Raw genomic sequence first — 57,671 nt, 5'->3', positions numbered from 1 at the left:
CGCTGCTAGTGCGCCGTTACTGGCCAAGTCATTTACGACCGACTGGTTTAAATCAAACACTTTGACTTGATGACCCGCTTTCACCAGATTGGCAGCCATAGGGCCACCCATATTACCTAAACCGATAAAACCAATTGAAAGTGACATAACCTTATCCTTGTGTGAGTTGTTTTAATGGATGCGTATCAGCAGTCCATCGCAGTGTGAAAAAGCTCTCTATTAGCTCTTCAGGCAGTGCTGCTATTGATTTGAACTGCCAGTTAGGCGCGCCATCTTTATCAATTAACAACGCTCTTACCCCCTCTTGGAATTCGCCTACTTCACCACAGCGTACAGACATCCCGAGTTCCATTTGGAAACACTCGCCAAGGCTTTTTCCTTGTGAGTTAGCAAGCTGGCGCTCAACTAAAGCACAACTTAATGGGCAACCATGCTTTAATGATTTTTGTGCTCGTGTAAGCCAAACGTCATCAGTGTCTAGGTTTAGAATGTAATTAACTTTATCTTTTAAATCAGTAAACTCACCGAGTTGTTGAATTGTCGCTAAATTCGCTTTTACATTGCCTTTTGGCATGCGTCCAGAAATGTTATCAAGCTCAGTTAATAATGAAGTGAGTTTATCGTGATTTAACGCAGCCGTTTTTCCCCACTTGATAGCGATAAGTTGCTCAATCATACTGTCGTACTTATCAGCTTTAACAAAATGATCCGCCAGCGATACAAACATCGCATCGTCGCAATTAATAGACGCTGCGGTTAGCCCTAAAAACAAGCCAACCTGCTCAGGCATTTTGTGTAAAAAGTAGCTCCCGCCTACATCAGGGTATAAGCCAATGGTCAGCTCAGGCATAGCAATACGCGATGTTTCGGTGACAACGCGATGACTCGCACCGGCCATTAAACCAAGTCCACCGCCCATCACAATACCGTTACCCCACACCAAGATCGGCTTGTCGTAACAATGGATTAAATGATCAAGGCGATACTCTTGGGTAAAAAAGTCTTCGATTAGATTAGCAGGCTCACCACTTTTCATGGCTGTGTGCAGGCTGACCACATCACCACCGGCGCAAAATGCTTTCTCTCCTGCACCTTTGATAATGACCATAGCAATGTTGCTATCTTCAGCCCATGCTAACAACTGAGGCTCTAATAGTTTGATCATGGCAAAATTCAGTGCGTTTAATGACTTTGGCGCATTAAGGGTGGCAAAACCAATTAATGAGCCGTTTGCAGCGGCCGCGGTTTCAAACACCACTGGCGCATCAGGCGAATTTAATTGTGTTAGTTCAACCATTAGCCGTTCACCCAATTTGCTTTGCGTTTTTCTAAGAAGGCATTGACGCCTTCACGTTGATCCTCAGAATCAAATAAGCCAACAAATAATTCACGCTCAAGGGGTAATACATGCGCCATTGGCTGAGTACGGCCTTTTTGAATTAATGATTTACATGCCGATACTGCAACAGGACTTTGATCGGCCACTTGATTAGCCAGCTTAAGTGCGGCGGCAAAACTTTCACCTTGTGCAACTACTTCTTCAACTAAGCCGATTTGCAGGGCTTTATCAGCTTTTAGGCGTTCACCGCATAAGATCATCCGTTTTGCCCAGCCTTCACCTACTAACCATGCAAGGTTTTGTGTGCCACCAGCACAGGGTAATAAACCCACTTTTGCTTCAGGTAATGCCATTTGTGCTTGCTCTTCAGCAATACGAATATCGCACGCTAAGGCGACTTCTAAGCCGCCGCCCATGGCATAACCATTAATTGCCGCAATTGATACGCCTCTAAAAGCAGTCAGTGCTTCAAACGCTTCACCAAACACTTGCGACATGGTCGCGGCAACACCTTTATCGCCATCAGCAAATACATTTAAGTCGGCACCGGCACTAAAAAACTTGTCGCCTTCGCCGGTGATCACTAACGAATAGATATTTTTATTATCGTTAAGCTCATTAACGGTAGTTTTTAATGCAATTAACGTGTCTTTGGTCCAGGTATTTGCTGGCGGGTTAGACATAGTTAAAATAGCTACATGACCTTCAATGGTTAAATCAATACTTGGGTTTGACATGACGTGCTCCTTATAAAATATCAGCGGCTGATTCGGCTAAAATACGACGTGCAATGATCACACGCATAATTTCGTTAGTGCCTTCTAAGATTTGGTGTACGCGCACATCTCGAACATGGCGCTCAAGTGGGTATTCTTTAATGTAGCCGTAACCACCATGAATTTGCAGTGCGTCGTTACAGACTGTAAAGCCAACATCAGTGGCAAAACGTTTTGCCATGGCGCAATAAGTGGTTTTTTCACTGTCACCAGAGTCAAGTTTAAACGCAGCTAATCGCACCATTTGTCGTGCTGCCACCAGCTCAGTATTCATATCAGCAATTTTAAATTGCAGCGCCTGAAAAGCAGCCAGAGGCTTACCAAACTGCGTACGCTCCTTTAAATATTCGCGGGCCGTTTCAAGCGCCGCTTGGGCAGTACCAATAGAGCACGTAGCGATATTTATTCGCCCGCCATCTAAGCCTTGCATGGCAAACTTAAAGCCTTCGCCCTCAGCGCCAAGTAAGTTATGTGCTGGTATACGCACATCTTCAAAACTAATTAAGCGCGTAGGTTGTGCGTTCCAGCCCATTTTCTCTTCTGCTTTACCATACTCAACGCCTTTAGCGTCAGCCGGTACAACAAACGCTGAAATACCCGCTGCGCCTTCGCCGCCAGTACGTGCCATAACCACTAACACTTCGGTTTCACCTGCACCCGAGATAAACATTTTTGAGCCGTTGATCACGTACTCATCACCTTCACGTACAGCTTTGGTTTTTAGTGATGCAGCATCAGAGCCGGAGCCTGGCTCTGTTAAACAGTAAGAGGCTAATAACTCGCCCATCACTAATTGTTCACAATACTGCGCTTTAGTTTGCTCAGTGCCAAAGCTTGCGATCATCCAGGTGGCCATATTATGAATGGTCAACATTGCAGTAGTTGCAGTACAGCCCATCGCAAGTTGTTCAAAAATAATGCTTGAATCTAAACGCGATAAGCCTAATCCACCGGCTTCTTCTGGGGTGTATAAACCGCAAAAGCCAAGTTCGCCTGCGGCTTTGATAGTCTCTTTTGGGAAAATATGTTCACGGTCCCATTTGGCGGCATGAGGAGCAAGTTCTGACTGCGCAAATTGGCGCGCCGTATCTGCAAATGCTTGCTGATCTTCTGTTAAATTAAAGTCCATTGGCGACCTCTTTATAAAATATGTTGTCAATTTAGATATTCGTGAAGAGCAGCGAAGGCAATGATATTGTGTGTGAAATCGCCTTCGCGCCCCTCTTTTTTATTATGTGGAGTTAGTTAAATTAATTACTTAAGGTTGATGCTCATATTAGGGCCTGAGGCAATATCGTCTTCAAACCAACGTGAGGTAATGGTTTTGGTTTCTGTATAAAAACGAATGCCTTGCTTACCGTAAGTGTGCGTATCCCCGTAGAACGAACCTTTCCAACCAGTAAATGAGAAAAATGGCAGTGGTACAGGGATTGGTACGTTAATACCTACTTGACCGACTTCGATTTCGTGTTGGAATTTACGGGCAGCTGCACCGCTTGAGGTAAATAATGATGTTCCATTACCATAAGGTGACTCATTGATCAGTGCGATTGCTTCATCCAGAGAATCAACAAACATACACGCCAGTACTGGACCAAAGATCTCTTCTTTGTATAAATCCATGTCGGTGGTTACATCGCTAAACAGGGTTGGTCCAACCCAGTTACCCTTTTCATAACCTGCAACGGTAAAGTCCGAGCCATCAATTAAACACGTTGCGCCTTGCGCTTTACCGCTTTCAATTAATGAAAGAATACGTGCTTTGGCAGCCGGTGATGTTTGTGGGCCGTATGCAGCCTCTTTGTCATCCCATACACCTGGGCGTACATTAGCAAAACCGGCTTTAATATCGTCAACCCAGTCTTTCGCTTGGCCTACAAATACCGCGACTGAAATACCCATACAACGCTGGCCTGCCGCACCAACAGACGCACCAACAAGGTTATTAACAACGTGCGAGCGACTAGCATCAGGCATGATCACCATGTGATTTTTTGCACCCACACAAGCTTGCACACGCTTTAAATTTGCAGTGCCTTTAGAGTAGATGTATTCACCTACACCACAAGAGCCAACAAACGAAATTGCACGTACTGCAGGCTCTTCTAATAACCGGTCAACTTGTGCTTTAGTACCATGCACAACTTGCAGCACGCCCGCTGGTGCACCGGCCTCAATGAAAAGCTCAGCCAAACGCATTGGCGTTAATGGGTCTTGCTCTGACGGTTTTAAAATAAAGGTGTTGCCACATACAATCGCCAGTGGGAACATCCACAATGGGATCATCGCTGGAAAGTTAAACGGCGTGATGCCCGCACACACACCCAGTGGCTGCATGTATGAGTAAGTGTCGATTTTACGCGCCACGTTTTCCATTGTCTCACCCATCATTAATGACGGTGCATTAGCCGCTTGTTCAACAACTTCAATACCACGCCACACATCGCCTTTGGCATCTTCAAATGTTTTGCCTAATTCGTGGCAAATAATGGTGGCAAGTTCATCATGATGTTCTTTTAAAAGTGCCGCGTACTTCATCATAATGCGCGCACGCTCAGTGATTGGTACGTCTTTCCATGTTTTAAAGGTCTCTTTAGCTGATGCGATCGCGGCATCCATTTCTGCGTCTGTTGCACATGGTACTTGTGCAAGCACTTCTTGGTTTGCAGGATTGATAACGTCAATCAGTTGAGCTGATGTTGATTGAACAAATTCACCGTTGATAAGTAATGGTACTTGGTGCATAACGCACTCCTCCCCAGAGGGTAATTAATTAAGCCGCAGTAGTTATTGTTAAAAGAGCCTACGGCTGTGAGAGTTTAAATTTGTTTTCTAAAAACTAGAGTGCTTCTACTGCTAGGGCAACCGCTTCACCGCCACCAATGCATAATGATGCTACGCCTTTTTTAAGGCCGCGATTTTTAAGCGCGTGAATAAGCGTCACTAAAATACGTGCACCACTGGCACCAATTGGATGACCCAGTGCACACGCACCGCCATTAACATTTACTTTGCTTTCATCAAGCTTTAACTCATTGATGGCAAGCATAGTAACCATGGCAAAGGCTTCGTTAATTTCCCACAGGTCAACGTCATTCGTTGTCCAGCCCGCTTTAGCAAGTAAGCTATTCATAGCGCCTACCGGAGCAAGCGTAAACTCACTTGGTTTTTGCGAATGGGTGCTGTGGGCAACAATTCGACACAGTGGGGTCAGCCCTTGGGCTTTTGCATGTGATTCGCTCATCAAGATAAGTGCAGCGCCACCGTCAGAGATTGACGATGAATTTGCAGCAGTAATAGTGCCGTCTTTTTTGAAAGCGGCGCGCAGGCTCGGTATTTTTTCAGGACGAGCATTACCCGGTTGTTCATCAATGCTGATAGTAACGTCGCCTTTACGGCCACTGATTGTGTGTGGCGCAATCTCGTTGGTAAAACTGCCGTTTTCAATCGCCGCATTGGCTTTACTTAACGAGCTCAGCGCAAACGTATCCATTTGCTCACGACCAATCCCATATTCATCAGCAGTGTCTTGTGCAAAACAGCCCATGGCTTTGTTATCGTACGCGTCTTCTAGGCCATCGCTCATCATGTGATCTTTTATTTCACCGTGCCCCATGCGCATGCCACCGCGTGCTTTTGGGATAAAGTACGGCGAATTAGTCATGCTTTCCATGCCACCAGCAACCGCGCTATTAATTGAACCCGCTTTAATTAAGTCGTGTGCAAGCATCGTCGCTTTCAAGCCTGAGCCACACACTTTATTAATTGTTGTTGCGCCGGTTGAACGAGCAAGTCCAGCTTTTAACATGGCTTGGCGCGCAGGTGCTTGACCTAAACCCGCTGGTAATACACAGCCCATGATCACTTCATCAATCGCAGTATCACTTAAACCAATATCGGCTATTGCACTGGCAATGGCGGTTGCACCCAACTCAGTAGCAGATGCATCACTGAGGGATCCCATAAAACCGCCCATCGGGGTACGTTTTGCTGCTACAATAACAACGGCTTCACTAGTCATAAAAAGGCTCCATTTATTATCAGGTGTAATCACAACTGTTCGGGCTACACCAAGTCATTTATAATTTGATTTGTCTATGAGCATACATAATATTTACGTTTACGCCAACGTAAATCTAAAATCAAGATTTTTGCGGTAAGTAAAACTGTAAACTTATCTTTATTTTAGCGTAGCTATTTGCACACACTAGGCCTCTACACCTGTAAATACGGGTAATCTTGTTGTTTTATACCACAAATGTATAAGTCTAAAGTATAAGTTCTATTATCCACTTTACCTTTACGTAAACTTCACTTATATTGGAGTTATTCGAATGAGGTAACTAGACTATGAATCAAGATAATCAAACAAACTTTGCCAGCTCAGCCGCTGAGCCTGCCAGCCACGAGCAAACCTTTAGCATCAGCGAACTAGCTAAAGAATTTGACATTACTACCCGCTCAATTCGCTTTTATGAAGATCAGGGCTTAATTTCACCTGAGCGTAATGGCCAAACCCGTATTTATTCAAAACGTGACAAAGTACGTTTAAAGCTAATCTTACGTGGTAAACGCTTAGGGTTTACCTTAGCTGAAACCGGCCGTTTGTTTGAACTGTATGACGCGGATAAATCGAGCGCGAAGCAGTTAGTGACTATGCTGGACTTGATCTCAGAAAAAAAAGCTGACCTCAGCCAACAAATGGATGACATTAAAGTTGTCTTGATGGAGCTGGTAACCGCTGAGCGTCGTTGTCGCGATACCTTAAATCAATTAGATGAATAAACCCTAAACAATTTATAAAAGACTATTCATTAACAGTCTCTCACACAGGAATGAATCATGAGCACTATTTCACTATATAAAGAAATGAACTTTGGCCTTGGCGAAACCGCAGATATGATCCGCGATCATGTTAATAGCTTTGCCAGCCAGGAGATTGCCCCTTTAGCAGAGAAAACCGACCTTGATAATGCGTTTCCTAATCAACTATGGCCCCAGTTAGGCGAGATGGGTGTATTAGGGATGACCGTACCTGAAGAATTAGGGGGGGCGGGTTTAGGTTATTTAGAGCATGTTATCGCGATGGAAGAAATTAGCCGTGCGAGTGCCTCAATTGGTTTAAGTTATGGTGCTCATTCAAACCTCTGTGTGAATCAGATCAACCGCAATGGCACACAAGCACAAAAAGAAAAATACTTACCCAAGCTTATCAGTGGTGAACACATTGGTGCCCTTGCAATGAGTGAGCCAAACGCCGGCTCTGATGTTGTGTCAATGAAACTCAAAGCAGAGAAAAAAGGCGATAAGTACATTCTTAATGGTAATAAAATGTGGATCACCAATGGTCCTGACGCCCATACCTTTGTGATCTACGCAAAAACTGATTTAACGGCCGGTGCTAAAGGTATTACTGCGTTTATTGTTGAGAGCAACTTCCCTGGTTTTTCAACCGCCCAAAAGCTCGATAAACTCGGGATGCGTGGCTCAAACACCTGTGAATTAGTGTTTGAGAACTGTGAAGTACCTGAAGAAAACATTCTTGGTAACTTAAACGAAGGCGTAAAAGTATTAATGAGTGGCCTTGATTACGAGCGTGTCGTACTTGCGGCGGGCCCACTGGGTATTATGCAAGCCTGTATGGACATTGTTGTGCCGTACATTCATGAACGTAAGCAGTTTGATACCCCGATTGGCCAGTTTCAGCTTATTCAAGGCAAAGTGGCCGATATGTACACACAAATGAATGCGGCACGTTCATACGTGTATACCGTAGCCAAAGCCTGTGACCGTGGTGAAACCACCCGTAAAGATGCCGCTGGCGCAATTTTATATGCGGCAGAGCTGGCAACTAAAATGGCACTAGATGCGATTCAAATTCTCGGTGGCAATGGCTATATCAATGAATACGCAACAGGTCGCCTGCTACGTGATGCTAAGCTGTATGAGATTGGCGCCGGCACCTCGGAAATTCGCCGTATGCTCATTGGTCGTGAACTATTTACTGAAAGCCGTTAAGGATAAGCGCTATGACAATTTTAAAATCAAGCGTTAATCCAAACGATCCACAGTTTTTACAAAATCATAAAAACATGGCGGGTTTAGTGGATGATTTACGCAGCAAAGTAAATGAAATCAGCCAAGGTGGTGGTGCAGCGTTAATCGAGCGCCATCAAAGCCGTGGTAAAATGTTCGTTCGTGAGCGCATTAGTACTTTACTTGACGAAGGCTCACCATTTTTAGAGATTTCGCAATTTGCTGCCTTTGGCGTTTATGAGCAAGCGATTCCATGCGCCGGTGTTGTTGCTGGTATTGGTCGTGTTAAAGGCGTTGAGTGTATGATCATCGCCAATGACGCGACAGTTAAGGGCGGTACTTACTTCCCGCTAACCGTTAAAAAGCATTTACGCGCGCAAGATATCGCCGAACGTTGTCACCTGCCCTGTATTTATTTGGTTGACTCAGGTGGCGCAAACCTACCAGAGCAAGACGATGTGTTTCCAGACAAATTGCATTTCGGTCGTATTTTTTATAACCAAGCGCGTATGTCAGGTAAAAGCATCCCACAAATTGCCGTGGTTATGGGGTTATGTACCGCAGGCGGTGCATACGTGCCTGCAATGGCCGATGAAAGCATTATCGTCAAAGAGCAAGGCACTATCTTTTTAGCGGGCCCACCGCTGGTAAAAGCGGCAACTGGCGAAGAAGTCACAGCTGAAGAGCTCGGTGGTGCCGACGTGCACTGTAAAACATCCGGTGTGGCTGATCACTATGCAGAGAACGACGCACACGCATTATCAATTGCCCGCCAGTGTATTGAACGAATTAATTACCAACGCCCTACTTCACCAATACTTGATCAAGAACCTGTAAAAGCACCGCGTTACGACATAAACGAATTATACGGCATTGTCGGCACTGATCTTAAAAAGCCGTTTGATGTGCGTGAAGTTATTGCTCGCACTGTGGACGATTCATCGTTTGATGAGTTTAAGCGTTACTTTGGCGACACCTTAGTGACAGGTTTTGCTAAAATTTATGGCCACCCTGTGGGCATTGTAGCCAATAACGGGATTTTATTTAGTGAGTCTGCGCAAAAAGGCGCGCACTTTATTCAACTATGCGCGCAGCGTAAAATTCCACTGGTATTTTTACAAAACATCACCGGTTTTATGGTGGGTAAAAAGTATGAAGCCGAGGGAATTGCTAAACACGGTGCGAAAATGGTAATGGCAGTATCGTGTGCGGATGTGCCTAAGTTTACAGTACTGATCGGCGGCTCTTATGGCGCTGGCAACTACGGCATGTGTGGCCGTGCGTTTGAACCTACCATGATGTGGATGTGGCCTAACGCCCGTATTTCAGTGATGGGCGGCGAGCAAGCTGCAGGCGTAATGGCACAAGTAAAACAAGATGGTTTAGCCCGTAAAGGTCAAACCATGACTGATGAGCAAATCAGTGAGTTTAAACAGCCTATTATTGACCAGTATGAGCAACAAGGTCACCCTTATTACGCCAGCGCAAGGCTGTGGGATGATGGCATCATCGACCCTGCTGATACCCGCAACGTACTAGGCTTAGCACTAAGTGCTGCAGCTAACGCGCCACAACGTGATTCGCAATTCGGCGTCTTTAGAATGTAAGGAAGTGAGTATGTCAGTAACACTACAAATAACTAAATCAAATGTGGCTGTACTCCTGTTAAGTCGCCCTGAAAAACGCAATGCTTTTAACGAGCAAGTGATTCATGAACTTATTCAATGTATTGAACATGCCAACAGCTTAGATGTACGTGCTTTAGTTCTAAAAACTGAAGGTGAGCACTTTTCTGCAGGGGCTGATCTGAACTGGATGAAATCCATGGCAGATAATGATTTTAGCGAAAACCTCGCCGATTCAAAGCAACTTGCCAAACTAATGCATGTGCTAGCGACGAGTCCATTACCAACCATTTGTGCTGTACAAGGTGCTGCATTTGGTGGCGCACTTGGCTTGATTGCTTGTTGCGATATTGCTATTTGCCAAGACAACGCGCAGTTTTGCTTAAGCGAAGTAAAACTTGGCTTAATACCCGCAGTAATTAGCCCTTATGTGATAAGCGCTATTGGCGAGCGTGCTGCGCGTCGCTATTTTTTAACCGCGGAAATTTTTGATGCTCATACGGCAAAACAGTTAGGTCTTATTCATCAAGTAACCGGAAAACTAGATTGCGCCCTTGATCAATTGCTAGAGAATTTACTTAATAATGGCCCATTAGCCGTGCGTGCTGCTAAGCAATTAATTAACGATGTAGCAGGTCATGAGATTAATGGTCAAATTATTAATTTAACCGCCGAACGAATTGCAGAAATTCGCGTATCAGAAGAAGGCCAAGAAGGCTTATCCGCTTTTTTTGAAAAACGCCCACCAAGTTGGCAGAAATAGGGATCACCATGAGCACACAATCATTACAAAAAATTCTTATTGCTAACCGTGGCGAAATTGCCTGTCGGGTAATGCGCACTGCCAAGCAAATGGGTTTAACCACAGTCGCGGTTTATTCTGACGCCGATAAACACGCTCAACATGTACAGTTAGCCGATGAAGCCTATCATATTGGCGCAGCACCAAGTAAAGACTCTTACTTAGTGGCTGATAAAATCCTCAAAGTGGCACTTGATGCTGGTGTTGATTGTATTCACCCAGGCTATGGTTTTTTATCTGAAAACAGTGAATTTGCTAAAGCCTGTGAACAAAACAACATTGCATTTATAGGTCCACCAGCGGTAAGCATAGAAGCCATGGGCTCAAAAGCACGGGCCAAAGAGATCATGGCAGCTGCCAATGTACCTTTAGTACCGGGTTATTATGGCGATAAACAAGATCCTGTGTTCTTACAGGCTGAAGCTGAAAAGATTGGCTATCCGGTGCTTATCAAAGCGGCCTTTGGTGGTGGCGGTAAAGGCATGCGTATTGTTCAGCAGGCAAAAGACTTTATAAGTGCTCTACAAGGCGCACAGCGTGAAGCTATTGCAGGTTTTGGCAATGACTTAGTGCTTCTTGAGCGCTACGTAAACAAACCTCGTCACGTTGAAGTACAAGTGTTTGCTGATAATCACGGTAACTGTGTGTATTTAGGTGACCGAGATTGTTCGTTGCAACGTCGTCATCAAAAGGTCATTGAAGAAGCGCCTGCGCCTGGTTTATCTGATGAACTACGTAAAGAAATGGGAGAAGCGGCTGTACGTTGTGCCCTTGCAATTAACTATCGCGGTGCAGGTACTGTAGAGTTTCTACTATGCGGCGATGAATTCTTCTTTATGGAAATGAACACACGTTTACAAGTAGAGCACCCAGTAACCGAAATGGTTACTGGCGTTGATTTAGTCAATTGGCAAATCAATATTGCAGCGGGTAAACCATTAGCCCTTGTACAAAGCGATATTAAGTTACGCGGTCATAGTTTTGAAGCGCGGATTTATGCCGAAGATCCAAGTAATGACTTTATCCCCTGCTCTGGCACTATTAACGGTTTATATACTCCCGTGCAATCTGAATATGTACGCATTGATACCGGTGTTACACAAGGCGATGAAATTAGCCCATTCTACGACCCAATGATTGCAAAACTCATTGTTCACGATGATAACCGTGAACAGGCCTTAGCACGTTTAAGCACGGCACTTGAACAGTTTCATTTGGCAGGGTTTAGCTGTAACGTCAGCTTTTTACATACCCTTGCTAATCACCCCGCATTTAAATTAGGCGCACCAGACACTCACTTTATAGAAGAGCAAGGCGCTGCCTTGATCAAAGTGGATCAAAAGCACCGTGATATTAGCAACGTTATTGCCGCATTTAGCTATTTAACATCGCTTAAACACCACGATAAATACTCAGCCTGGGATAATTTACCCGGCTTTAAACTAAATAGTGCAACCACCATCACAGTCCCTTTAACAGAGCAGCAGCTACTTGCTACAGCAACGGCCGATGGGTTTATTATTCACCTTGATGAAGTTGACTATACAACCTCTGGCGACATTGATAATAACCTTTGTAGTGTATTTATAAATGGTGAGAAACACACATCCCACGTAGATACCTGTGATAACACCATTACAGTGATGTATAAAGCGCTACAAAGCCGCTTTGACATTGTTGATAAGCACTATGTCAGCGAACACGAAAGTGATGCACTGCCACTTGCCGCTCCGCTCAATGGCACGGTTGTTAAGCATTTAGTGGCTGTAGGTAGTCAAATTACTAAAGGCGATGCCGTGGTGATCATCGAAGCGATGAAAATGGAATACACTCTCACCGCCCCACATGATGGCGTACTGCAAAGTTATTGTTTTGCTGAAGGTGAACTGGTAAGTCATGGCGCACTGCTTGCGATAGTCACTGATGAGAGCAAAGCTGATGAGTAATGCAATGACAAACCAACTTCCAAGTCATGTACGGATTGTTGAAGTGGGTCCCCGTGATGGCTTACAAAACGAAAGCGCAGTGAGCACTCAAAGCAAGATTGCGCTTATTAATGCACTTGCCGCTGCCGGTATCAAAGATATTGAAGCTGGTGCCTTTGTCTCGCCCAAATGGGTGCCACAAATGGCCGATTCAAATGAGGTAATTAGCGCACTTGAGTTGCCTGATTGCAATCTAACCGCCCTCACCCCCAATTTAAAAGGGGCAGAAGCAGCACATGCGGTGGGGATTAAAGAATTTGCTATATTCACCGCAGCCAGTGAATCGTTTTGCCAAAAAAACATCAACTGCTCAATTGACGAAAGTATTGCCCGATTTAAAGATGTAATGGCGTTTGCCAAAGCGCATAACATTCGCGTGCGAGGTTATGTAAGCTGCGTGCTAGGTTGCCCGTACGAAGGAGATATTGACCCTCAGGCTGTGCTCACTGTTACAGAAAAGTTATTAGCACTGGGCTGTTATGAAATTAGCCTTGGTGACACGATTGGGGTAGGCACTGCCAAAAAGGTCGATCAGCTACTAAACTTACTCCTGAGCAAAATTGATAAATCGGTGTTAGCTGTTCATTTTCACGACACCTATGGCCAAGCGCTCACAAATATTTACACTGCGCTAAAGCGTGGTATAGCAACGGTTGACAGTGCAGTTGCAGGCCTTGGTGGTTGCCCTTACGCTAAAGGAGCGTCAGGAAATGTTGCCACCGAAGATGTCGTTTACTTACTGCAAGGACTTGGCATTGAGCATGGAATTGATTTAGAAAGACTGGCTGAGGCTGGTTGGGCTATTTGTAGTGCATTAAACAAACAACCTGTAAGCAAGGTATCCCTTGCCCTTAAAAATCAAGCTGCTGAACAATAACAGCAGTTATACACATAATTATAAGGAGTGGGCCCATGGCCGGTTTCGATAAAGTGGTTTCAAGTTATGAAGCTGCAATGGAAGGTTTAAAAGATGGCGATACTATTATCGCTGGTGGCTTTGGTTTATGCGGTATCCCAGAGGGGTTAATTAGCGAGATCAAGCGTAAACAAACAAAAGATCTTACTGTGGTATCAAATAACTGCGGTGTTGATGATTTTGGCTTAGGGATTTTATTACACGACAAACAAATTAAAAAAATCATCGCCTCATATGTGGGCGAAAATGCCCTTTTTGAACAGCAGTTATTAAATGGTGAAATTGACGTTGTGCTAACCCCACAAGGTACATTAGCTGAAAAAATGCGTGCTGGTGGTGCGGGTATTCCTGCGTTTTATACAGCCACAGGTTACGGTACACCCGTTGCTGAAGGTAAAGAAGTTAAAGAGTTTAACGGCCGACCGTATATTTTAGAAGAGTCAATCACCGGTGAGTTTGCAATTGTAAAAGCATGGAAAGCAGACCGCTATGGTAATTTAGTGTTTCGCCACACGGCGATGAACTTCAATCCAATGGCAGCCACAGCAGGTAAAATTACTGTAGCCGAAGTTGAAGAAATAGTAGAGCCGGGTGAACTTGAACCAAGCCAAATTCATACCCCTGGTATTTTTGTAAATCGCGTGATCAAAGGAAGCTTTGAAAAACGCATTGAACGCATCACCACAAGCGATTAGGAGCAACATCATGGCATTATCACGTGAACAAGTCGCAATGCGTGTTGCGCAAGAGCTACAAGACGGTTACTACGTAAACCTCGGTATTGGCATTCCTACCCTAGTTGCTAACTATGTACCTGATGGCATTGAAGTTATGTTACAGTCTGAAAATGGCTTATTAGGCATGGGGCCATACCCTACAAAAGCTGAGCTTGACGCTGATATGATCAATGCGGGTAAAGAAACCGTGACAGCAGCCACAGGTGCAGCCATATTTAATAGTGCAGATAGTTTTGCAATGATCCGTGGAGGTCATGTAGACTTAACAGTCTTAGGTGCATTTGAAGTTGACCAGAACGGAAACATCGCATCGTGGATGATCCCAAAAAAGCTGATCAAAGGCATGGGTGGCGCGATGGACCTTGTTGCTGGTGCTAAGAATATTATTGTTACAATGACCCATGCCAGTAAGCATGGCGACTCTAAATTACTTGAAAGTTGCTCTTTACCCTTAACTGGTGTTAACTGTGTAAAGAAAATAGTAACGGATTTAGCCGTTTTAGAAGTAAAAGACGGCGCATTTCATCTGCTAGAACGCGCACCTGGCGTATCAGTGGACGAAATAATAAGTAAAACGGCAGGAAAATTGCTTGTTGATGGTGAAATACCTGAGATGGTTTTTTAAATTATCTCTTAGTTTCATCTTGTACCGACCTCATTCCCAGTGCCAATGGCGCTGAGTTACCCAAAATCCCTCGCAAGAGGGATTTTTTTTGTCTGTAACTTACTGCACCAAATTATAGCAAAGCATTTTTTTGTGCCCCATATCTGTGATTTGTACTACAATTGGAGAACTCAACGAATTGTTGTTATCTAAAAGAGAAAACAACGATTAACCTGAGAACTACTATCACACAAATTAAATAGCCTTAAATTGGTTGTTTTTTAATTGTAGATGCAGAAAATAGCTATAATGCAAACTAATTTTGCTAACACTTTGCAAGTTGGGATAGTTATTGCTTTACTAACGTTATTGAGAATTACTAACATCGATTATGCAAACACCTATTAGAGGATTACGTTCATTTTGTTTTGCGGCAAGAACGTTAAGCTTTAAAGAAGCCGCAAACTTACTTTATCTTACGCCGTCTGCTGTCAGTCACCAAATCAAACAGCTAGAAGAGCAGTTAGGTATTGAATTGTTTGAACGTCAAACACGCTCTATCAATTTAACCGCTGCGGGTAAAAACTTTTATGACTCAGTGTCACCGCTTATTAAAGCACTTGAAAAAACCATCACTGAATTTAGTCAGTTGCAAGAAAATGTCACCATCAGCATTACCTTACCTGAGTTCTTTGCTAGTGAATTATTGATGCCCAAACTCAGCGAGTGGACCACTGAGCACCCTAAGACTAATTTACAACTTAACACCATGAAAACCCGTAAAGAGTTGGCTATCCATAGTGATTTATCAATCGTGTTGTCTTCTTCGAAACCCATTGAAGGTGTTGTGCACGAATTATTTTCACTGCAATATTCACCTGCGTGTAACAAAGAAAACTGGCAACAATGGCATGAGAATCCACTTGAAGCATTACAACAAGTGCCGCTTATTTTGCATAAAGCTCGCCCTTGGGCATGGCATCAATGGGCTGAACATGCTGGTTTAGATGACTTTTCACCAAAACAAATTATCCAGGTTGATAGTATGTTTGGTGTTGCTCGCGCAGCGCAACAAGGGATGGGAATTGCACTGATCCCCTTGCCTATCAGTCAAACATGGTTTGATGAAGGCTGGTTGTTTAATTTCACCGAAGAACCATTAGTCACTAAGGATAAATATTACTTAGTGCAGCATGAGCCAAGTGAAACGAATGCCTCACTTGAACTGTTTATTAAGTGGTTACTTGATACCTTTAAGCACCTTAAGTAATACTCATAAATTAAACCCAGCATTAAGCTGGGTTTTCTGTTCAAATGTTTTTATTAGCTTTGATTGCGGGCAACAAACTCAAGTACCGTTGCATTAATGCAATAGCGATCTTGTCCTTTTGGGCCTTCACCCGGAAATAAATGCCCTAAATGAATACCAGAAGATTTTGATTTAATTTCAATACGCTGCATACCATAGCTATTATCTTCATGCAGTGTCACAGTGTCTTTAACTGGATGAGTGAATGACAACCAACCAGTCCCAGATTTAAAGCGATCGCGAGTGTCAAATAACGGCACACCACTGAGTTTATCGATAAAAATACCATCAGGGGTATTTTTGAAAATATCATACTGCTTACAGAATGGGCTATCTGTGCTGGCATTAAATGCAACTGAATAAGCCTCGCTGTTCCCTAACTTGAACGCCCCCAGTGCTTTATAAAATTCGCCCGCAGGCACATACCCCTGACGACCATAAACTTCTTTGCCATCTTCTAAAAACAAAATGGTTGGTGTGGCCCATGTCGGTGTTTTAATTGTTAAGCCATCAAGTTGGTCGGCTTTACGATAAGTTAAATTAATACTGCCTTTGTAATCGTTACTAACCTCTTTTTTAAATTTCTCGCAGTATGGACAATACGCACGAGAATCAATCACCACAATCTGTTTTCCAGTAAGCAATGCCGTGTTATCAATTGCTTCTTCTGTTGGTTTTTCAAACACCACGCCAGTTGAGTGATCGGGGCAATAGCCATTTGGGTTTTTCACCAAATAGTCTTGATGGTATTCCTCAGCCGGAAAAAATTCAGTAAGCGGTTTAATGATTGTTTTAATATCCCCATACCCTGCCGCAGTTAGTTTAGTTTGATACTGCGCTTTTAATTGTGTGGCTAGATTAGCTTGCTCTGCTGTTGTTGTTAAAATAATTGAACGATACTGTGTACCGATATCATTTCCTTGGCGATTTTTCTGTGTTGGATCATGACTTTCAAAATAATTTTTTAACAATGCTTCAGCACTGATAATAGTGCTGTTGAAGGTTACTTGAACAACTTCAGCGTAGTTATTCTCATCAAAACGACGAGATTGTTGTGTAATATTGCGGTAGCTTGCTTTGAACCCTTTACCATCAGCGTAACCTGATTCTGCATCGATCACACCATCTAATGCTTCATAGCGTTTTTCAGCTCCCCAAAAGCAACCAGAGCCTAATACAATCGTTTCTAAATGCATGGTTGCTTGAACATCGCCCGCTTGTTCAGTTTCAAGCGAAAACGCATAATTTGCCACGCTAAACAAAACGCTACAAGTAGCTAATTTAAGCCAATTCTTTGCTGTCATCATTACCCTGCCTCACTCTATAAATAGCTTCAATCTAATAGACCTTTGAGCTGCAATGATTATTTCATTAATTTGCATTATTTTATCGCTCAATATCGCAGCTTTACCGAATTCAACTTAACCTACGAACCTAAATAAGGTAAAAAGGCTTTTATTTAATATAGGTTTGACAATGAAAACGCTTTTCAATTTATCAGCGCTAACACTTGCTGTTACTGTTAGTACGCACACTCTAGCTGCAGAGTTTAATTTTACTAATAAAATAGATAACAATGCCCATGCATTAGTGTTGCTTTATAGCCAAGACGGCAGCAATAAGCAGTTTAAATCGCTTAATAAAACACTAAACAACCAATTACAACGTGCTATTGATAGTAATGACTTTAATGGTAAATACGCCAGTGTCGTTGAAGTATTAGCACCCCATAACAGTGATTTTAACCGTGTACTGATTGTTGGTGCAGGTGAGCAAGATAAACTTGATAAAGCATTAATGGCTAAACTAGGTGGCAATATTCACGCCCAGTTACTTGCTAATAAAACAGTATCTGCCACAGTCGCCATGGATGAATTAAATGGGGTAAATACTAATAGCGAATTAGCAGCTAACTTTGCCCATGGGGCGAACTTGCGTGATCACCGTTTTGAAAAATACAAACAAAAACCGAATACTCAGACAGTTAATTATAGTTTTGATGTTGATAACGCAAAACAAACAAAGCGTGAATACACACAACTTGAAAGCATCCAGGCAGGCGTATTTTTAGCACGCGACCTTACATCAGAAGTGGCTACAGAAATGACTCCTGAAGATTTTGCTAATGCAGCCAAAGAACTAGAGTCTTTAGGTGTTGAAATCACCATTTTAGAGCCACAGCAATTGAAAGAGCTGGGTATGGGTGCGCTTGAAGCCGTTGGCCGTGGTAGCCAGCAAGGAGCTCGTTTAGTGGTTGCACATTACAAAGGTTCAAACGACACACCTATCGCGCTTGTCGGCAAAGGGATCACCTTTGATTCAGGCGGTTACAGTTTAAAAACCGGCGCATCAATTGCACGTATGAAATCAGATATGGCCGGTGCTGCAGCCGTACTTGGTACAGTCAAAGCAATGGCATTAGCAAAAGCAGATAAAAATGTCGTGGCTGTGATGGGTATGGCTGCCAACATGGTATCGCAGTTTGCGGTAGCACCTGGCGATGTAGTACGCACAGCAGAAGGTTTAAGCGTTGAGATTGTTAACACCGATGCAGAGGGCCGCTTGGTATTAAGTGATGCGATGTGGTACGCCAGAGAGTATTTCAAGCCACAAGTCATGATAGATGTTGCAACACTTACAGGCTCTAAAATTCAAGCTGTAGGTAATGATTATGCTGCGGTTTTTTCTGATGACGATGAACTTGTTGAACAATTAACCTTTGCTGGTAAGCAAGTCAATGAGCTTTTATGGCGCCTACCTTTAGGTTATAAAGAGACCTTATCATCTGAAATAGCTGATCTTAAGAACTTAGGTTCAAGTGGCCCAGGCGCAACCACTGCAGCAAGCTTTTTACAACATTTTGCTGGGGATACGCGATGGGTACATATCGATATCGCTGGTAATGCGTTAGCAAGCAAAGGTAAAGATGAAATCTCAGCCGGTGGCACTGGCTACGGTGTTCGTTTACTAAGCGAATGGCTATTAAGTAATGAAGTTAAGTAACTAAGCTACCTTATACGCATAAGCACATGTTTTGCTTATGCGTTCCCCGCTTAGAGTCAACAGTCATGGCTTGAGTCTTAAAATCCATAAATCTAATCGCATTGCTGTAAACATTTAATACTGAGTGTGCTAGTTTGGAATGATTAAGAATTAATAAAAATAGTCACCCATGAATTCAAACGCCACCGTGTTTGTTGTTATACTCAGTAGCAATAGTGTGCATTTAGATGCAACACACTTAAATGACGACAGTTTAATAATCCAAAAAAGAATTTGGGCATTGGTGAGTCGCTGTAACGACACCAATGCCTTTATTGATGTTGTACCAGCCATGAACTCGCTCACTGTTTATTTGAGCAACCCCGCTGAACTTGAAAAGTGGCAAACCACCTTAGCACAGTGGTGGGATGAGATTGATCCGCAACAACATCAAGGTACACATCATAAAATAATCACCCACTATGGTGGTGACTTTGGCCCCGATCTGAATTTTGTTGCTGATGCACACGGCCTATCACCAAAACAAGTGATTGAATTACATAGCAGTGCTCACTATCAAGTTTTGTTCTTAGGCTTTCAACCTGGTTTTGTCTACTTACATGGGTTAAATGAGCAATTACATACACCTCGAAGAGCAACCCCACGTACACATGTAACCAAAGGCTCTGTTGCAATCGGGGCTAGTCAAACGGGTATCTATCCGGCTGACTCTCCCGGCGGTTGGCATATTATTGGCCACACTGATTTTACTTTATTTAACTGCCACGCTAATCCTCCCAGTGTTATTCAACCTGGCGATACACTGCAATTTGTTTGTTTGGAGTCTGCCTTATGATCACGGTATTAAAACCCGGTTTATTAATGACGATTCAAGATAAAGGCCGTGCTGGCTTTCGCCATTTGGGTGTTGCTCAATCAGGAGCCGTAGATCGTTACGCTATGACCATCGCAAACCGTTTACTCGGTAACAATGATAATGATGCCGTTATTGAAATAACGTTAGGGTTGGCACAGTTACAATTTAATTGCGACACCGTTATTGCCTTAATTGGCACTGATATGAAAGCAAAACTTGACGATACGCCTGTTTACCCTGGTTGGACATATACAGTCAAACAAGGTCAAATATTGACGTTTTCTGCAGCTAGAAATGGCTTTAGAGCTTACCTAGCGGTTAAAGGTGGCATAATCTGTGAACAGGTAATGAATTCACGTGCGACCGATTTAGCTGCAGGCTTTGGAGGAGCAACCGCAGCCGCGCTCAAAGACAACGATACGCTCAGTATTACGCCCTACTCCCAAAGTTGGCCAAAACTGGGGGCACTCTCTCCACCGAAACGTAATGTCATTCGTATTCACCCAAGCATACACGCAAACTTACTTAAGCAATCAGTACTTGACGATTTTTGCGTAAAGACATGGCAAGTAACCCCGCAATCTAATCGAATGGGCGTAAGGCTCCAAACGCAAAGTAATCAATTAACACACTCGCATTCGTTACCGTCTTTGCCTGTCAGCCCAGGCTCAATCCAGTTACCCCCCAATGGTGAACCAATTGTATTGCTTAATGATGGTCAAACGACCGGTGGCTACCCATTACTTGGCACCGTAATTAGTGCCGATCTTTATCATTTTGCCCAACTTAAACCGGGTGACAGTATTAACTTTAGCTATGTCGATTTAGCAACGGCAAATGCAGCACAAGCTAAACTTGATGCCCACATGCAGCAACTGTCTATCGCACTTAAAAACAAGTATTAACGACCGTGTTTTGTTTAAAGTTAAAAAATACGCTGTAAAGTACGTTTACCATGCTATAAAGAACAACTACTTCCGCCTTCATCTTGTTGGCGGTTAAATCTATAGGTGGTTTTTAATGACGAAACTGACATCCAGTATGCCCTGTGTATTGCTCACCGGCTTTGCGCCATTTGCTGGGGAATCGATTAACCCTTCTTGGCAAACTGTCAGTAAGCTAGATGACAGTTTGATAGCAAAACACCGCGTTATCACTTTAGAATTACCCTGTGAATTTCATCGTTCATTGGCAATCCTATATCAAGCGATTGAGCAACATCATCCTGTGTTGGTGCTTTGTGTTGGCCAAGCTGGTGGACGCTGCGAAATTAGTATTGAGCGTATTGCAATTAATATTGATGATGCACGCATTGATGACAATGCAGGCAACCAACCGATTGATACACCTGTGATAGCAAATGCACCTGCTGCATATTTTACAAATCTTCCTATTAAACGTATGTTGCTTGCATTACATCAGGCTGAGATCCCTGCTGCCATCTCAAATACGGCTGGCACCTATGTGTGTAATCACGTGATGTATGGTCTGTTGCACCATATCAATCAACACGAACCTCAAATTAATGGTGGCTTTGTTCATGTACCCTATTTACCTAGTCAAGCGGTGCACCACAATGGCGCACCCAGCATGAGCGAAGACACGTTACTCAGTGCATTAAAAGTCATGATCAACGAAGCGATCAGTGCAAAACAGGATATAAAAGTAGCAGCAGGCACCACTCACTGATCATTTTGGTGCACCACCATTCATTATGGTGCATAAATTATTCTAAAAATATTGTAAAAGCTATGTGACTTAGTTAATTATTTCTGTTAAAACAAGGGTTCGCGTTTAGGAAAAATCTGCCTATGGCGCACACATGATAGGAATGAGGAGTTACTATGTGTTCAATTTTTGGTGTATTAGATATTAAATCTGATCCCGCCCAATTGCGTACCCAAGCAATTGAAATGTCAAAATTATTACGTCACCGTGGTCCCGACTGGTCTGGTGTCTATTCATCTGAAAAAGCGATTTTAGTGCATGAGCGTTTAGCCATTGTTGGTGTTTCAAGCGGTGCACAACCATTATACAACCCTGAAAAAACTAATATTCTAGCTGTTAATGGTGAGATATATAATCATAAAGAATTAGCTGCAAATCTTGAAACCGAGTTTACTTTTCAAACTCAATCAGACTGTGAAGTGATATTAGCGCTATACAAGCAAAAAGGCCCTGAATTTTTAGATGACCTTAATGGCATTTTTGCCTTTTGTTTATACGATGAAGAACACGATGCCTACCTAATTGGCCGTGATCATATTGGTATAATTCCACTTTATACCGGCCATGACGAACATGGTAATTTTTATGTTGCCTCAGAGCTCAAAGCATTATCACCTATTTGTAAACACATAGAAGAGTTCCCACCAGGGCATTACCTGTGGAGCAAAGACGGTCAGTTACGCCCTTATTATCAACGTGATTGGCAATCTTTCGATGCCGTTAAAGATAATGATGCAAAAGCCGAAGACGTAAAAGATGCCTTGGAAGCTGCCGTTAAACGCCAACTTATGTGTGACGTACCGTATGGTGTATTACTTTCTGGTGGCTTAGATTCTTCTGTTATCTCAGCAATCACCCAGCGCTTTGCCGCTAAGCGTATTGAAGATAATGACGAAAGTGATGCGTGGTGGCCAAAACTGCATTCTTTCTCTGTTGGTCTTGAAGGGTCACCTGATCTAGCAGCAGCTCAAAAAGTAGCTGATATGATTGGTACTGTGCACCACCCTATTCACTTTACTATTCAAGAAGGTATAGATGCACTACGGGAAGTGATCTATCACATTGAAACTTACGATGTAACGACCATTCGAGCTTCAACACCTATGTATCTAATGGCACGTCAAATTAAAGCTATGGGGATTAAAATGGTGCTCTCTGGTGAAGGTGCCGATGAGTTATTTGGTGGTTACTTGTACTTCCATAAAGCACCTAACGCACAAGAGTTCCATGAAGAGCTCAATCGTAAAGTGTCTAAACTACACATGTTTGATTGCCTACGCGCAAATAAATCAATGGCTGCATGGGGGGTTGAAGCCCGTGTACCTTTCCTAGATAAAGAGTTTGTTGATGTGGCAATGCGCATTAACCCTGAGGCAAAAATGTGCGGCAATGGTAAAATTGAAAAGCATATTTTACGTGAAGGCTTTGAAGGCTACCTACCAGATGAAGTTCTGTGGCGACAAAAAGAACAATTTTCAGATGGCGTTGGCTACAGTTGGATTGATACATTAAAAGAATACGTGGCTGAACAAGTGAGCGACCAAGATTTAGCCAATGCTAAATTTAAGTATCCAATCAATACACCGGATTCTAAAGAAGCTTATTTCTATCGCAGTATTTTTGAATCTCACTTCCCTGGAGACGCAGCTGCTAAGTGTGTTCCGCACGGTAAGTCTGTGGCGTGCTCTACACCTGAAGCACTTGCATGGGATGCATCATTTCAAAATAATGCCGATCCTTCTGGTCGTGCCGCTGGTATCCATAACGACGCCTATGCGCAAAAGTAACAAACGACTTTGCTTATATAACACTCACTTAAAAGCTAATAAGTACACAGCCTTGCGCTGTGTACTTATTGCTGCAGAGCAAACAGTTTTTAGTGATCCTCATTCCCAATGCTATGGCTCATCTGCATTAATTATCATCCACAGAAATGGCTTGACCTCTGCCATGATGCAAAAAATAGCCAGTAGCAGCACGCATCCCGCCACCGTATTTCTAAAACAACAGGATATTAAAAAACGTCACTGCGCTATTCGTTGGTTTAATCACAGCCATGAGATCAGCCGCTGTGGTCACGGCACGTTGGCAGCAGCACTCTTTTTAAAAAAATTTCAAGGTATAAGCCCACAAGGTTTTTATTCTAACAACAAAGAGTTATTTTCGATTAAAAGCCAACGTAAGCAAACGCAGTTGCAAATGACAACAATAAAAAGCACACAAATTGCCCCTCTTCCACTACTTAGCAACGCAATAAAAGGCAAAATAATAAAAACATACCAAACTGCAGAGCAACATGGCTATATCACAGTGTTGGTTGATAATCGACAACCTTTAACGTCATATATTGTCGATATCGACGAACTGACTCATGTTGCCAATGCGGTGATCTTATTACAACAAGCGAATATAACAGAGCAACAAGGTGTTTGGTATTTTCGTTATTTTGCTCCTTATTACGGTGTTAATGAAGACCGTGCTACAGGCTCAGCTTTGAGCGTTATAGCACCAATCACAGAACAACTAACACATAAAAAACAATCTTTGCTGATACAACAGTCAAGTACTAAAGCGGTGATCCACTCCTGCTTATCGGGAAAAAGTGTGATCATTTATTAAAATGCTATAGTGGCCTTAATAAACACAATGCAAAGTAGCCTCGCTGATCTTGCCAAGTATGCTCTAAACGCAAATTAGCTTGAGCACTCAACTGACTAAATGCCGCTAGTGTGTATTTATGAGAATTTTCAGTATGGATGCTTTCACCTTCCGCAAAGTGAAATAATTGACCATTTAGCCTAACTGTCTGCTCGCAGTCACTGGAAAGGTGCATTTCAATGCGGCTTAGCTTTTCGTTAAATCGTGACTGATGCGTAAATTGCTCTGGATTGAAGTCTGCACCGAGCTCATTATTGATCCGTAATAGCAGATTTTTATTAAATGCAGCTGTGACCTTTTTTTTATCATCATAGGCATCAAGTAGCACTTGCCGATCTTTGACAAGATCAATACCAATGAGGACATAACCGTTAATACCGCACAAGCGATGGAAATTTTTCATGATTTCAATCGCTTTAACCGGTGAAAAATTACCGAGTGTTGAACCTGGAAAATATACCAAGTTAGTTTGTGTCTCCAGCTGCGCTTCGCGACTGAGCTGCTTGACCATTTGGCTATGTGTAAAATCACCGAGCAAAGGCGCAATCGCAAGCTCTGGGAATAACGGCGATAAATGGGCCAGTGAATAGTTAAGCATTTCACTTGAAATCTCAAATGGTACAAAACTCTTAACATTCACTAAATGCGCCAGCAAATAAGCAATTTTTTTACCTGAGCCACAACCGGGCTCTATTATTGATAAGTTATCAGGTAGCAACTGTGCAATGGCTTGGCTATATTGACTTAAAATACTTAGCTCCGTGCGGGTCACATAGTATTCATCAAGTTCAGTGATCTGTTCAAATAAAGCAGCCCCTACATCATCATAAAAGTATTTACAGGGTAGGTTTTTTTGTCGTTGCGATAACCCGGCTATAACATCGTTTAAAAACTGAGTATCTACTTTGTTTGTCATTAATTGTGTTATTTGGCTCATAATCAATCCTTAGCGAGTCTAATGCCACTGCGCATCCACGCTTGATATGGGTAATAAAAATTGCGATAAGTGAGTCTTAAGTGATTTTTCGGGGTAAATTTACAGCCACCGCGTAATACCATCTGATTAGCCATAAATTTACCGTTGTACTCCCCCGCGACACCTGCAACTGGCTTAAAGCCCGGATACGGCAAATAAGCACTGTTTGTCCACTGCCAACAATGTTCAGTAAGTTGCTCTATAACAGGTGCTGTTGAGTTTGCACTGTTGCTTTGTTTAAACTGATCTTCTAATGTATGCGCCGCTGCATATTCCCATTCAAACTCTGTTGGCAAACGTGCATTACAATAATGGGCATAGGCACTGGCTTCATAAAAGGTAATATGAGTTACTGGCTCTGCAAGTGCTAGCGGTTGCAATCCATGCAAGGTAAATTCAAACCACTCATTATTTATCTTGTGCCAATAAAGCGGCGCAGTTTGATGCGTTTTATTTATCTGCGCCCAGCCATCACTTAGCCAGTGTTCTGGGTTTTGGTAACCACCACTTTGCATAAATGCAAGATACTCGCCATTGGTTATTAAGCGATTAGCGAACCTGAAAGGCTGAATAAACACTTGATGTTTTGGTCGTTCATTGTCGTAACTAAAGTCGCTCTCAGCTGCGCCAATGTCGATTATTTGCTGCGAAAATGGCACAAAATTGAGTTCGCTCACTTGGCTTTGGCTAACTGCTACAGGGTTGTTATTTTTATCGTAGTAATGAGGAAATAGTGGGTTAATCGAAAAGTTGTATTTAATATCCATTAACATCAGTTCTTGATGCTGTTGTTCATGATTAAGACCAAGCTCAATAATATCGGCAATCTCTTTACTAACATGAATTGTTTGGTTAAGAAATTCTAATACAGCATTATCTACATAACGTCGGTAACCAAGTACACTCTCTAGACTAGGTCGCGACAATGCTCCTCGACTGGCACGGCTGTACTGATCGCCTATCCCATTGTAATACGAGTTAAAAAGCACTTTAAACGCGCTATCAAATACTTGGTATTGCGCTTGTTGTTGAGTAAGTAAAAATGTCTCAAAAAACCATGTCGTATGAGCCAAATGCCACTTGCTAGGGCTTACATCAGCCATCGCTTGTAATTGACAATCTTCGGCTGACAGTTCAGCTATCAAGTTAACGCTATGCTGTCGAATTGCATGGTAACGGTTTATTAAACTTGCGATCTCCTCGTACTTTGCATTTGATGTAAAATTCATATGTTATAAGTATCCTTCTGTTTGCCTTATACTAAAGATAGACCACAGATACGTTAAAACACATTCAGATGACAGCTAGATTAAAGTCAAATTAAAATTACAATGTCATTAATTCTTGATTGTCTACTGCCAATTAAAGATTAGACCGATAGGTTTAATACTAATTTTTCTTTATTTTAAACACAAAAAATCGGCTAGGTATAAGCTAGCCGATTGATAAAATTGGTTATTCTACTTACCCAATAAATTACTTAAACATTCGCTAACTCTTGTTCAAGCTGCTTACTTTCATCGCCTCTTGGTGAAGTAAAACGTGCAAGCCCTAAATATATCACCGGTGTTAAATACAAGGTAAACAATACCGCAAGTGATAGCCCACCAAATACTACCCAACCAATTGCATTGCGTGCTTCGGCCCCTGCACCGGTTGATAATATTAACGGCAATGCACCGAGCAAGGTTGATACTAAAGTCATCGTGATCGGTCTTAAGCGCACTAATGCCGCTTGCTCAACGGCTTTGCGAACTGATAAACCTTGATCTCGTAGTTGATCGGCAAACTCAACTAGTAGAATCGCATTTTTAGCAATTAAACCTATTAACATCACTAAGCCTATTTGTGAGTAAATATTCAATGAAGTCCCCGTCAGGTAAAGCGCTAAGATTGCAGAGGTGATGCCAAATGGTACTGTGACCATTACTACAACCGCACTATTTACGTTTTCAAATTGTGCGGCCAAGACTAAGAAGACAATTAAAAATGCCAATATATACGTAATAAACACTTCATTAGAGGTTTCTTCAAACGTTAACGCTTCGCCTTTGAATGCTAAGCTAATGCCACTTGGTAATGTTTGCTCAGCAATTTCACGTAACTGCGAGACAAGCTCGGCAATACTCATGTCTTCTGGTAATTCCATATCTAATTCAATGGCGCGGCGCTGTGCATGACGTTCAAGTTCTGCTGCAACCCCTTCTTCACTAATTGTGGCCACACTACTCAATGGTACGAGTCTCCCATTTGCAGCACTGACATAAAGATTAGCTAAATCACTCGGATCGTTAATGGTTTGATTTTGTGATTGCAGCATTATCGGCACTGATTGGTCACCAATATTTAGATCGGCTATGTCATCACCATTGATAGCAGCACGCAAAGTGACTGATATATCACTCAACAAAACACCTAACTCATCAGCGCGGCGTCTATCTATATTAACCCGTAACTGTGGTTGTGAAGGTTGATATGAAATCCTAACATTATCAATTGCAGGAATTTGTTGCTCAACTTGGGCAGCAAGTTGCTGCGCCGCTTTATAAATTTGTAAGTAATCTTGCCCTAATAACGCCAGCTCAATTCCGCCTCCTTGGCCACGTAAATTTAAACTATTAGAACCGTTAGGATAGCCAGCAGCACCAGGGACATTACCCAGTGGTGCACGAATTTTATTAATGATCTCTTGCTGAGTAAAATGACGCTCGTCCCAATGCTTTAATGGCACTGTAATGAACACGATATTTGGATCCCATTGCCCTACGACCGTATAAATAGATTCTATTTCACCACTTTCTACGTACGGTAATAAAATGTCTTCCATTTGCATTGCTTGGCGATCCATAAAATTTAAACCAACGCCATCGGGCCCACGGGCAAAGATACGAATTTTACCGCGGTCTTCTGATGGTAATAACTCATTATCTAAATTGACATACAATGCGCCAGAACCGGCTGCAATCAATACGCACGCAGCAAAAGTGAGCCATGCATGATCAAGTACCCAATGAATGGTTTTAGTGTAAATATTAGCAAGCCAATGACCTATTTTTGCAAATGGATGTTTACCTCCTTGCTTTAATTTTAACTTTGAGGTTAATGCAGGAACCAAAGATAACGCGACAAAACTTGAGATGATCACAGCACCTGCAAGTACCCCACCAAACTCCCTAAATAGTCGCCCAGCGGTTGAGGGTAAAAATGCGATAGGGACAAATACTGCTGCCAAAACAGCCGTTGTGGCCACAACGGCAAAAAAGACTTCCCGTGTGCCGATAACTGCAGCTGCACGTCGACCAAGCCCTAAACCACGTTGTCGTTGAATGTTTTCGCTGACCACAATCGCATCATCAACAATCAAGCCCGTTGCAAGTACTAATGCTAAAAGCGTAAGTATATTAATTGAAAAGCCCAGTGCCCAAATCAAGGCTAGTGAACCAACCAAAGCAACCGGAATTGCAAATGCTGGAACTAAAGTCGCGCGCCATGACCCAATAAATACCCACAACGTAATTATCACAAGTAACACGGTTAATACTAACGACGAGATCACTTCATCAACTGAGCTTCTAATAAATTGCGCATCATCTGATGTCAGAGTAAATTCTAGTTCAGGAAAACGCGTTTGCATTTTCGCTAATAAACTTAACACTTCATCTGATATCTCAATGGTGTTTGACTGTGCTTGGCGGATCACTTCCATACCAATCACAGGCTGGCCATTTAAACGTACCATAGAGCGTGGATCCGCAGGGCCAAAATACACAGCTGCAATATCGCCAATACGCGTACCATCTCGAATAATAATATCTGCTACCTGCTCTGCGGTCACTGAGGTTGCATCTGCACGGACAATAATCTGTTGATCGGCTGACTTTAAACTACCTGCTGGTACGTCAAATGGAGCTTGGCGCAGCACTTGGGCAACATCAGGTACTGTTAAATTAAAACTGGTTAATTTAAGTGGGTCTAATCGTACTCTTAACACTCGTTTGCGGTCACCATTTAGGCGTACATCAGCAACACCTGGAATGGTTAAAAACTGTGGGGCCAAATCCACTTCAACTAATTCAGTCAAAGCCTCAAGCGCTAAAGACTCGCTTGAAACGGTTAACGATACTACAGCTTCGGCATCGTTATCCGCTTTAATAATCGAAACTCGTTCAACCTCTTCTGGTAACTCACGTTGCACTCGCGCTACGGATTCACGCGTTTCATTTGCAGCATCATCAAGATCGACACCAGCACGAAACTCAACCACAATACGTGCGCTGCCTTCTTCACTCTGCGCACGAATGGTTTTAACCCCACTGACTCGTGCAACGGCACCTTCTAACTTGCTAGTTACTTCGGTATCAACGGTCTCCGGTGAGCCGCCCGGAAAAGAAGCCGATACTGTGATCCTGGGGGTATCAACATCGGGCAATTCACGTACCTCAACACCCGCGATTGCAGCTATCCCTGCAATTATAATTAATAAATTGAGTACGACTATTAATACTGGACGACGAATTGCCATTGAAGGCAAGTCTTGCATCATAGGTGATTGCATTTGCTACTCCTGCACAGTTGCAAGTGGTTGCACAAATTCAAGAGCTTGTGCGGGACGAAGCCGTTGCACCCCTTCAACCACCAAAATGTCGTCTTTATATAACGGGCCTGAGACTAATAAACGTCCTGCTAAACGTTGCTGAATTTTAACATCCACACGCGTGGCTTTTTGCTCAACACTTTTCCATACATATGGACCTGTTGCGCCCCAAAGCAAAGCAGCTTCAGGCACTGCCGCAAAGCGCTCACCTTGTATTTCTATATGAACTCTAAAACTCATACCTGGTAAAAATTGTGCGTTTTTATTGTCTAATTTTGCTTTTACCCGCAGCGTTCTGGTTTGAGGATCAATACGTGAATCAAGATAAGCAACCTTAGCATTGACTGCCTTGTTACCCTGCCATGGAATAACGCGCACTTGTCCGCTACTTCTGAGCATACTAATTGCGGATTCTGGTGCATTAAAATTAATGTAGAGTTGTTGGGTATCATCAATACTTGCTATGGCTGTCTGTGTTGTAATGCGGTCGCCGACTTCCACATCAGTCAACCCCATTGTGCCACTAAAAGGGGCACGGACTTGACGGTCTTGTAACTCAGTCTCAGCTTTAGTGACGGCTACTTTTGCTAACTCGTACACGGTTTTAGCATCGTCTAAATCACTTTGCGGTACCGCTCCTTTAGCATGACTTTGTTGCAAACGGGTTTGAATACGCTCGCTATCGGCAAGCTTTATTTTTGCTTCATTCAAGGCAGCAATTTGTCTGCGCGAATCCAGTTCTAAAAGCACCGAACCCGCAGTTACTTTATCACCTGGTTTAAAATGTACCGCCGTCACTTTATCACCCACAGCCGGATAGAGAATAACTGAGCGGATAGCTTCTGCATTGCCAACTGCTTGCACTTGCTCATTGGCATGTTCCATCGCAACACGTTCTACAAGTACATTAGCAGCCAGTGCCGAAGGTACAACCGCAGCACAACTAAAATAAACACAAGTTATAAGCACGCGAAATTTCAAAAGTTCACCTAATTAATTATTATTTCTATTATAATACCCAGTGTATCAGCCTTTTGATCAATAAAAAGTCTAGTTCGATTAACTGGCAAAACAATACGTTGAAATACCTTGGAAGTGGCAAGAATAAAAGATAATTGAAAGCGTTGTATTGAACGCAGCGATTTACACTTGTTATTAGGTGAACATTGTTAGGTGAATAATTATTAGCTGAATAAGCCTTAACTTAAACCGTCAGATTCGATTAACAGGACGTAAACAAGCCTGACCGTTACTAATGTGCTGTGAGCAGACGGTGATAACGCTTAACATATGGGGATTTTAGGAGCACTTTTTTCAGCGAATAAAATTCTGACCATGATGTTTTTTGTGAGGCCTAAACTAGATCCCTTTTAAAATCGTCATACAGCTTTTGAACTATAGGTTCTGAGGCTGCATTTAAAAATTTAACCATTGATTCTTTTGATAAAAACAAGTCCTTTAGCTTTATTGAGTATCCAGGGGCGACAGGAGAAATTGGTATCGCATTATAAGACCACATGATTTTACCCGAGCTATCGAATAGCTGTGCAGCGATATTAAAGCGAGAATTGAACTCGTCAGAAAAACCATGAACCATACCTAAAACTACAACATTAAGTGTAATCACTAACTTATTTTGAGAATTGCTATCAAAGTTAATATTAAGGTTATCAGCTTTTACTTTTTCAATGAATTGATTCTGCACGATCTCATTTAAGCTTATATGATTTTCTTTCATAAATTTTAACGCAAGCTCTCTAACTCCTAAGCCGTCACTAGCAGTTCCAGAATAATAATAACTGACACCTGTCCATTGAACTTCAACCGTACTTATAGCTGTTAGCATTGAATTATCGTTTGGGCTGGCTTCAAGCTTTATAGTTTGTAACTGATCGAAATTTTCTTTTTTCAGTTTTACACTCGGGACTGATGAACATCCACTAACAAAGATTATAAAAAGAAGTACCAAATAATGAAGTTTCAACGAAACTCTCCTATAGACCTAACGAGCCTGTAGAATAACTCGTTTAAAATTTATTTTTATTTATGCATTAACCATAGCCGAGTTCCTATTTTGATTCAATTAGTTACTTTGATTTTACGTAAAATATAAAAAGCGGATTTGCTGTTGCTCTAATGGGGGTTTTGGAAAGTATGACAGGTGTTTGAGTGGCATACTTGAGGTAATAAGGGCTTACTCTAATTAATGCATCATGTTTTACGCATGCTCATATTAGCCTTTAAGTTAATCCTCATTTACTTCTCATTCCCTTCTCTTTGTGCAAAAAAATTTAGTGAATTATTCACAAAGAGGTTAAGAGACGCTGCGCTTTAGAGGAATATCACAAATACTTCGCTAATAACATAAAGGTTATCGCGTAGCATCCCAATATGTGTTTGCCGTAAGCTACTTGCTTAACAGCCGCATCGACAGACGAAGTAAACGAATTTGTTTATTGATTTAGAATTGACCGTCAATTTATAAAAACGGTCAAAAAGAATTTTCAATAAATTTCTGTTTAGAAACCCAAAAGTAAGAGTGTTAAATCACTTACTTTGCTTAACTAATGCACTATATAAGTGCCACTCAATTAACGGTTTAACCACATAATTAATTTACTTTTTAATGTGTCGGGTTTTATCGGTTTGGTTATATAGTCATTCATTCCGGCTGAAATACAGCGCTCTCTATCGCCAGCCATAGCACTGGCTGTCATGGCAATGATGGGAACCTGCTTGTAAGCAGTACCAGCGTGCCCCTTACGAATAGCGGCAGTGGTATCGTAGCCATTTAAGTTTGGCATTTGGCAGTCCATTAAAATCAAATCAAAAGATGTAGTTTGCTGTGATTTTAATGTTTCAATGGCTTCACAACCATCACTTGCACAAGTGATAGCAACTCCTGTCCTTTTTAATATTGCTTTGGCTACTTCAAGGTTGATCATATTATCATCAACAAGAAGTACATTAAATTGTGAGAGGTTTATCTCTACTTCGTCTGTTTTTAATGGCTTTTGCGCGGGCAGTAAAAAACGCTTACTAGTACCAAAAAGACTGGCTAATTTAAAACTCAGCTGATCTTGCGTTAAGGGCTTATTAAGTACATGACAGTTTTCCGGGTAACTTGTTTTAACTTCCTTATTTAATAATAAGTCTCTTAAAATAAGCATGTATTTCTTGTTTAGCTGCTCACACAAGGCGATCAACTTATCAAGTTCAGGGTGTTCATTGTCAATAACGAGAAGGTCCACGTTCAGCTCATGATGCTGTAAAAGGTAATCAAAGCGCTGAATATTATTGGCTTTAACGTTACAGTTTTTCACTAGTAGATTACTTAGGTTATTAAACACACTGTCTTTATCAATCAGTACACCAACTTGTATATCATTGATTAACTCTATCGGTGTGTTAAGTTTTTTTTCTGCTGCGACATGCAACTCAACGAACGCGGTAAAACAACTGCCTTTCCCTTTCTCACTTGTTACCGTTATGTCCCCTCCCATTAACTGAGCTAGCTTCTTACAGATGGATAATCCTAAGCCAGTTCCCCCAAAATGGCGTGTCGTGCTGGTATCTTCTTGGGTAAACAGATCAAATAACTTGTCTTGGTTCGCAGCTTCAATACCAATTCCTGTATCAGTGACTGCAAAGCTCATAATTAATTTATCATCCGTTAGATAATTAACATCTAAACTTAAACTTACCTCGCCTTTATGGGTGAACTTAAACGCATTGTTTAACAGATTTATCAGGATCTGTTTCAGCCTATGGCTATCACCAACCACTAAACGATCAATCACTTTATTGGTATTAAGAATGACTTCTAAGCCTTTACGTTGACCCTGTAATGCCATCGATGTGATCATGTCACTGCACACGGTGATAATGTCAAAACTATGGTTATCAATATCCAGTTTACCCGCTTCAATTTTAGAAAAGTCCAAAATATCATTAATTAATGTCATCAAAGAATGAGCACTGTTGTTAGCCAACTTTAGATAATGTTGCTGTTCTTCATTAAGGGAATCATCTTTTAGCATGTCTAACATGCCTAACACACCATTCATCGGTGTACGTATTTCATGAGAAATGTTTGCTACAAAGTCACTTTTAGCTTGGCTTGCTGCGAGTGCATCTTCAATTGCAGTTTCTAATTCAACTGTGCGCTGGGCTACCTTTTGTTCCAACGACTCGTTAAGTTTCTTAAGCTCAACCTGTGTTTTTTTAAGTGAATCAATATTCCTCAATATAGCAGCTACTTGTGTTTGCTGGCTAAACACATCAAAAACAGCTGTTAAAGTGATTGAATAGTAATGTTTTTGGTTATCGGCTGCTATATATATGCCTTCAAAAGAAGATTTGTTCCCTTCAATAATCGTGTTTGCAATACACGATGTATCTTTATCTTTTAATTGAAACAACTCGTTAAAAACTACTTTTCCTTCCACTAAGTTAAAATCCGTTTTTGCAGTTTGGTTTGCATGGCAGATCACGCCATTAGCTTTTACAGTAACAATTGCATCCAGTGAGTTTTCAATGATTTTGTTATTTTGCTCTTTTAGTGAATGTAACTCTAATTTACGATTTATATAACGCTGGTATAACCACACCAAAAATAACAGCGTTGAAAATAGTCCGATAACTATCAGTATAAAGTTATCTCTGCGCTGTGTTACTTCATTAAGTAAATAGTCTGTGTCTATTGAAACCGCTAATGTAAGTGGCAACATTTCAACTTTCCCCTCAAATGAAATCTCTCTTTTGAGGTAATACTGCGATGGCAGTTCAGTCAGTGGTAATGCTGTATATTGACTCATGAGTTGAGTGGTTGAGAATTCATCAAACCAATTTGTAGTCTGGTCAAATTCAAACGCAAATTGTAAGTTTGGCTCTGGGTGATATAAAAATTGATTATTATTATTCAGTAAATACAGGTTGATCCCATTAGGCGTATTAAACGTTAAGCTGTTAATGAGTGCTTCAGCGAAGTAATTAGCAACAAGAATACCAAAGACTTGCCCATTACTATCAAAAACAGGTTTTGCAACACGGTAGGTACTGACATATGGAACCTGTATTTTGCCGTTTTCGCGATTATAGTTAATCGGAGAAATATACACCGAATTCTCATCAAGCTTACTTGCTTCTATTACATAATCACGTTGCCCCTTTTTTTGCAATTGAGAGTCTGTAAGTCGGATTAGCCCCTCCTCGGTTCTGTCAATGCGGACAATCTCTTGCCCTTGCTCAGCCAGCATAATATAGCGTGATTGGGCTAAGTCACCGTCAGTTTGCATAAATCCAGTAAATATTTCAGCTAAGCGTGTTTGCCACACCTCCATCGGTGTTTTTAACTCAGGATCAACCGAATTATTAGCGGCGGCACGCATAATGCCAGAAACGGGTGGCGTCACATTAAAAAATTTAATTGTCGCTATACTGTTTTGCAGCTGTTCACGTAATGCGTGGCTTTTCGTATCTAATTCTTCTTGCAGATTAGCATACGCTAACTGGTAGACATCTTTTCGCGTTTTTAACTCAAAAATATAAAGAGTGGGGACCAACAAGATACAAAAAGCTAATAGTGCAATCAGAAAGACTTTATTGCCACTTACTAAACGGTTAAAGGAGGTATTATTTGGCATCGAACACGTTCTACTGTCTATAAACTAATACATAGTATAGGTAAATTAGAAAAATATTTCTCATACTTATTAGGACGCGTTGAGCTTTTAGGAATAAAGATCCCCACTTGTCGTAGTATTTTTGGAAGGATTTAAAGGTGGGGTAAAACTGGCTAGCTTTTGTGCTCAATAAGTAAGCCTGTTTATAAAAGAAATGGCGGTAATACCGCCATTTTTAAGCCTCATACTATCTAAACAATACGGCTTCTTTGTTAAACCATTTAACACAAAATGCCAATAGTGCACCAGCGACAACGACTGTAGCTAAGAAAATTAAGCCTAACAAAGTGTAATCAATAGTACCTTTGATGATTTCTTTGATTGCTAATGCCACATTCGTAACAGGAATAAAAGCTGTTTTAGCATTGAGCTCAATATTAGGTAATAGTGCCACTATGATAGGAAAGATCACCCCCATGCTGAGCGGAGTCATGTAATTTTGTGCCTCTTTAAATGTACGTGCATAAATTGAAATTGCTAATGCAAGGGACGAAAATATAGCGGCAACGGGGAGTAATATTATAAATATTAAAGCAAGATCTAACACCCGCAACGAGCTAAATGCCGTTTTAACAACAGCTAAATCAACAAAAGTGATCGCAATACTGATCCAAATCCCCATACTCAATACGGTGATTGTGGTGGTTGCGATTGACGCTGCCAGCAAAGTTATAAACTTTCCTAAAACTAGTTGCGTACGCGTTATTGGTGTCAGTAGTAACGTTTCTAATGTACCGCGCTCTTTTTCACCCGCGCCTAAGTCTATTGCAGGGTAAGTTGCCCCCATTAACACTAATGGAATAAGTAAATATGGAATAAAGCCACCTATTTTCTCACCTAAATTCTCGCGTTTATCTGCGGTATCAACTTTAACTACCTTAATTGGTGCAATGATGGCTTGTTGCTGCTGCTCATCGATACCATAGCTAAGCAATTTCTGTGCGCGTAAGTTATTACCAAACTCTTCGGCCAACTCTTTTACTCGGTCGAATAAAAAATTGATTGTTTTGGCATCGTTATAAACCACTTGCCACTGGCTTTGCTTCGCATCATCTAGCGTTTGTTTGGCATCCGATGGTAAATAAATCCCCATATCTATAATGCCTGCTTTTACTGCTTCGCTAAGCTCTTCAACGCTTGTAAAGGTCTGTTCACCTTTATAGAGCTCAAAACTTTTATGATAAAACACTTTATCAGTAAATGACTGCGCATATTGACCATTAATTATGGCGTAGGTATGTACTTTTTGCTCTGCCTCAAGGGCTGCTTGTGAGCTAATAAATGCCATAACAGCAAATAGCAGCGGAAAAATTGCAACGGGTAATGCAACGATAAAAATTAAGGTTTTTTTATCTCGCAGTAGTTCTGTTATTTCCTTTTTAAATACTTCAAACATCACTTTTCTCCGTTAGAATGTTCATAAATGCTTGATTCAATTCGTCACTCTTGCCTACTTCTTTAAATTCCTCAAGGCTGCCATCAAAGCAACTTTTCCCTTCGTTAATCACTGCGACACGGTCACACAATAATGCAACTTCGTCTAAGTGATGTGTTGAGAAAATAACGGGGGTGCCCTGCGCTTTTAATCCTTTGATAAAGTTAATCACGGTTTGTGTCGTCATAATGTCTAAACCAGTGGTTGGTTCATCCAGTACCACCACTGCCGGATGATGGACAACAGCACGCGCGATATTCGCTTTTTGCTTCATTCCGGTAGATAAGTTCTCTGCACGTTTATCAATAAAGCTATGCATATCGAGTAAATCAAATAACTCGTCACAGCGAGAGCTAATAGCGGCTTTGCTCATACCATGCAATTTCGCAAAGTATTCAATGTTCTCTTTAACGGTCAAACGGCCATATAAACCGGTACTGCCCGATAAAAAACCGATAGATTTACGGCCAAACAGTGGATTTTTAATGATATTTTCACCACCGATGTGAATGCTTCCAGCATCAGGCTTTAACGCCGTTGAGATCATTCTTAACGTAGTGGTTTTACCTGCCCCATTAGGCCCAAGTAAGCCCAGCACTTCGCCTTGGGCACAGTAGAAGCTAACATCAGTAACTGAATGAAAATAGTCTTTGTCTTCGCGTGGATCAATTTTATCAAGCTTATTTTTTTTATGATCTTTAGTCAGCTTAAATTTCTTTTTAAGCCCTGATACTTCTATCATGTTCGTATCCTTCGTTTCGGTCTAAAGTAATCCGTATTACTATAAAATTCGGGGTTATTGTTGTCATACCAACCAGGCACCCCCAGTAAAGGTAACGGTGAAAGCTGGCTGTTGTCCCTTAAACAGTTATCATGCTTAATCATCTCATAAAGCGTTTGATCAATATACTGATACTGCTGGGTTAAATCTTTACAAAATATGTCATTTGGCACTTTTACAAATAATGCTTTTCCCGTTAAACCAATATACGGTTTAGTTAGCATTTCGTAATTTGCATGACCAAACATAAAGGGCGTAATAGTTTTACCCCATAATGCTCTGTGTTTAACGAATGCGTCTTGCCACTGGTGATTTTTAAGTAACTGCGGCCAAACATCATCACACACCGCAAGTACCACACCACATTCATCAAACAAGGTCAGCGCATTACGGTGCTTTGAGCGCTGCTTTGTACCATGAATAGCAATTTCTTCCACATGGCGTTGATTAATTAACGCTTTAGTTTTCGGAAACAAACACCAAATCAAGCCACCAAATAGATCATGCCAATTTTGCTGGCGCGTAGGCACTTTACCCGTATCAAAAATGATTTGCTCATAGTAGCGCTCTTCCTCACTAAAACAGGCATCGTCCACAAAGCGAATAACTTGCTGGTTCGCATTTTTAGCATCTAAAAAGGATGAAAACCACGTACACGCAGGCCAATCAGGTAAACATTGCAAAGCAAACAATGTATTTAAGTGGTTAAATGCGCCACTTTCTAAGCTGGCGCTATGCCATTGTTCGTGGGGAGTAAAACGCTTCATGAGTATCTTTAGCTTTACAGAAATTTTAGGGGGAGTTTACCGCAAAAACTGGTTCTATTTAATAGAAGTTCTTATACTCAGCACACTTAAAACAAAAAAAGAGCGACTATGAAACGTTATTTTTCTCTTACACTCCTTGCAACATCAGTACTTGCAGGATGTGCAACAACAAGTCTTACCTCTGATGATGTTAGCAAAGGTTATGATTCGATAAATGCTCAACAATTAGCTGAGCATATAAAAGTACTCGCCTCAGATGAATTTGGTGGCCGTGCGCCTTCTTCTAAAGGTGAAGAACTGACACTCGCGTATCTAACAACAGAGTTTAAAAAACTTGGTTTTCAACCTGGTAACGGTGATAGCTTTTTACAAGAAGTGCCGTTAGTTTCTCTAGAAGCTGATTCAGATATGGTACTTAATATTGGCGGAAAAGATTACCAATATAAGAAAGATATGGTCATGGGCAGCAGCCGTATTAGTGAACTACAAAGTATTAAAGACTCTGAGCTTGTTTTTGTCGGTTATGGTGTAAATGCACCAGAATATAACTGGAACGATTATGAAGGCTTAGATGTGAAAGGCAAAACGGTTGTTATGCTGGTTAACGATCCAGGTTTTGCGACAAAAGATCCTGCGCTTTTTACTGGTGACGCCATGACTTACTACGGCCGCTGGACGTACAAATACGAAGAAGCGAGTCGTCAAGGCGCTGCAGGTGCGATTATTATCCATGAAACTGCGCCAGCATCGTATCCTTGGTCTGTAGTAGAAAATTCATGGAGTGGTGAGCAGTTTGGTTTTCAAAAAGAAAATAACAACATGGACAGAGTTGCCGTTGAAGGCTGGGTAACTACAGACGTTGCAAAAGAGTTATTCACTAAGGCGGGGTTAGATTTTGATACAGCTAAAGCCAATGCCGCTAAAGGTGCTTATCATGTTGATATGGGTGATCTAACTGCGTCTGTGGCTGTTAAAAACACCATTAAGAAATCTATTTCGTATAACTTTATCGCCACTTTACCAGGTAGCGAAAAAGCCGATGAGCACATTGTTTATTCAGCTCACTGGGATCACTTAGGCACAGATAAAACCCGCAAAGGTGACCAAATATATAATGGCGCACATGATAACGCCACCGGTACTGCTGGCTTAATTGAAGTTGCAGAAGCGTTCGCAAGCCTACCTAAGCATCCTAGCCGCTCAATGACGTTTTTAGCTGTTACAGCTGAAGAGCAAGGCTTATTAGGCTCGAAGTATTATGCTGCAAACCCTGTAATACCAGCAAATAAAACTGTTGCGAATATCAATATGGACAGCCTAAATTTATTGGGCAAAGTAAAAGATATCAGTGTTGTCGGCCTTGGTAAATCTGAAATGGACACTCTCTTAGAAGTCGCGGCTAAAGCACAAGGTCGTACAGTGTCAGGTGATCCTAAGCCGTCATCAGGGGGTTACTACCGCTCAGATCACTTTGCATTTGCAAATATGGGTATTCCAGCCATGTATGCGGGCGGCGGCAGTGAAGCACTTGATGAAGAAACGGCGAATTACCGCAAACGTATGAGCTTAGTACTTCGTGGTTGCTATCATCAACCATGTGACAGATACCGTGATGAATGGGATTTATCTGGTGCTGTGCAAGACTTACAATTATTTTATCAAGTTGGTTTTGATATTTCAGAGCAAGCAAATTGGCCTACTTGGAATAAAAATTCTGAATTTCAAAGAAAATAATGTAAATGATATTGATTTTCATTTGATTTAAATCTAAAGTGCAACTTAGATAATTTTTAGGTTGCACTTATGTTTTCACTCTCACTTCCCAAAATAAGTTTACCCACTTCCACACAATTTATTATGAGTAATAAACGGCTTTTATTGCCTCTATTTCTGCTAGTCTGTTTAGCGTACCCCCCTATGAGAACACTCACACTCGCAGCAATGAGTGATGCTTTTTTTCAAGTGAGTGTATTTGTTGCAGCCACCTTGTTTATTTATTACTACGTTATCGATCGGCTTCCCAAACTGGAATTGGGTTACTTAAGTCAAAAATCACCGCTATTAGAGGTCAGCTTTGCGTCATTACTCGGTGCATTACCAGGCTGTGGTGGTGCAATAATAGTCGTCACACAATTTACCAAAGGACAAGCTAGCTTTGGCTCTGTCGTAGCAGTGTTAACTGCAACTATGGGAGATGCCGCATTTTTATTATTAGCAACTAAACCTGTTGAAGGGTTACTTATCATGTTTATTGGCCTAAGCGTGGGTATCGTTAGTGGCAGCTTAGTTAATGCACTACATAAGCCTGATCACCTACGACCTGCACAAAATGACTATACGGATGACTGCCTTAGCCAGCCAAGTAAAGCGTTAATAATGAGTAAGTCTATCTGGCAAGTTGTGTTGATCCCGAGTGTAATGATTGCAATTATGATCGCTATTAATACTGACTTTAATAGCTTAAATACCCTGTTGGCAGATTCAATTACGCTGTTTGGTGCGGCTATGGCGCTAGTTGCTGTAGCAACGTGGGCATTCTCTTCTAAAGGGCAAAGCTACCAAGAAGTTACATCTGAAGAAGAGACTATCTCCCCCCCATCAAAGCTGTATAAAGTGCTGCAGGATACTCATTTTGTAACAGCTTGGGTGGTCGCATCATTTATGTTATTTGAAATATTAATTACTTTTGCGGGAGTAGATCTAAAAGCCTGGTTTGCCCATTATGCGTATTTAGCCCCCTTAATTGCCGTAGTGATTGGTTTTTTACCTGGTTGTGGCCCGCAAATAGTTGTTACTACTCTTTATATTCAAGGGATCATTCCATTTAGCGCCCTCGCAGCGAATGCCATATCAAATGATGGCGATGCGCTTTTCCCTGCAATAGCCATGGCACCGCGCGCAGCCTTCGTCGCGACGATATATTCTGCAGTGCCAGCAATACTTGTGGGCTATGGTTTATATTTTTATGGCCTTTAAATTTTGGCTATAAAAAAGCTCAGCAATTGCTGAGCTTAAACATTAAATATGGTGCTAAATACTTTTATGAACTTTGCAAATCAAGCTCTTTTGGATTAGCACCGTGATCGTTTTCACCCTCTTGCGAGTCCTGCGCAAGAAAAATAATCAATACAATCCAACCTACTATTGGCACAAGCCAAAGTAACTGCCACCAGCCAGAACGGTTCGTATCATGAAGACGACGAGCACCTGCACTTAGTTGAGGGATCAATAAAGCCAAGCTATAAATTGTTCCAACAATGGCTGTTCCTGTAAAATAATCGACTGCACCTGTTACAATCGAAAAAATAACATTGAATAAAATAAACATCCAATAAGCTTTACGACGAATACGGCCATTAAAATCGGCGTAACGACGCATTGCTTCCATAAAGTATTCCATATTAACTCCTTAATTTTTTTAATTCCCTGACGGGTGTCGCTTTTTAGAGACAACAACATGATAAAGAAAAAGCAACAATATGAAAACAAAAAACCAGCATTAAGCTGGTTTTAAAATAAGTCTATTTAAAGTTAACTCATTGCCATCATCATTTTGGCTGGGTTCTCTAAATACGACTTCCAGAGGTTATTAAAACGTGCAATTGTGCCACCATCAATCACTCGATGATCGCCAGACCAACTGACTTGCATAATAGCCTTACTTACAACCTGACCTTGCAAATCAAAGCGTGGTAAATGCTGTAACTTACCTAATGCTACAATCGCTACTTCTGGCTTGTTGATAATTGGCGTTGCTATCGTGCCACCAATTGCACCAATATTAGAAATGCTAATAGTACCGGCTTTTAAATCATCCGGAGCAACACGCCCTTCTCTTGCTGCATCCGTTAATCGCGTAACTTCATTCGCCACGTCAACAATACTTTTTGTTTGGCATTGCTTTATATTAGGCACTAGCAAACCGATTTTTGAATCAACCGCCATACCAATATTGTGATCAGCAAAATAAGTAAGCTCAGTACACTCGTCATTTACTTTTGAATTTAAGACTGGAAACTCTTTCATTGCAAGAGATAACGCCTTGATAAAAAACGGCATCATAGTCAATTTAACGCCTTGTTGCTGATACTGCTCTTTAAGCTCAGAGCGCAATCTAATCAACGCCGTTAAATCAATTTCGTCACAAAACGTAAAATGAGGAATAGTACTCACAGACGCCACCATCTGCTTAGCCATCGCAGCCTTGATACCTTTGATTGGCTCAACGCGTATATCACTTTCGATGGAATTGCTTGTATTTACAGCAGCTGTGTCAACTTGCAATGGCGAAGTATCAATACTGTTTGGTACTTCACCTTTAACAAAGCGTTCTATGTCTTCTTTGTAAATACGCCCATTTTTTCCACTGCCAGGAACTGTGGTTAAATCAACATCAAGTTCCCGTGCTTTACGTCGGACTGCAGGTGAAGCAACTGCTTTTTGATTAACTTGTTGCGCGGCTGCTTCTCGCACTGTCGCTTTAGGTTCAACGGCTTTTGTTTGTGCTTTAACGAGTGCGTCACTAACATCAACTTTAGCTGAGTGAGTACCCACGATCGACATTTGAAAAAGTGGTTTATGTACTTGCGCAACATCCCCTTTAGCATAATAAAGTTTTACAACAGTCCCTGTATATTTTGCAGGGATCTGCACCAATGCTTTATCTGTCATTACATCACAAACGGCTTGATCTTCTTCTATAGCATCGCCTTCATTGACTAACCACTCAACAATTTCGCACTCAACAATCCCTTCACCGATATCAGGTAAAATAAAATCTTCGAGTTGCTCAGTTCTGTTGCTGCTAGCTGCTGTTTCACTAGGAGCTACTTGTTGTTCTGGCTCAGCGCTAGTCTCACCCGCCACATCCATTGCAAAAAGCGGCGCATGTACTAAAGCAATATCACCTTTTGCATAATATAGTTTAGTGATAACACCATCATGTACTGCAGGAATTTGCACCAACGCTTTATCTGTCATTACATCGCAAATAGGTTGATCTTCAGTTACTGTGTCACCTTCGGCGACCAGCCACTCAACCACTTCGCATTCAACGATGCCTTCACCGATATCCGGTAAAATAAAATCTTTTGCCATGATAACTCCTAAAATTCGACCGATTGCTTAATTGCAGCGAGTACTTTTAATGCATCCGGTACATATTCTTTTTCAAGCGCTAAAGGATACGGGGTATCTAAGCCACAGACACGTAAAATAGGTGACTCTAAATGTAAGAAGCATTCTTGCTGAATCGTCGCCACGATTTCAGCACCAAACCCATTGGTAATTGGCGCTTCATGGCTAACAATTAAACGCCCTGTTTTGGTTACAGACTTTGCAATAGTTTCCATATCCCACGGTAAAATGCTGCGTAAATCAATTACTTCACAACTGATACCTTGCTCGCTAGCACGTTTTGCAGCATCTTCGATGATCTCCATCTGTGCGCCCCACGCCAGCAGTGTTACATCTGTCCCCTCAGTCACTACTTCAGCTTTACCAAGTTCAATGCTGTAATCTTCTTCTGGTACTTCACCAGTCGATGCACGGTATAATCGTTTCGGCTCAAAGAAAATAACTGGATTATCATCTTTAATCGCAGCACGTAACAAACCTTTTGCTTGGTATGGGTTACGCGGGACCACAATTTTAAGCCCAGGTGTATGCGCAAAATACGCTTCAGGTGATTGTGAGTGATATAATCCCCCCGCTATACCGCCACCGTAAGGAGTACGAATAGTAAGGTTGCCCACATTAAATTCATTACCACTGCGATAACGGAATTTAGCTGATTCATTCACTATTTGGTCAAATGCTGGAAAGATGTAGTCAGCAAACTGAATTTCAGCAAGTGCCGGTGCACCAAATGCAGCTAAGCCATTGGCAAACCCCATAATACCTTGTTCAGTAAGTGGCGTGTTAAATACGCGGTGTTGGCCATATTTTTCTTGTAAGCCTGAGGTTGCACGAAACACACCACCAAAATAGCCCACGTCTTCACCAAAAATACATGCTTGCGGGTGTTCAGCCATGGTGATATCAAGGGCTGAATTAATTGCATGTAACATATTCATTTTAGCCATTACTTAATTCTCCCTGCTGTCACCGGGTAGGCATCTGGGTGTTGCTTAATGTGATTTTTTAATTGCTCATATTGGCGTTGTAATGAAGGAATTGGTGTATCATAAACATCTGATACCAACTCTTCTAAAGGCGGCTTTGCTATTACTTCTGCGCGCTTTAATGCCGCAAGAATATCTTCACGAATTGTTTCTTTCGCTTTAACGTCTTCTTCTTCATTAAGCCAGTTTTGTTTCACTAACCATTTACGAAAGCGCTCAATTGGACATGCCTGGTAATTCGCTTCTTCATCTTTTGAGCGATAGCCGCTTGGATCATCTGATGTTGAATGCGCACCTAAACGATATGCAATAGATTCAATGAGTACTGGCTCGCCAGTCGTGGTGGCAATATCTCGTGCTTTTTTTGTGGCTGCATAAACTGCAAGAGCGTCGGCTCCATCAACACGGATCGTTTTAATACCATACCCCACACCGCGAGATGCAATACCATCGCCTTTAAACTGCTCATCTGCCGGAGTAGAAATTGCATAGCCGTTGTTGCGGGCAAAAAATATAACAGGAGATTTGTGTACCGCAGCCATATTTAAGCCTGCATGGAAGTCACCTTCCGATGCGGCACCTTCACCAAAATAACAAATAGTGATGTTATCAATTGCTGAATTTAACTCACCAGTTTGGGGGTCAATATGCTTAATTTTTTGGCCATAAGCATAACCGGTCGCTTGTGGGATTTGCGTACCAAGTGGAGACGAAATGGTCATATAATTAAGCGCAGCACTACCATAATGAATTGGCATTTGGCGGCCTTTACCGAGATCACGCTCATTTGAAAACATTTGATTCATAAACTGATCTAGGGTAAATCCACGATAATGTAACGCAGCTTGCTCACGGTATTGCGCCATGATCATATCATCTTGATCAAGTGCAGCAGCGGATGCAGTAACCGCAGCCTCTTCACCCAAACATTGCATATAAAAGCTTACACGGCCTTGACGTTGAGCTGCCTGCATACGCTCATCAAGCGCACGAATAAATCGCATGGTTTCGTATAATCGCAGCGCAGTGCTTTCATCTATATCAGGGGCTGTTGCACCGTGGTGGATATCGCCATCCTCGTTTAAAATACTCAAGGTCGGAATATTCAGCGCATGACCGTCAATAAATTCAAGATCGTGACTGATATTCAGCGATACGTTATTTGGATTACTCATAACCTACCTTCTTTCGTTGTCAAAACAGTGCAAATCGCTTGTTATTATTGATGAATTCTGCTGGTTAAAGTTTGCAGAAATTACACTGTATTTAAATTAAATCTGTCGACACTTTACGTTAACGTAAGATGTTATTCAACTAATCATAGACGAAACAAACTGAATTGGCGAGATAGGGACTGGAAAGTTAACTATACAATAAAATAAAGGCTTTACAATCATATAGTTAACCTATTTTATGGCGCTATTTAAATAATATTGTCTGTTAAGTGTAATGGGATTACTGTCAATAAAGCACGTTGTCCTAAAGCAACATCTGCGTTAGGAAATATAATTGCTTCCCCTTCAACATCAGCGTAGTAACATAGGTCGCCATCGGTTGCTAACAACTCGCCCTTACTAAAGCCAGTAAAGTTTTCTGCATCATCAGAGAAAGGAAAGGAAAAGTTATGTGCCGTACGATTAATTGACCTATGAACCTCGAACAGTTCAAAATCATTTGCATTAAAATCTTTATATGAAACTTCATTTTGACTAATTAATGCAGATAACGTGTCGCGAGTTTTAGCAAAGCGGCTCATGTCATTTTCACCAAATGGTTTAACTTGCCCTAACTCTACCGTAAATGAATCAGCATTGTGCACGAACGATGAATAATAACTAAATGTTGTTGCTGCGGATTTCATCATCAGCACGGTATTGACACCACAACTTAATAAAAATTGTAGCTGTGATTTTTTCCATGGCTTCCCATGTAAAAATGGATAAACTGCAAATTTGTCATTTTTTGAGCCACGAATGGCAGTGTGTAGATCATAATGACAGCGAATACGATCTTCCCCTCCCCGGTTAAAAAAGTCACTTACATAGCCTTCTAACTTTGCGGCACGCTCACGTTCTCTATTCATTTCAATACCATCAACAGTATGATGACCATTAAACAAACGGTTTAAATTTTCTTCGACAAAGCGTTTATCAATATTGATTGATTGCGGGTTGCCATAGATAAACAGCACCCTTTGCATTAACACCAACTCGCCGGTGATTATCTGCTTAATAAGCTCATCACAAATTTCAATAGGGGCAGTCTCATTACCATGAATAGCACTCGACAGTACGATATCTTTCGTGCTCACTGATTGCGGTTGGAACTCTATAACACCTGTATCATGTACATTAACTTGGGTACCGTTCGCTAATGTAAATTCACTAGGCGCTAAGTACCACTCATTAGCACGGCTAAGGGTTAAAAAGTCACCGGTTTGTTTTAAATCATTAATATAGTGTGTTGTGGCTGACATTAAAATCGCCTTTTGTGTGGAGTAAATACAAAAACGGCTGAATAAATCAGCCGTTTCTTTAACAAATTGATGATTAGCTGATCACTGAATCAACTAATTTTTTAGCTTCTTTTTCAAGTAATGCTAAGTGCGCTTCACCTTTGAATGACTCAAGGTAAATTTTATATATATCTTCTGTTCCAGAAGGACGTGCTGCGAACCAGCCATTTTCCGTAACGACTTTTAAACCCCCAATTGCTGCATTGTTACCAGGTGCATGGGTTAGCTTTTGTAAAATTGGCTCACCAGCTAATGTATCAGCAGTAACGTCTTTAGCACTAAGCGCTTTGAGACGATCTTTTTGCACAGCATTTGCTGGCGCATCAATACGTTTATAAATTGGCGCACCAAATTCTTGCTCAAGTTCTTTATAAAGAGCAGAGGGTGTCTTACCAGTAACAGCTAAAATTTCAGCTGCTAATAAGCCCATAATAAAACCATCTTTGTCAGTATCCCACACCGTTCCATCAAAACGTAGGAATGACGCCCCTGCGCTTTCTTCACCACCGAATGCGAGTGTTCCCGTGCTCAAGCCTTCAACAAACCACTTGAAACCGACGGGCACTTCTTGTACTTGGCGATTATTACGAGCAACCACTCTGTCAATCATGGCACTTGAAACAAGCGTCTTACCAATTTGCACATCCTTGGACCAATTACGATGATTTAATAAATAATCAATCGCCACCGCTAAAAAGTGATTCGGATTCATTAAGCCATCCGGGGTTACAATACCATGGCGGTCATAATCAGGGTCATTACCGATACCAAGGTCAAAATCGTCTTTGAGGGCAATAAGATTTGCCATTGCATAAGGAGATGAACAATCCATGCGGATTTTACCGTCTTTATCCAAAGGCATAAAGGCAAAGCGTGGATCAACTTGATTATTTACGACCGTTAAGTCTAAATTAAATTTTTTGGCGATAACTGGCCAAAAGTTAATACCTGAACCACCTAATGGATCAATCCCAATTTTTATTTTTGCTTTGCTTATCGCTGCAACATCGACCACATTTATTAAATCTTCAATGTATGGTGTCATTAAATCTTGGTATTTTATAAAACCAGAGCGCGATGCTTTAGCAAATGGAAACAGTTCAACTTCAACTAAGTCTTCAAGTAATAATTGATTTGCTCTATCTTCAATCCATTTAGTGACATCTGTATCAGCTGGACCGCCATTAGGTGGGTTATATTTAAAGCCACCGTCTTCAGGTGGGTTATGTGAAGGAGTAACAACAATCCCATCGGCAAGTTCATGAGGATGCAATTTGTTATGACAAACAACAGCATGACTAATTACCGGGGTCGGTGTAAAGTCATCATTTTCTTGAGTGATCACTTGCACTTCATTAGCAACCAACACTTCAATAGCTGAATTATACGCGGCTTCACTTAATGCATGGGTATCTTTACCTAAATAAAGCGGGCCAAAAATATTATTTTGCTTTCGGTAGTCACAAATTGCTTGAGTAATGGCGAGGATATGAGATTCATTGAATTTCACATCATACGAACACCCTCGGTGACCTGAGGTACCAAAGGCAACACAATGTTCAGGATTCTGCTCTAAATCGGGTTCATTTAAATAATAAGCCGACACTAATTTTGGTACATTTACTAAATCTGATTGTGTTGCAGGTTTCCCTGCACCGGAATGAATCGCCATTACATTTCCTTTATAAGTAGTCTCGAATTTTTTCAGCTTGTTCAGCGCTATAACCTAAGCCAAGCGCCACTTCATGTAGCATCATTTTCTTACGGGTAGTATTTGAATTAGTCATGACCCAATATTCACTATCCGTGATATTTTTTGGATTCATGCTACTACCACTATTTACCAGTGCTTCTTTACTAGTTGCAAAGTAAACACGATCACGCCCTTGTACATCAAGCACTGCCGAAAAATCGGCTTTATGGGTGCGATGTAACGCAGAAAGGATAAACAAAAAGCGCCCTACGACCCCTTTTTGCATCGCCAGCTCTTCTTTATTCAGTATATTAAAAACATTTGCACGCTGAGGCGTGACAGCTACTGGCTTTTTAGTATCTGTTACCGAAGTCGTATCAGATGACTGTATATTTGAGGCAGCATCAGCTTTCTTTGCTGGTGCTGTAGGGCTCTGTGGTTTTTCTGTTACGACTAAATCATTCTCGTCGTGAATATTTAACAAACGACGTAAAATAGTTGAAGCGCTTTCGCCTATACTTTGTGTATTACTTGCAATGTATTGATATAACTCGTCGTCTATGTCAATTTTTTTCATGTTATTCCTGTCGTTACGGGTCACATTTTTTTATTCCTTTGAGATTATACCCAAACCTGATTTAATTCTCTATGTTTTGCAATTTGTTATTTCACTAGGCAAACTAAGCGCACTTTTGATTAAATATTTTTGGATACGTTGATGTTGTTAAATTACAAACAAACGGGCCAAGGCCCACATGTAATTTTGATCCATGGCTTATTTGGTTCACTGGAAAACCTAAATGTTATTGCTAAATCATTAGCCGAAAATTTTACAATAACCAATATTGATCTACGTAATCATGGTCAGTCACCACACAGTGACGTAATGGACTACCCAAGCATGGCAGCCGACGTACTGAATTTAATGGCCCATTTATCCATCAATAAAGCTCACTTAGTCGGTCACTCTATGGGCGGCAAAGTGGCTATGCAAATTGCACATTTAAACCCCGAAGTAGTCAATAAACTCGTGGTATTAGATATTGCACCTGTGGCATACAAAAGTCGCCACAACGATATTATTGCGGCGTTAAAACGCGTACAACAACACGCTGTTAATGACCGTAAACAGGCCGACACACTCATGGAACCGCTCATCCCTGAGTTAGGTGTTCGCCAGTTTTTATTAAAAAGCTACGCAAAAGACCAACATGGCCAATTGCAATGGCGATTTAATTTAGCTGCTTTGAGTGAAAAATATAGTAATATACTAGCAAATATTAAAGCAAATGATTCTTGTTTATGCGATACTTTGTTTATCAAAGGGAACGATTCTGACTATATATTGCCTGAATACCGTGATGCAATTATGGCGCAATTTAAAAATGCCCAAGCAAAAGTTATACATGGTGCGGGCCATTGGTTACATGCACAAAAACCAGCGGCGGTTAATAAGTCAATCAGTGCATTTTTAATGGCATAATAAAGCTAAATTTAATCCACTATTTTTGACTACGCGCACTAAATTATTGCGATTTTATATGCTATAGTACGCGCCGTTTAATTTAAAGGTTATACGTTGATGGTCAGTCAGTTAATTAACGAATTTGATACCCTTGGGTTGTATTTTGGCTTAGCCGGTGTGTTCTTTTTTATTGGTATGGCTATTCAAGATGTACTTAAAAAAGGCAATGTACCTAAGTTTGGCCGCTATATTGTATGGCTTGTACTATTTTTAGGGTGCTCTGGTTTTATCGCTAAAGGACTTATTCAAGTGTTTTGGCAAGGTGCGGGTGTGGGTTAACCATGGCTAAATCTGAAACCGATAGAACAACACTCGATTTATTTGAATACGAAAAGCGCCCCGGCAGACCGAAAACGAATCCCCTTCCGAGGGAAGTTCAGTTAAAGGTAAATAAACGTAATCAAATAAAAAGAGATAAAGCACGTGGTTTAAAGCGTGTGGAATTTAAAGTTTCATCGCAGTTGTATCAAGCGTTAAGCGATATGGCCGATGCACAGAATATTAGCCGTAGTGCGCTGATTGAAACTATTTTACAAGAAAGATTGGCTATTGATAGATAAAAGGTTTTAAATTCATGGCAAGTGTAGGTATTTTTTTCGGAAGTGACACAGGTAACACAGAGCACGTAGCTAAAATGATCCAAAAAGAGTTGGGTAAAAAGCTTGTGGCTGTACATGATATTGCTAAAAGCTCTAAAGAAGAGATAGCAGAATTTGATTTAATCTTATTTGGCATCCCGACTTGGTATTATGGTGAAGCGCAATGTGATTGGGATGATTTTTTCCCAGAACTTGAAGAAATTGATTTTGAAGGCAAACTTGTTGCTATCTTTGGCTGTGGCGATCAAGAAGACTATGCTGAATACTTCCTCGATGCAATGGGAATGATAAATGATATCGTTACAGAGCGTGGTGCAATTGTTGTAGGTCATTGGCCTACCGAAGGTTATGATTTTGAAGCATCTAAAGGCATGGCTGATGATACCCACTTTGTTGGATTAGGTATTGATGAAGACCGTCAACCAGAGCTTACTGAACAACGCGTAAAAGCGTGGTCTGCACAAGTATATGAAGAAATGTGTTTAAGTGAACTTGCTGATTAAATGCACTTTATTGCTAGATTTTGCTTAAAATAGTAGCACTTGATTGCCAAATGCACTTTTTATAAGTAATTCTAGCAATTGATCTTTGCACTTAATGACTAGGCACGTTATTCTTATCATTGCTAATGTGTCGTGTGCATCTTTGTAAGGTGTCTAGTATAACCAAATTTAATTGAGACAGATTTTAATGACTGATCATAACTTGGAATTAAAAAAAGCCGGTTTAAAAGTAACTTTACCGCGTATTAAAATTTTAGAGATTTTGCAATCTCCAGATAACCAACACATCAGCGCTGAAGATGTTTACAAAATTCTTTTGGATTTAGGTGAAGAAATTGGCCTTGCTACTGTGTATCGTGTACTTAACCAATTTGATGATGCTGGTATTGTTAGCCGTCACCACTTTGAAGGCGGTAAATCAGTATTTGAACTCTCTGGTAGCACCCATCATGATCACTTAGTATGTTTAAAATGCGGTAAAGTGATCGAATTTGAAGATGATATCATTGAAAATCGTCAGCTAGAAATTTCAAAAGAAAATGGCATTAAGCTGACCAATCACTCTCTTTACCTATATGGTGAGTGTACTGATACAGCTGCATGTAAAGCGTTTGCTGATAGCCAATAATCTATTAGCTATGAATAAAAAAAACCTGCAATATGCAGGTTTTTTTATGTTTGTTAATTATCCCCTTGGTATAAAAGGATAAAAATAATTATTGTTGAGTTTTAGTCCATGAATCACGTAAACCAACCGTTTGATTAAATACCAGAGTATCTGATTTCGTGTCACGGCTGAAATACCCAGTTCGCTCAAACTGAAAACCTTGTGCCGGTGCTGCGTTAGCAAGTGCAGGCTCAAGTTTAGCATTTGTTAAAACTATCAATGAATCTGGATTCAATGTAGAAGAAAAATCTTCTGCAGCAGCAGGATTTGGTACGTTAAACAAACGGTCATACAAACGGACTTCTGCAGTAATTGACTCACTAGCTGAAACCCAGTGGATAACGCCCTTCACTTTTCGGCCATCACTTGGATTTTTACCCAAAGTCTCAGGATCATAACTACAGAAGATTGTTGCGATTTCACCATGTTCGTCTTTTTCAACACGCTCTGCTTTGATAACATAAGCACCACGTAAACGTACTTCTTTGCCTAGTACCAAACGTTTAAACTTATTATTTGCTTCTTCTTTAAAATCTTCACGTTCAATGTAAATTTCACGGGTAAACGGTACATCGCGTCGGCCCATGCTTTCATCATTAGGATGGTTGGCAACCGATAACGTTTCAACAGTCTCAGCGTCATAGTTTTCAATGATCACTTTAACAGGATCAAGCACAGCCATTGCTCGCGGAGCATGTTCATTTAGATCTTCACGGATACAGGCTTCAAGCATGCCCATTTCAACCATGTTTTCTTGCTTGGTTACACCTATACGAGCACAAAATTCACGTATTGATGCCGGTGTATAACCACGGCGACGTAAACCTGCTATCGTTGGCATTCGCGGATCATCCCAGCCTTCAACATGGCCGTTCACAACTAGGTCGTTTAGCTTGCGCTTAGACATGATAGTGTATTCAAGATTTAAACGCGAAAACTCTATTTGTTGTGGATGACATTCAAGACTGATGTTGTCGAGTACCCAATCATACAAGCGACGGTTGTCTTGAAACTCTAACGTACATAATGAATGCGTAATACCTTCCAGCGCATCAGAAATACAGTGCGTAAAGTCATACATCGGGTATATACACCACTTATCACCTGTTTGGTGATGATGAGCAAAACGAACACGATAGAGAATAGGATCACGCAGCACCATAAATGAGCTAGCCATATCTATTTTTGCACGAAGAACGCACTCACCTTCTTTGAATTCACCAGCACGCATTTTTTCAAATAATGCTAAATTCTCTGAAGGGCTCGTATCACGAGTCGGGCTATTCTTACCAGGCTCCTTTAATGTACCTCGGTACTCTCGTGCTTGATCTGCCGATAAAAAGCAGACATAAGCTAGCCCTTTATTGATAAGCTCAACAGCATATTCATAAAGGGTATCGAAATAATTGGACGAATACTTTATTTCACCATCCCAGTTAAAGCCTAACCACTGAACATCTTCTTTAATAGAGTTAACGTAGTTAATATCTTCTTTTTCAGGGTTAGTATCATCAAAACGTAGATTACATTGACCACTGTAGTCCTGCGCGATACCAAAATTTAAACAAATTGATTTAGCATGTCCAATATGTAAAAAACCATTTGGCTCAGGTGGAAAACGAGTATGTGTAGACGCATGTTTACCTGATGCTAAGTCTTCATCAATACGCGTTCTTATAAAGTTACTTGGGCGATTCTCAATTTCCGCCATAGGAGTATAATCCTCTGAATAGTGCATGGTGACAAAACTATTGCATTATACCCAAACCACCCCAAGATGCGAGTTTCAGTTGGAATTAAAAGCGATTTAGGCAAGGCATTGATCGCAAATAGATAGTGGTTCTAGTGGTAAAATCAATAACGCAGTATAAATCGCTTTTAACCCAACCCGTTGGGCGCTTCGCATATTGAGGTGGCTTGGGCATATTATAAAAACGAACCTTAACATACAGTAATAGATCTGGGCGTATTACATAGAGTGTCGTTGTATAAAATTACAAGTGGATAAATTCGCTGTAGTCACAATAATTTAATGACTTAGCGATGATAAATTGTTCTAGCGCAATAAAATAGTCATGCAATCGAGGTACAGTGCCCGCATTCGACTTATTTTAAGGATAAAGCTATGGTTTCACTTTCACAGCACCGTGTATATATTCCAACAACTGCCCGCGCTAACCAATATATACTAGCTGAATTTATACCCAGCGAGTCATTATATGCGCGCTTTAGTACTCTAGAGCAATGCTATGAACGACTTGCACGGCAGCTATTTTCATCCTGTGATGAATATGAGCTGCATAATGTGCATTTGATAGCAAATGACAAGTTACCTATTGTTCGTTTTCATGAAGAATCTTATTGTTTGCAGACAGCAAAGCAAATTCTATTTTTTTATAACCCTCGTTATCACGAAGCACATAAATGCATTTATGATAGTAACCAACCGAGTAAGAAAATTCGCTTGCTGTTTCTTGCCACAGGGGAGGATCTTCGTGCTAACGCAGCTGTTTTTCATAGCCGTGTAAAAAAAGTACTGGCACATTTACAGGACACTTTACTCGTTGATGAACCTAGTATCAAAATACGTGATCACCAACATTTAACCTATGACTTATTCGCCAAAGCAAAAGGGTGTAAAGAAAGTTATGGCTATAAACTTCGTGGTTTATACCAACGTTATCAAAGTCGCCAATGTTTACTGCCGACAGAGCATAATGAAATAACCTATACGACTTTTTCAGTCCCTATCACTCGCTCCCTTAAAACTCAATTTCATCATCTCTTAAACGGTCCAAACTATAGTGAGTTTTATCAACATTTTTATGACGCGTTTATTGAGCAATGCGCGGCCAAAAACCTCCAACTAGCTGCAATGGTTGCCAACGGTACGATGCCAATTATTCGTAATAGCAAAACAGATAACAATGACGGAAATCAAGAGTTACAAAAGTTGAGTTTCGCTACTGATACACAAACAACGCAATACAGTCATTACTGGCATGATGAAAAACTAGTTGAGTCACTACATTTTGTTATTGTGGCGAGTGAAAAAGATGAACAAGGTGTAGGCCATGGCCGTTTTATGAACCAAGTTGAAAGTATGATCCGCACACTAATTGAACCATTAGCAATCAATAAAGAACGCCAAGATATTACCGTGCGATTTTTCCAACATATAAACCATTACTTGTAATAACCTAACTGCAAACCTTATCCCTGCCAGTATTTTTGGCATGGTAAAGGTTTGTATCAGCAACTTTTAATAGCCCGTTCAAGGTCTGCCCTACTGTCATTTGCGCAACCCCTGCACTACTGGTTAAATTAATTTTTTTATCCGTTAAACTTAATGACTTTAAAGTAATGCATAAAGCACTTATAAAATCATGCCCTTGTTGTAACGTTAGATCTGGCATGACAACAATAAATTCTTCACCACCAAACCGTGCAAACTGGTGCTGTGTATTAGCGAGTTGTTGTTCTAAGAACGTGGTAAAACCAATCAGTGCTTGATCGCCAATGGCATGACCATGCAGGTCGTTGACTTGTTTAAAATGATCTATATCTAGAATCGAAACCGAAAAATCCCGTTGTTTATCAATTAACTGCTGAGAAATAAAATCAAGAATATAACGTCGATTATGTGCACCTGTTAACGGATCGGTATTTGCTCTATGTTGGCTTCGCAAGTACGCTCGGCGTTGATTGAGTGCAAAAATAGTTACACTCAATATAACCAATAATCCGATAATAGAGTAAGCTGTTTGTAATTGCCCTTCTTTCGCTAGTTTATCGAGCGTTATTTGTTGCAGCTTTAGCTTCTCTTCAGCCAGCTGAAGCTTAATATCTTGTTGTGTAGATTCAAACCGTGAACGGGCCTCTTGCTCAAGTTTTTGTTGGGTTGATTCTTTCGCTTCATCATTTAACTTAACCAGTAATTTAAGTGCGGCGACAGCATCAGCAAAACGCCCCAATTGCTCTAAACTTTGTGCTTTTAATGTAAGTGTTTGGCGACTATAACGATTATTAAGCGGTCTATCATAGTCCTGTAAAAGTAATTCTGCTTCAAGAATATAGTCTAACGCTTGCTCAGGTTGTTTTAGTGCCAAAAAAGCGGTAGCGAAGTTATTGTTAAGCGCGATGATATGCGCAGGGTTCATAATCACTCTGTTGACGTAGCTTTTAGCTAGATATAATAACTGCAGAGCTTCATTATAATTTGCTTGTTGTAATGCAACTATCGCTTTACCTGCAGGCGCCCAAAATAAATAACGGGGTACTTTTACTTCAGCAGATAAGCTGATCATGTCATCATAACAACGTGTTGCTAAAGTAAGTTTTTCAGCTCGAGCGTAGCTTAAACACAAGGTGTGGAGCGCAGGTAAACCATTCACTACATCATTACTTTTATTCGCTATATCTCGCGCCAGCACGGCATATTGTAACCCTTGTTCATATAGTTGCATGTTCGTATAATAGGCAGCTAAACTGGTATAAACATATAACATGGTCGTTGCTGACATATTCGTTGTTTTAGCTTCAATGTACGCATTCTCAATAAGTTGTATCGAACGCGTATACTCCTCTTGCCAGAGTAATAAAGTTCCTTCTATTGTTTTTGCCTGAACTAACATTTGAGGATCATTACTGTCTTGAAAAGCGGCCTGTGCAAAACGAATTTGTTTAAGCGCATCAGGTAACTTAGCTTCTTCTAAAGAAAGAATACTGCGATACATTAACCAATAGCCTAAGATCCAGTTATCTTGTTCAGGAAGCTGTTGGCGAGCAAGCTTGAAACTAGCTTGTGCACGCTTTGTATCACCCTGAAATAAATACAAACGCGCTAGCAAAGTATTATTATAAGCGTGTTCTGTCTGACTAAGGCTATGCTTAGACTGCGCAAGGGTTAGCTGCTCTAGTAACTTATTTGGTTCAGTTAGTGCACGTTGTTCTGTTTCTAAAAATGCGATGCGAATAGAGGAGCTGGCTGCATTTATACTCTGAGAGAGAAAAACACATATTACACAGACTATAAAATTAATTATTCGCATTACTAGTAGTTTCTTAGAATTTAATAAACAGTTGCTCATTATAACGGCAGTTATAATTATTACCAGTAACCTTTATCGAAACATTAACCGGTAATTTGATAACAACCATGTAATTAATTGCAGGTAAAAAAGTGTTCCGAGTTTCAAATTTTACATTTTTATTCGAACATTATTAACATTGCATGTATTTAATTAAGTGCGCAAGGCTCTTATACTAATCGACTTAAATATTTAACCATTCTAGCGGGCTAAATAAAGCGCTAACTGCGTTATAAATTTTCATGTAGAACAACTACATGTCAAAATTTATGCCTTGTTATCACTCCATTTATCTGTCGCTATAAATGGTCAGTAACTTAACACGATTGTTATAAGTTGTATTATT

Annotated in this window: 48 protein-coding genes (1 of these 48 running past the window's edge); 23 read left to right on the top strand and 25 right to left on the bottom strand. The window is 41.1% G+C overall.

What is annotated here, in order from left to right:
- From mmsB to CWB85_RS15625, 6 genes are all read right to left on the bottom strand, one after another.
- Positions 1-147 carry the 5' end (the start) of a 3-hydroxyisobutyrate dehydrogenase gene (gene mmsB, locus CWB85_RS15650; RefSeq protein WP_138555396.1) on the bottom strand. 744 nt of this gene lie to the left of the window's left edge, so the window shows 147 of its 891 coding nt (coding positions 1-147); its start codon is at positions 145-147; its stop codon lies off the left edge, out of view.
- 4 nt (positions 148-151) lie between these two features.
- Positions 152-1,297, bottom strand: a complete 1,146-nt coding sequence (locus CWB85_RS15645; RefSeq protein ID WP_138555395.1) for an enoyl-CoA hydratase/isomerase family protein — start codon at positions 1,295-1,297, stop codon at positions 152-154.
- On the bottom strand, positions 1,297-2,076 hold the full coding sequence (locus CWB85_RS15640; protein ID WP_016709694.1) for an enoyl-CoA hydratase: 780 nt from the start codon (positions 2,074-2,076) through the stop codon (positions 1,297-1,299). The genes CWB85_RS15645 and CWB85_RS15640 overlap by 1 nt, the downstream gene beginning before the upstream one ends.
- 10 nt (positions 2,077-2,086) lie before the next feature.
- Positions 2,087-3,244, bottom strand: coding sequence for an acyl-CoA dehydrogenase family protein (locus CWB85_RS15635; protein ID WP_016709693.1), 1,158 nt, complete (start codon positions 3,242-3,244; stop codon positions 2,087-2,089).
- A gap of 125 nt (positions 3,245-3,369) precedes the next feature.
- Positions 3,370-4,860, bottom strand: a complete 1,491-nt coding sequence (locus CWB85_RS15630; protein WP_138555394.1) for a CoA-acylating methylmalonate-semialdehyde dehydrogenase — start codon at positions 4,858-4,860, stop codon at positions 3,370-3,372.
- 94 nt (positions 4,861-4,954) lie between these two features.
- Complete coding sequence (locus tag CWB85_RS15625; protein ID WP_016709691.1) at positions 4,955-6,136, bottom strand: acetyl-CoA C-acyltransferase; 1,182 nt, start codon at positions 6,134-6,136, stop codon at positions 4,955-4,957.
- A gap of 329 nt (positions 6,137-6,465) precedes the next feature.
- On the opposite strand from CWB85_RS15625, the gene CWB85_RS15620 reads away from it, so the two are divergent.
- The 9 genes from CWB85_RS15620 to CWB85_RS15580 all read left to right on the top strand — a co-directional run bounded on the left by CWB85_RS15620 (position 6,466) and on the right by CWB85_RS15580 (position 16,090).
- Entirely contained in the window at positions 6,466-6,900 is a 435-nt protein-coding gene (locus tag CWB85_RS15620; RefSeq protein WP_016709690.1) for a MerR family transcriptional regulator, read from the top strand.
- 57 nt (positions 6,901-6,957) lie between these two features.
- Positions 6,958-8,133, top strand: a complete 1,176-nt coding sequence (locus CWB85_RS15615; RefSeq protein WP_138555393.1) for an isovaleryl-CoA dehydrogenase — start codon at positions 6,958-6,960, stop codon at positions 8,131-8,133.
- An 11-nt stretch (positions 8,134-8,144) separates the two neighbouring features.
- Positions 8,145-9,758, top strand: a complete 1,614-nt coding sequence (locus tag CWB85_RS15610) for a carboxyl transferase domain-containing protein (protein ID WP_138555392.1) — start codon at positions 8,145-8,147, stop codon at positions 9,756-9,758.
- Positions 9,759-9,768: 10 nt separating this feature from the next.
- Positions 9,769-10,539, top strand: a complete 771-nt coding sequence (locus tag CWB85_RS15605) for an enoyl-CoA hydratase/isomerase family protein (protein ID WP_138555391.1) — start codon at positions 9,769-9,771, stop codon at positions 10,537-10,539.
- An 8-nt stretch (positions 10,540-10,547) separates the two neighbouring features.
- Positions 10,548-12,524, top strand: a complete 1,977-nt coding sequence (locus tag CWB85_RS15600; protein WP_138555390.1) for an acetyl/propionyl/methylcrotonyl-CoA carboxylase subunit alpha — start codon at positions 10,548-10,550, stop codon at positions 12,522-12,524.
- 4 nt (positions 12,525-12,528) lie between these two features.
- Complete coding sequence (locus tag CWB85_RS15595; RefSeq protein ID WP_138555389.1) at positions 12,529-13,440, top strand: hydroxymethylglutaryl-CoA lyase; 912 nt, start codon at positions 12,529-12,531, stop codon at positions 13,438-13,440.
- 35 nt (positions 13,441-13,475) lie between these two features.
- Positions 13,476-14,174, top strand: coding sequence for a CoA transferase subunit A (locus CWB85_RS15590; protein ID WP_016709684.1), 699 nt, complete (start codon positions 13,476-13,478; stop codon positions 14,172-14,174).
- A 10-nt stretch (positions 14,175-14,184) separates the two neighbouring features.
- The gene (locus CWB85_RS15585; protein ID WP_016709683.1) at positions 14,185-14,841 is read left to right on the top strand and encodes a CoA transferase subunit B; all 657 of its coding nucleotides are present in this window, start codon (positions 14,185-14,187) and stop codon (positions 14,839-14,841) included.
- A 370-nt stretch (positions 14,842-15,211) separates the two neighbouring features.
- On the top strand, positions 15,212-16,090 hold the full coding sequence (locus tag CWB85_RS15580) for a LysR family transcriptional regulator (RefSeq protein WP_016709682.1): 879 nt from the start codon (positions 15,212-15,214) through the stop codon (positions 16,088-16,090).
- A 53-nt stretch (positions 16,091-16,143) separates the two neighbouring features.
- On the opposite strand, the gene msrA is transcribed toward CWB85_RS15580, so the two are convergent.
- Positions 16,144-17,436: a peptide-methionine (S)-S-oxide reductase MsrA gene (gene msrA, locus CWB85_RS15575; protein ID WP_016709681.1), complete on the bottom strand. Its 1,293-nt coding sequence runs from the start codon at positions 17,434-17,436 to the stop codon at positions 16,144-16,146.
- Positions 17,437-17,605: 169 nt separating this feature from the next.
- Between msrA and CWB85_RS15570 the strand changes: the two genes are divergently transcribed.
- From CWB85_RS15570 to CWB85_RS15545, 6 genes are all read left to right on the top strand, one after another.
- Positions 17,606-19,132: a leucyl aminopeptidase gene (locus tag CWB85_RS15570; RefSeq protein ID WP_138555388.1), complete on the top strand. Its 1,527-nt coding sequence runs from the start codon at positions 17,606-17,608 to the stop codon at positions 19,130-19,132.
- Between the two features lie 169 nt (positions 19,133-19,301).
- Positions 19,302-19,967 carry a 5-oxoprolinase subunit PxpB gene (gene pxpB / locus CWB85_RS15565; RefSeq protein WP_138555387.1) on the top strand — a complete coding sequence of 222 codons (666 nt, stop codon included), beginning with the start codon at positions 19,302-19,304 and terminating at the stop codon, positions 19,965-19,967.
- On the top strand, positions 19,964-20,893 hold the full coding sequence (locus tag CWB85_RS15560; protein ID WP_016709678.1) for a 5-oxoprolinase subunit C family protein: 930 nt from the start codon (positions 19,964-19,966) through the stop codon (positions 20,891-20,893). Before pxpB ends, CWB85_RS15560 begins: the two co-directional genes overlap by 4 nt.
- Positions 20,894-21,008: 115 nt before the next feature.
- Complete coding sequence (pcp, locus tag CWB85_RS15555; protein WP_138555386.1) at positions 21,009-21,677, top strand: pyroglutamyl-peptidase I; 669 nt, start codon at positions 21,009-21,011, stop codon at positions 21,675-21,677.
- 155 nt (positions 21,678-21,832) lie between these two features.
- Entirely contained in the window at positions 21,833-23,503 is a 1,671-nt protein-coding gene (asnB, locus tag CWB85_RS15550; RefSeq protein ID WP_138555385.1) for an asparagine synthase B, read from the top strand.
- The gene (locus CWB85_RS15545; protein ID WP_171039026.1) at positions 23,490-24,335 is read left to right on the top strand and encodes a PhzF family phenazine biosynthesis protein; all 846 of its coding nucleotides are present in this window, start codon (positions 23,490-23,492) and stop codon (positions 24,333-24,335) included. The genes asnB and CWB85_RS15545 overlap by 14 nt, the downstream gene beginning before the upstream one ends.
- A 4-nt stretch (positions 24,336-24,339) precedes the next feature.
- Here the strand turns inward: CWB85_RS15545 and egtD are convergent, their stop codons facing one another.
- The 9 genes from egtD to CWB85_RS15500 form a co-directional block, all read right to left on the bottom strand.
- Positions 24,340-25,311, bottom strand: coding sequence for an L-histidine N(alpha)-methyltransferase (gene egtD, locus CWB85_RS15540; protein ID WP_016709674.1), 972 nt, complete (start codon positions 25,309-25,311; stop codon positions 24,340-24,342).
- A 2-nt stretch (positions 25,312-25,313) separates the two neighbouring features.
- The gene (gene egtB / locus CWB85_RS15535) at positions 25,314-26,579 is read right to left on the bottom strand and encodes an ergothioneine biosynthesis protein EgtB (RefSeq protein WP_138555383.1); all 1,266 of its coding nucleotides are present in this window, start codon (positions 26,577-26,579) and stop codon (positions 25,314-25,316) included.
- 251 nt (positions 26,580-26,830) lie between these two features.
- Positions 26,831-29,905, bottom strand: coding sequence for an efflux RND transporter permease subunit (locus tag CWB85_RS15530; protein WP_016709672.1), 3,075 nt, complete (start codon positions 29,903-29,905; stop codon positions 26,831-26,833).
- 3 nt (positions 29,906-29,908) lie between these two features.
- Positions 29,909-30,925 (bottom strand): efflux RND transporter periplasmic adaptor subunit, encoded by a 1,017-nt coding sequence (locus CWB85_RS15525; RefSeq protein WP_016709671.1) that lies wholly within the window; start codon positions 30,923-30,925, stop codon positions 29,909-29,911.
- Between the two features lie 373 nt (positions 30,926-31,298).
- The gene (locus tag CWB85_RS15520) at positions 31,299-31,928 is read right to left on the bottom strand and encodes a hypothetical protein (RefSeq protein WP_016709670.1); all 630 of its coding nucleotides are present in this window, start codon (positions 31,926-31,928) and stop codon (positions 31,299-31,301) included.
- A 607-nt stretch (positions 31,929-32,535) separates the two neighbouring features.
- Positions 32,536-35,589: an ATP-binding protein gene (locus CWB85_RS15515; protein ID WP_138555382.1), complete on the bottom strand. Its 3,054-nt coding sequence runs from the start codon at positions 35,587-35,589 to the stop codon at positions 32,536-32,538.
- A 226-nt stretch (positions 35,590-35,815) separates the two neighbouring features.
- A complete protein-coding gene (locus tag CWB85_RS15510; RefSeq protein ID WP_016709668.1) occupies positions 35,816-37,024 on the bottom strand; it encodes an ABC transporter permease subunit in 1,209 nt (402 codons plus the stop codon).
- The gene (locus CWB85_RS15505) at positions 37,017-37,805 is read right to left on the bottom strand and encodes an ABC transporter ATP-binding protein (RefSeq protein ID WP_138555381.1); all 789 of its coding nucleotides are present in this window, start codon (positions 37,803-37,805) and stop codon (positions 37,017-37,019) included. Before CWB85_RS15505 ends, CWB85_RS15510 begins: the two co-directional genes overlap by 8 nt.
- Positions 37,802-38,611: a DUF3025 domain-containing protein gene (locus CWB85_RS15500; protein WP_138555380.1), complete on the bottom strand. Its 810-nt coding sequence runs from the start codon at positions 38,609-38,611 to the stop codon at positions 37,802-37,804. The genes CWB85_RS15505 and CWB85_RS15500 overlap by 4 nt, the downstream gene beginning before the upstream one ends.
- Positions 38,612-38,719: 108 nt before the next feature.
- Between CWB85_RS15500 and CWB85_RS15495 the strand changes: the two genes are divergently transcribed.
- Both CWB85_RS15495 and CWB85_RS15490 read left to right on the top strand, forming a co-directional pair.
- The gene (locus CWB85_RS15495) at positions 38,720-40,345 is read left to right on the top strand and encodes a M28 family metallopeptidase (protein WP_138555379.1); all 1,626 of its coding nucleotides are present in this window, start codon (positions 38,720-38,722) and stop codon (positions 40,343-40,345) included.
- Positions 40,346-40,414: 69 nt separating this feature from the next.
- A complete protein-coding gene (locus tag CWB85_RS15490) occupies positions 40,415-41,587 on the top strand; it encodes a putative manganese transporter (RefSeq protein WP_138555378.1) in 1,173 nt (390 codons plus the stop codon).
- 64 nt (positions 41,588-41,651) lie between these two features.
- Here CWB85_RS15490 and CWB85_RS15485 read toward each other — a convergent pair whose 3' ends face one another.
- The 7 genes from CWB85_RS15485 to seqA all read right to left on the bottom strand — a co-directional run bounded on the left by CWB85_RS15485 (position 41,652) and on the right by seqA (position 49,518).
- On the bottom strand, positions 41,652-42,011 hold the full coding sequence (locus CWB85_RS15485; protein WP_016709663.1) for a DUF805 domain-containing protein: 360 nt from the start codon (positions 42,009-42,011) through the stop codon (positions 41,652-41,654).
- Between the two features lie 131 nt (positions 42,012-42,142).
- Positions 42,143-43,708 (bottom strand): dihydrolipoyllysine-residue acetyltransferase, encoded by a 1,566-nt coding sequence (locus CWB85_RS15480; protein ID WP_138555377.1) that lies wholly within the window; start codon positions 43,706-43,708, stop codon positions 42,143-42,145.
- Between the two features lie 8 nt (positions 43,709-43,716).
- A complete protein-coding gene (locus CWB85_RS15475; protein ID WP_016709661.1) occupies positions 43,717-44,694 on the bottom strand; it encodes an alpha-ketoacid dehydrogenase subunit beta in 978 nt (325 codons plus the stop codon).
- Positions 44,694-45,908: a thiamine pyrophosphate-dependent dehydrogenase E1 component subunit alpha gene (locus CWB85_RS15470; protein WP_016709660.1), complete on the bottom strand. Its 1,215-nt coding sequence runs from the start codon at positions 45,906-45,908 to the stop codon at positions 44,694-44,696. Before CWB85_RS15470 ends, CWB85_RS15475 begins: the two co-directional genes overlap by 1 nt.
- Before the next feature lie 248 nt (positions 45,909-46,156).
- Positions 46,157-47,209, bottom strand: a complete 1,053-nt coding sequence (gene astE, locus CWB85_RS15465) for a succinylglutamate desuccinylase (protein WP_138555376.1) — start codon at positions 47,207-47,209, stop codon at positions 46,157-46,159.
- 73 nt (positions 47,210-47,282) lie between these two features.
- Positions 47,283-48,920 carry a phosphoglucomutase (alpha-D-glucose-1,6-bisphosphate-dependent) gene (gene pgm, locus CWB85_RS15460; RefSeq protein ID WP_138555375.1) on the bottom strand — a complete coding sequence of 546 codons (1,638 nt, stop codon included), beginning with the start codon at positions 48,918-48,920 and terminating at the stop codon, positions 47,283-47,285.
- A 10-nt stretch (positions 48,921-48,930) separates the two neighbouring features.
- Complete coding sequence (seqA, locus tag CWB85_RS15455; protein WP_016709657.1) at positions 48,931-49,518, bottom strand: replication initiation negative regulator SeqA; 588 nt, start codon at positions 49,516-49,518, stop codon at positions 48,931-48,933.
- 141 nt (positions 49,519-49,659) lie between these two features.
- Here seqA and CWB85_RS15450 point away from each other — a divergent pair, with 141 nt between their 5' ends.
- The 5 genes from CWB85_RS15450 to fur all read left to right on the top strand — a co-directional run bounded on the left by CWB85_RS15450 (position 49,660) and on the right by fur (position 52,196).
- Positions 49,660-50,424, top strand: coding sequence for an alpha/beta fold hydrolase (locus CWB85_RS15450; protein ID WP_016709656.1), 765 nt, complete (start codon positions 49,660-49,662; stop codon positions 50,422-50,424).
- A 99-nt stretch (positions 50,425-50,523) separates the two neighbouring features.
- Complete coding sequence (locus tag CWB85_RS15445; protein WP_016709655.1) at positions 50,524-50,745, top strand: DUF2788 domain-containing protein; 222 nt, start codon at positions 50,524-50,526, stop codon at positions 50,743-50,745.
- A gap of 2 nt (positions 50,746-50,747) precedes the next feature.
- On the top strand, positions 50,748-51,026 hold the full coding sequence (gene ybfE, locus CWB85_RS15440) for a LexA regulated protein (protein WP_016709654.1): 279 nt from the start codon (positions 50,748-50,750) through the stop codon (positions 51,024-51,026).
- A gap of 14 nt (positions 51,027-51,040) precedes the next feature.
- A complete protein-coding gene (gene fldA, locus CWB85_RS15435; protein ID WP_016709653.1) occupies positions 51,041-51,568 on the top strand; it encodes a flavodoxin FldA in 528 nt (175 codons plus the stop codon).
- 187 nt (positions 51,569-51,755) lie between these two features.
- The gene (fur, locus tag CWB85_RS15430; RefSeq protein ID WP_016709652.1) at positions 51,756-52,196 is read left to right on the top strand and encodes a ferric iron uptake transcriptional regulator; all 441 of its coding nucleotides are present in this window, start codon (positions 51,756-51,758) and stop codon (positions 52,194-52,196) included.
- Positions 52,197-52,284: 88 nt separating this feature from the next.
- Here the strand turns inward: fur and glnS are convergent, their stop codons facing one another.
- Complete coding sequence (gene glnS / locus CWB85_RS15425) at positions 52,285-53,946, bottom strand: glutamine--tRNA ligase (protein ID WP_016709651.1); 1,662 nt, start codon at positions 53,944-53,946, stop codon at positions 52,285-52,287.
- Positions 53,947-54,360: 414 nt separating this feature from the next.
- On the opposite strand from glnS, the gene CWB85_RS15420 reads away from it, so the two are divergent.
- Entirely contained in the window at positions 54,361-55,431 is a 1,071-nt protein-coding gene (locus CWB85_RS15420; protein WP_016709650.1) for a DUF3083 family protein, read from the top strand.
- A gap of 4 nt (positions 55,432-55,435) precedes the next feature.
- On the opposite strand, the gene CWB85_RS15415 is transcribed toward CWB85_RS15420, so the two are convergent.
- The gene (locus CWB85_RS15415; RefSeq protein ID WP_171039025.1) at positions 55,436-57,286 is read right to left on the bottom strand and encodes a GGDEF domain-containing protein; all 1,851 of its coding nucleotides are present in this window, start codon (positions 57,284-57,286) and stop codon (positions 55,436-55,438) included.
- Between the last annotated feature and the right edge of the window lie 385 nt (positions 57,287-57,671).

The organism is Pseudoalteromonas sp. S1727 (assembly GCF_005886375.1).
Classification (GTDB): Bacteria; Pseudomonadota; Gammaproteobacteria; order Enterobacterales; family Alteromonadaceae; genus Pseudoalteromonas; species Pseudoalteromonas haloplanktis.
The sequence above is the reverse complement of the archived record's forward strand: the minus strand, read 5'-3'. Positions and strand labels throughout refer to the sequence as shown.

What these genes read in the sequence shown, in the direction of transcription:
- CWB85_RS15645 (WP_138555395.1), bottom strand. Translation starts at nt 1,297, where the DNA reads ATGGTTGAACTAACACAATTAAATTCGCCTGATGCGCCAGTGGTGTTT.
- CWB85_RS15640 (WP_016709694.1), bottom strand. Translation starts at nt 2,076, where the DNA reads ATGTCAAACCCAAGTATTGATTTAACCATTGAAGGTCATGTAGCTATT.
- CWB85_RS15635 (WP_016709693.1), bottom strand. Translation starts at nt 3,244, where the DNA reads ATGGACTTTAATTTAACAGAAGATCAGCAAGCATTTGCAGATACGGCG.
- CWB85_RS15630 (WP_138555394.1), bottom strand. Translation starts at nt 4,860, where the DNA reads ATGCACCAAGTACCATTACTTATCAACGGTGAATTTGTTCAATCAACA.
- CWB85_RS15625 (WP_016709691.1), bottom strand. Translation starts at nt 6,136, where the DNA reads ATGACTAGTGAAGCCGTTGTTATTGTAGCAGCAAAACGTACCCCGATG.
- CWB85_RS15620 (WP_016709690.1), top strand. Translation starts at nt 6,466, where the DNA reads ATGAATCAAGATAATCAAACAAACTTTGCCAGCTCAGCCGCTGAGCCT.
- CWB85_RS15615 (WP_138555393.1), top strand. Translation starts at nt 6,958, where the DNA reads ATGAGCACTATTTCACTATATAAAGAAATGAACTTTGGCCTTGGCGAA.
- CWB85_RS15610 (WP_138555392.1), top strand. Translation starts at nt 8,145, where the DNA reads ATGACAATTTTAAAATCAAGCGTTAATCCAAACGATCCACAGTTTTTA.
- CWB85_RS15605 (WP_138555391.1), top strand. Translation starts at nt 9,769, where the DNA reads ATGTCAGTAACACTACAAATAACTAAATCAAATGTGGCTGTACTCCTG.
- CWB85_RS15600 (WP_138555390.1), top strand. Translation starts at nt 10,548, where the DNA reads ATGAGCACACAATCATTACAAAAAATTCTTATTGCTAACCGTGGCGAA.
- CWB85_RS15595 (WP_138555389.1), top strand. Translation starts at nt 12,529, where the DNA reads ATGACAAACCAACTTCCAAGTCATGTACGGATTGTTGAAGTGGGTCCC.
- CWB85_RS15590 (WP_016709684.1), top strand. Translation starts at nt 13,476, where the DNA reads ATGGCCGGTTTCGATAAAGTGGTTTCAAGTTATGAAGCTGCAATGGAA.
- CWB85_RS15585 (WP_016709683.1), top strand. Translation starts at nt 14,185, where the DNA reads ATGGCATTATCACGTGAACAAGTCGCAATGCGTGTTGCGCAAGAGCTA.
- CWB85_RS15580 (WP_016709682.1), top strand. Translation starts at nt 15,212, where the DNA reads ATGCAAACACCTATTAGAGGATTACGTTCATTTTGTTTTGCGGCAAGA.
- msrA (WP_016709681.1), bottom strand. Translation starts at nt 17,436, where the DNA reads ATGATGACAGCAAAGAATTGGCTTAAATTAGCTACTTGTAGCGTTTTG.
- CWB85_RS15570 (WP_138555388.1), top strand. Translation starts at nt 17,606, where the DNA reads ATGAAAACGCTTTTCAATTTATCAGCGCTAACACTTGCTGTTACTGTT.
- pxpB (WP_138555387.1), top strand. Translation starts at nt 19,302, where the DNA reads ATGAATTCAAACGCCACCGTGTTTGTTGTTATACTCAGTAGCAATAGT.
- CWB85_RS15560 (WP_016709678.1), top strand. Translation starts at nt 19,964, where the DNA reads ATGATCACGGTATTAAAACCCGGTTTATTAATGACGATTCAAGATAAA.
- pcp (WP_138555386.1), top strand. Translation starts at nt 21,009, where the DNA reads ATGACGAAACTGACATCCAGTATGCCCTGTGTATTGCTCACCGGCTTT.
- asnB (WP_138555385.1), top strand. Translation starts at nt 21,833, where the DNA reads ATGTGTTCAATTTTTGGTGTATTAGATATTAAATCTGATCCCGCCCAA.
- CWB85_RS15545 (WP_171039026.1), top strand. Translation starts at nt 23,490, where the DNA reads ATGCGCAAAAGTAACAAACGACTTTGCTTATATAACACTCACTTAAAA.
- egtD (WP_016709674.1), bottom strand. Translation starts at nt 25,311, where the DNA reads ATGAGCCAAATAACACAATTAATGACAAACAAAGTAGATACTCAGTTT.
- egtB (WP_138555383.1), bottom strand. Translation starts at nt 26,579, where the DNA reads ATGAATTTTACATCAAATGCAAAGTACGAGGAGATCGCAAGTTTAATA.
- CWB85_RS15530 (WP_016709672.1), bottom strand. Translation starts at nt 29,905, where the DNA reads ATGCAATCACCTATGATGCAAGACTTGCCTTCAATGGCAATTCGTCGT.
- CWB85_RS15515 (WP_138555382.1), bottom strand. Translation starts at nt 35,589, where the DNA reads ATGCCAAATAATACCTCCTTTAACCGTTTAGTAAGTGGCAATAAAGTC.
- CWB85_RS15510 (WP_016709668.1), bottom strand. Translation starts at nt 37,024, where the DNA reads ATGTTTGAAGTATTTAAAAAGGAAATAACAGAACTACTGCGAGATAAA.
- CWB85_RS15505 (WP_138555381.1), bottom strand. Translation starts at nt 37,805, where the DNA reads ATGATAGAAGTATCAGGGCTTAAAAAGAAATTTAAGCTGACTAAAGAT.
- CWB85_RS15500 (WP_138555380.1), bottom strand. Translation starts at nt 38,611, where the DNA reads ATGAAGCGTTTTACTCCCCACGAACAATGGCATAGCGCCAGCTTAGAA.
- CWB85_RS15495 (WP_138555379.1), top strand. Translation starts at nt 38,720, where the DNA reads ATGAAACGTTATTTTTCTCTTACACTCCTTGCAACATCAGTACTTGCA.
- CWB85_RS15490 (WP_138555378.1), top strand. Translation starts at nt 40,415, where the DNA reads ATGTTTTCACTCTCACTTCCCAAAATAAGTTTACCCACTTCCACACAA.
- CWB85_RS15485 (WP_016709663.1), bottom strand. Translation starts at nt 42,011, where the DNA reads ATGGAATACTTTATGGAAGCAATGCGTCGTTACGCCGATTTTAATGGC.
- CWB85_RS15480 (WP_138555377.1), bottom strand. Translation starts at nt 43,708, where the DNA reads ATGGCAAAAGATTTTATTTTACCGGATATCGGTGAAGGCATCGTTGAA.
- CWB85_RS15475 (WP_016709661.1), bottom strand. Translation starts at nt 44,694, where the DNA reads ATGGCTAAAATGAATATGTTACATGCAATTAATTCAGCCCTTGATATC.
- CWB85_RS15470 (WP_016709660.1), bottom strand. Translation starts at nt 45,908, where the DNA reads ATGAGTAATCCAAATAACGTATCGCTGAATATCAGTCACGATCTTGAA.
- astE (WP_138555376.1), bottom strand. Translation starts at nt 47,209, where the DNA reads ATGTCAGCCACAACACACTATATTAATGATTTAAAACAAACCGGTGAC.
- pgm (WP_138555375.1), bottom strand. Translation starts at nt 48,920, where the DNA reads ATGGCGATTCATTCCGGTGCAGGGAAACCTGCAACACAATCAGATTTA.
- seqA (WP_016709657.1), bottom strand. Translation starts at nt 49,518, where the DNA reads ATGAAAAAAATTGACATAGACGACGAGTTATATCAATACATTGCAAGT.
- CWB85_RS15450 (WP_016709656.1), top strand. Translation starts at nt 49,660, where the DNA reads ATGTTGTTAAATTACAAACAAACGGGCCAAGGCCCACATGTAATTTTG.
- CWB85_RS15445 (WP_016709655.1), top strand. Translation starts at nt 50,524, where the DNA reads ATGGTCAGTCAGTTAATTAACGAATTTGATACCCTTGGGTTGTATTTT.
- ybfE (WP_016709654.1), top strand. Translation starts at nt 50,748, where the DNA reads ATGGCTAAATCTGAAACCGATAGAACAACACTCGATTTATTTGAATAC.
- fldA (WP_016709653.1), top strand. Translation starts at nt 51,041, where the DNA reads ATGGCAAGTGTAGGTATTTTTTTCGGAAGTGACACAGGTAACACAGAG.
- fur (WP_016709652.1), top strand. Translation starts at nt 51,756, where the DNA reads ATGACTGATCATAACTTGGAATTAAAAAAAGCCGGTTTAAAAGTAACT.
- glnS (WP_016709651.1), bottom strand. Translation starts at nt 53,946, where the DNA reads ATGGCGGAAATTGAGAATCGCCCAAGTAACTTTATAAGAACGCGTATT.
- CWB85_RS15420 (WP_016709650.1), top strand. Translation starts at nt 54,361, where the DNA reads ATGGTTTCACTTTCACAGCACCGTGTATATATTCCAACAACTGCCCGC.
- CWB85_RS15415 (WP_171039025.1), bottom strand. Translation starts at nt 57,286, where the DNA reads ATGCGAATAATTAATTTTATAGTCTGTGTAATATGTGTTTTTCTCTCT.